General features: G+C 40.8%; 54 protein-coding genes and 1 tRNA gene (1 of these 55 cut by a window edge). 27 read left to right on the plus strand and 28 right to left on the minus strand.

Features of this window, described 5'->3' with window-relative positions; translation table 11 throughout:
• Positions 1-520: 520 nt before the first annotated feature.
• The 6 genes from leuA (at position 521) to upp (ending at position 6,675) form a co-directional block, all read left to right on the plus strand.
• A complete protein-coding gene (gene leuA, locus DRF63_RS02100; protein ID WP_005596410.1) occupies positions 521-2,062 on the plus strand; it encodes a 2-isopropylmalate synthase in 1,542 nt (513 codons plus the stop codon).
• A gap of 342 nt (positions 2,063-2,404) precedes the next feature.
• Positions 2,405-2,983 (plus strand): RNA polymerase sigma factor RpoE, encoded by a 579-nt coding sequence (gene rpoE / locus DRF63_RS02105; protein ID WP_005596412.1) that lies wholly within the window; start codon positions 2,405-2,407, stop codon positions 2,981-2,983.
• Between the two features lie 19 nt (positions 2,984-3,002).
• Complete coding sequence (locus DRF63_RS02110; RefSeq protein ID WP_005596414.1) at positions 3,003-3,626, plus strand: sigma-E factor negative regulatory protein; 624 nt, start codon at positions 3,003-3,005, stop codon at positions 3,624-3,626.
• Positions 3,627-3,850: 224 nt separating this feature from the next.
• A complete protein-coding gene (locus DRF63_RS02115; protein ID WP_005596416.1) occupies positions 3,851-4,279 on the plus strand; it encodes a SoxR reducing system RseC family protein in 429 nt (142 codons plus the stop codon).
• 11 nt (positions 4,280-4,290) lie between these two features.
• Entirely contained in the window at positions 4,291-5,982 is a 1,692-nt protein-coding gene (fadD, locus tag DRF63_RS02120) for a long-chain-fatty-acid--CoA ligase FadD (RefSeq protein WP_005596418.1), read from the plus strand.
• Between the two features lie 66 nt (positions 5,983-6,048).
• Positions 6,049-6,675, plus strand: a complete 627-nt coding sequence (gene upp, locus DRF63_RS02125; protein ID WP_005596420.1) for a uracil phosphoribosyltransferase — start codon at positions 6,049-6,051, stop codon at positions 6,673-6,675.
• 106 nt (positions 6,676-6,781) lie between these two features.
• Here the strand turns inward: upp and rsmA are convergent, their stop codons facing one another.
• From rsmA to DRF63_RS02150, 5 genes are all read right to left on the minus strand, one after another.
• On the minus strand, positions 6,782-7,651 hold the full coding sequence (rsmA, locus tag DRF63_RS02130; RefSeq protein ID WP_005596422.1) for a 16S rRNA (adenine(1518)-N(6)/adenine(1519)-N(6))-dimethyltransferase RsmA: 870 nt from the start codon (positions 7,649-7,651) through the stop codon (positions 6,782-6,784).
• 65 nt (positions 7,652-7,716) lie between these two features.
• On the minus strand, positions 7,717-8,667 hold the full coding sequence (locus DRF63_RS02135) for a peptidylprolyl isomerase (protein ID WP_005596425.1): 951 nt from the start codon (positions 8,665-8,667) through the stop codon (positions 7,717-7,719).
• An 80-nt stretch (positions 8,668-8,747) separates the two neighbouring features.
• The gene (gene pyrR, locus DRF63_RS02140) at positions 8,748-9,287 is read right to left on the minus strand and encodes a bifunctional pyr operon transcriptional regulator/uracil phosphoribosyltransferase PyrR (protein WP_005596427.1); all 540 of its coding nucleotides are present in this window, start codon (positions 9,285-9,287) and stop codon (positions 8,748-8,750) included.
• A gap of 15 nt (positions 9,288-9,302) precedes the next feature.
• Positions 9,303-10,730: a bifunctional D-glycero-beta-D-manno-heptose-7-phosphate kinase/D-glycero-beta-D-manno-heptose 1-phosphate adenylyltransferase HldE gene (gene hldE, locus DRF63_RS02145; protein ID WP_005596429.1), complete on the minus strand. Its 1,428-nt coding sequence runs from the start codon at positions 10,728-10,730 to the stop codon at positions 9,303-9,305.
• 95 nt (positions 10,731-10,825) lie between these two features.
• On the minus strand, positions 10,826-11,155 hold the full coding sequence (locus DRF63_RS02150) for a helix-turn-helix domain-containing protein (protein ID WP_005596431.1): 330 nt from the start codon (positions 11,153-11,155) through the stop codon (positions 10,826-10,828).
• Between the two features lie 79 nt (positions 11,156-11,234).
• Here DRF63_RS02150 and DRF63_RS11200 point away from each other — a divergent pair, with 79 nt between their 5' ends.
• Positions 11,235-11,477: a hypothetical protein gene (locus DRF63_RS11200; protein WP_233432341.1), complete on the plus strand. Its 243-nt coding sequence runs from the start codon at positions 11,235-11,237 to the stop codon at positions 11,475-11,477.
• Between the two features lie 213 nt (positions 11,478-11,690).
• Here the strand turns inward: DRF63_RS11200 and der are convergent, their stop codons facing one another.
• Together der and hemA are read right to left on the minus strand one after the other, a co-directional pair.
• Positions 11,691-13,211, minus strand: coding sequence for a ribosome biogenesis GTPase Der (gene der, locus DRF63_RS02160; RefSeq protein WP_005596433.1), 1,521 nt, complete (start codon positions 13,209-13,211; stop codon positions 11,691-11,693).
• Between the two features lie 157 nt (positions 13,212-13,368).
• The gene (gene hemA / locus DRF63_RS02165; protein WP_005596438.1) at positions 13,369-14,679 is read right to left on the minus strand and encodes a glutamyl-tRNA reductase; all 1,311 of its coding nucleotides are present in this window, start codon (positions 14,677-14,679) and stop codon (positions 13,369-13,371) included.
• Positions 14,680-14,956: 277 nt separating this feature from the next.
• On the opposite strand from hemA, the gene relA reads away from it, so the two are divergent.
• A complete protein-coding gene (gene relA, locus DRF63_RS02170) occupies positions 14,957-17,164 on the plus strand; it encodes a GTP diphosphokinase (protein ID WP_005596441.1) in 2,208 nt (735 codons plus the stop codon).
• Between the two features lie 73 nt (positions 17,165-17,237).
• A complete protein-coding gene (gene ispC, locus DRF63_RS02175) occupies positions 17,238-18,428 on the plus strand; it encodes a 1-deoxy-D-xylulose-5-phosphate reductoisomerase (protein ID WP_043991754.1) in 1,191 nt (396 codons plus the stop codon).
• A gap of 59 nt (positions 18,429-18,487) precedes the next feature.
• On the opposite strand, the gene lpxA is transcribed toward ispC, so the two are convergent.
• The 12 genes from lpxA to yhbY all read right to left on the minus strand — a co-directional run bounded on the left by lpxA (position 18,488) and on the right by yhbY (position 30,131).
• Positions 18,488-19,282 (minus strand): acyl-ACP--UDP-N-acetylglucosamine O-acyltransferase, encoded by a 795-nt coding sequence (lpxA, locus tag DRF63_RS02180; RefSeq protein WP_005596444.1) that lies wholly within the window; start codon positions 19,280-19,282, stop codon positions 18,488-18,490.
• 27 nt (positions 19,283-19,309) lie between these two features.
• A complete protein-coding gene (fabZ, locus tag DRF63_RS02185) occupies positions 19,310-19,774 on the minus strand; it encodes a 3-hydroxyacyl-ACP dehydratase FabZ (RefSeq protein ID WP_005596447.1) in 465 nt (154 codons plus the stop codon).
• A gap of 68 nt (positions 19,775-19,842) precedes the next feature.
• Positions 19,843-20,868, minus strand: a complete 1,026-nt coding sequence (gene lpxD / locus DRF63_RS02190) for a UDP-3-O-(3-hydroxymyristoyl)glucosamine N-acyltransferase (RefSeq protein ID WP_005596449.1) — start codon at positions 20,866-20,868, stop codon at positions 19,843-19,845.
• Positions 20,868-21,674: an OmpH/Skp family outer membrane protein gene (locus DRF63_RS02195; RefSeq protein WP_005596451.1), complete on the minus strand. Its 807-nt coding sequence runs from the start codon at positions 21,672-21,674 to the stop codon at positions 20,868-20,870. The genes lpxD and DRF63_RS02195 overlap by 1 nt, the downstream gene beginning before the upstream one ends.
• A 115-nt stretch (positions 21,675-21,789) precedes the next feature.
• Positions 21,790-24,171, minus strand: a complete 2,382-nt coding sequence (gene bamA, locus DRF63_RS02200; RefSeq protein WP_005596454.1) for an outer membrane protein assembly factor BamA — start codon at positions 24,169-24,171, stop codon at positions 21,790-21,792.
• Positions 24,172-24,232: 61 nt separating this feature from the next.
• Positions 24,233-25,546, minus strand: a complete 1,314-nt coding sequence (gene rseP / locus DRF63_RS02205; RefSeq protein ID WP_005596457.1) for an RIP metalloprotease RseP — start codon at positions 25,544-25,546, stop codon at positions 24,233-24,235.
• Between the two features lie 6 nt (positions 25,547-25,552).
• Complete coding sequence (locus tag DRF63_RS02210) at positions 25,553-26,422, minus strand: phosphatidate cytidylyltransferase (RefSeq protein WP_005596459.1); 870 nt, start codon at positions 26,420-26,422, stop codon at positions 25,553-25,555.
• 24 nt (positions 26,423-26,446) lie between these two features.
• Positions 26,447-27,160: an isoprenyl transferase gene (locus DRF63_RS02215; protein WP_005619022.1), complete on the minus strand. Its 714-nt coding sequence runs from the start codon at positions 27,158-27,160 to the stop codon at positions 26,447-26,449.
• 171 nt (positions 27,161-27,331) lie between these two features.
• On the minus strand, positions 27,332-28,039 hold the full coding sequence (gloB, locus tag DRF63_RS02220) for a hydroxyacylglutathione hydrolase (protein ID WP_005596463.1): 708 nt from the start codon (positions 28,037-28,039) through the stop codon (positions 27,332-27,334).
• Positions 28,040-28,097: 58 nt separating this feature from the next.
• Entirely contained in the window at positions 28,098-29,015 is a 918-nt protein-coding gene (gene nagK / locus DRF63_RS02225) for an N-acetylglucosamine kinase (RefSeq protein ID WP_005596465.1), read from the minus strand.
• A gap of 2 nt (positions 29,016-29,017) precedes the next feature.
• Positions 29,018-29,722: a phosphatase PAP2 family protein gene (locus DRF63_RS02230; protein WP_005596467.1), complete on the minus strand. Its 705-nt coding sequence runs from the start codon at positions 29,720-29,722 to the stop codon at positions 29,018-29,020.
• 91 nt (positions 29,723-29,813) lie between these two features.
• Entirely contained in the window at positions 29,814-30,131 is a 318-nt protein-coding gene (yhbY, locus tag DRF63_RS02235) for a ribosome assembly RNA-binding protein YhbY (RefSeq protein WP_005619024.1), read from the minus strand.
• Between the two features lie 121 nt (positions 30,132-30,252).
• Between yhbY and DRF63_RS02240 the strand changes: the two genes are divergently transcribed.
• The gene (locus DRF63_RS02240; protein WP_005596471.1) at positions 30,253-31,011 is read left to right on the plus strand and encodes a glycosyltransferase family 2 protein; all 759 of its coding nucleotides are present in this window, start codon (positions 30,253-30,255) and stop codon (positions 31,009-31,011) included.
• A 62-nt stretch (positions 31,012-31,073) separates the two neighbouring features.
• Here the strand turns inward: DRF63_RS02240 and DRF63_RS02245 are convergent, their stop codons facing one another.
• Positions 31,074-31,895: a D-alanyl-D-alanine carboxypeptidase family protein gene (locus DRF63_RS02245; RefSeq protein WP_005596473.1), complete on the minus strand. Its 822-nt coding sequence runs from the start codon at positions 31,893-31,895 to the stop codon at positions 31,074-31,076.
• Positions 31,896-31,978: 83 nt separating this feature from the next.
• The gene (locus tag DRF63_RS02250) at positions 31,979-33,016 is read right to left on the minus strand and encodes a glycosyltransferase family 9 protein (RefSeq protein WP_005596475.1); all 1,038 of its coding nucleotides are present in this window, start codon (positions 33,014-33,016) and stop codon (positions 31,979-31,981) included.
• 243 nt (positions 33,017-33,259) lie between these two features.
• Between DRF63_RS02250 and argG the strand changes: the two genes are divergently transcribed.
• The 4 genes from argG (at position 33,260) to purF (ending at position 37,365) form a co-directional block, all read left to right on the plus strand.
• The gene (gene argG, locus DRF63_RS02255; protein WP_011848374.1) at positions 33,260-34,591 is read left to right on the plus strand and encodes an argininosuccinate synthase; all 1,332 of its coding nucleotides are present in this window, start codon (positions 33,260-33,262) and stop codon (positions 34,589-34,591) included.
• A 121-nt stretch (positions 34,592-34,712) separates the two neighbouring features.
• Positions 34,713-35,174, plus strand: coding sequence for a ribonuclease HI (gene rnhA / locus DRF63_RS02260; RefSeq protein ID WP_005596479.1), 462 nt, complete (start codon positions 34,713-34,715; stop codon positions 35,172-35,174).
• A 156-nt stretch (positions 35,175-35,330) separates the two neighbouring features.
• Positions 35,331-35,834 carry a CvpA family protein gene (locus DRF63_RS02265; RefSeq protein WP_005596480.1) on the plus strand — a complete coding sequence of 168 codons (504 nt, stop codon included), beginning with the start codon at positions 35,331-35,333 and terminating at the stop codon, positions 35,832-35,834.
• A 13-nt stretch (positions 35,835-35,847) separates the two neighbouring features.
• Positions 35,848-37,365 carry an amidophosphoribosyltransferase gene (gene purF / locus DRF63_RS02270; protein WP_005596482.1) on the plus strand — a complete coding sequence of 506 codons (1,518 nt, stop codon included), beginning with the start codon at positions 35,848-35,850 and terminating at the stop codon, positions 37,363-37,365.
• Between the two features lie 68 nt (positions 37,366-37,433).
• Here the strand turns inward: purF and DRF63_RS02275 are convergent, their stop codons facing one another.
• The 4 genes from DRF63_RS02275 to yejK all read right to left on the minus strand — a co-directional run bounded on the left by DRF63_RS02275 (position 37,434) and on the right by yejK (position 41,048).
• Positions 37,434-37,892: a DUF5358 family protein gene (locus DRF63_RS02275; RefSeq protein ID WP_005596484.1), complete on the minus strand. Its 459-nt coding sequence runs from the start codon at positions 37,890-37,892 to the stop codon at positions 37,434-37,436.
• Between the two features lie 95 nt (positions 37,893-37,987).
• Entirely contained in the window at positions 37,988-39,328 is a 1,341-nt protein-coding gene (gene gdhA / locus DRF63_RS02280; protein ID WP_005596486.1) for an NADP-specific glutamate dehydrogenase, read from the minus strand.
• A 303-nt stretch (positions 39,329-39,631) separates the two neighbouring features.
• Complete coding sequence (bamE, locus tag DRF63_RS02285; RefSeq protein WP_005596488.1) at positions 39,632-39,976, minus strand: outer membrane protein assembly factor BamE; 345 nt, start codon at positions 39,974-39,976, stop codon at positions 39,632-39,634.
• Between the two features lie 70 nt (positions 39,977-40,046).
• On the minus strand, positions 40,047-41,048 hold the full coding sequence (gene yejK / locus DRF63_RS02290) for a nucleoid-associated protein YejK (protein ID WP_005596490.1): 1,002 nt from the start codon (positions 41,046-41,048) through the stop codon (positions 40,047-40,049).
• A gap of 92 nt (positions 41,049-41,140) precedes the next feature.
• Here yejK and DRF63_RS02295 point away from each other — a divergent pair, with 92 nt between their 5' ends.
• From DRF63_RS02295 to DRF63_RS02305, 3 genes are all read left to right on the plus strand, one after another.
• On the plus strand, positions 41,141-41,530 hold the full coding sequence (locus DRF63_RS02295) for a RidA family protein (protein WP_005596493.1): 390 nt from the start codon (positions 41,141-41,143) through the stop codon (positions 41,528-41,530).
• A gap of 27 nt (positions 41,531-41,557) precedes the next feature.
• Entirely contained in the window at positions 41,558-42,295 is a 738-nt protein-coding gene (gene pgeF, locus DRF63_RS02300; RefSeq protein WP_005596495.1) for a peptidoglycan editing factor PgeF, read from the plus strand.
• Positions 42,296-42,392: 97 nt separating this feature from the next.
• A tRNA-Ile gene (locus DRF63_RS02305) sits at positions 42,393-42,469 on the plus strand.
• A 45-nt stretch (positions 42,470-42,514) separates the two neighbouring features.
• Here the strand turns inward: DRF63_RS02305 and DRF63_RS02310 are convergent.
• Positions 42,515-42,745 (minus strand): YceK/YidQ family lipoprotein, encoded by a 231-nt coding sequence (locus tag DRF63_RS02310; protein WP_005613725.1) that lies wholly within the window; start codon positions 42,743-42,745, stop codon positions 42,515-42,517.
• Between the two features lie 113 nt (positions 42,746-42,858).
• On the opposite strand from DRF63_RS02310, the gene leuB reads away from it, so the two are divergent.
• On the plus strand, positions 42,859-43,941 hold the full coding sequence (gene leuB / locus DRF63_RS02315; protein ID WP_005596499.1) for a 3-isopropylmalate dehydrogenase: 1,083 nt from the start codon (positions 42,859-42,861) through the stop codon (positions 43,939-43,941).
• A gap of 123 nt (positions 43,942-44,064) precedes the next feature.
• Here the strand turns inward: leuB and msrB are convergent, their stop codons facing one another.
• Positions 44,065-44,460 (minus strand): peptide-methionine (R)-S-oxide reductase MsrB, encoded by a 396-nt coding sequence (gene msrB / locus DRF63_RS02320; RefSeq protein ID WP_005619026.1) that lies wholly within the window; start codon positions 44,458-44,460, stop codon positions 44,065-44,067.
• 222 nt (positions 44,461-44,682) lie between these two features.
• Here msrB and gap point away from each other — a divergent pair, with 222 nt between their 5' ends.
• The 7 genes from gap to DRF63_RS02355 all read left to right on the plus strand — a co-directional run bounded on the left by gap (position 44,683) and on the right by DRF63_RS02355 (position 51,784).
• A complete protein-coding gene (gene gap, locus DRF63_RS02325) occupies positions 44,683-45,687 on the plus strand; it encodes a type I glyceraldehyde-3-phosphate dehydrogenase (RefSeq protein ID WP_005619027.1) in 1,005 nt (334 codons plus the stop codon).
• Between the two features lie 194 nt (positions 45,688-45,881).
• A complete protein-coding gene (locus DRF63_RS02330; protein ID WP_005607179.1) occupies positions 45,882-46,934 on the plus strand; it encodes a rod shape-determining protein in 1,053 nt (350 codons plus the stop codon).
• Between the two features lie 116 nt (positions 46,935-47,050).
• Positions 47,051-48,100 carry a rod shape-determining protein MreC gene (gene mreC, locus DRF63_RS02335; RefSeq protein ID WP_005596505.1) on the plus strand — a complete coding sequence of 350 codons (1,050 nt, stop codon included), beginning with the start codon at positions 47,051-47,053 and terminating at the stop codon, positions 48,098-48,100.
• Positions 48,100-48,588, plus strand: a complete 489-nt coding sequence (gene mreD, locus DRF63_RS02340) for a rod shape-determining protein MreD (protein ID WP_005596506.1) — start codon at positions 48,100-48,102, stop codon at positions 48,586-48,588. The genes mreC and mreD overlap by 1 nt, the downstream gene beginning before the upstream one ends.
• Before the next feature lie 12 nt (positions 48,589-48,600).
• Positions 48,601-49,941 (plus strand): replication-associated recombination protein A, encoded by a 1,341-nt coding sequence (locus DRF63_RS02345; protein WP_043991757.1) that lies wholly within the window; start codon positions 48,601-48,603, stop codon positions 49,939-49,941.
• Between the two features lie 80 nt (positions 49,942-50,021).
• Entirely contained in the window at positions 50,022-50,807 is a 786-nt protein-coding gene (gene znuB / locus DRF63_RS02350; RefSeq protein WP_005596508.1) for a zinc ABC transporter permease subunit ZnuB, read from the plus strand.
• Between the two features lie 179 nt (positions 50,808-50,986).
• Positions 50,987-51,784 (plus strand): class II glutamine amidotransferase, encoded by a 798-nt coding sequence (locus DRF63_RS02355; RefSeq protein ID WP_005596509.1) that lies wholly within the window; start codon positions 50,987-50,989, stop codon positions 51,782-51,784.
• Positions 51,785-51,862: 78 nt separating this feature from the next.
• On the opposite strand, the gene metX is transcribed toward DRF63_RS02355, so the two are convergent.
• Positions 51,863-52,939 (minus strand): homoserine O-acetyltransferase MetX, encoded by a 1,077-nt coding sequence (gene metX / locus DRF63_RS02360; RefSeq protein WP_005596521.1) that lies wholly within the window; start codon positions 52,937-52,939, stop codon positions 51,863-51,865.
• A gap of 294 nt (positions 52,940-53,233) precedes the next feature.
• On the opposite strand from metX, the gene DRF63_RS02365 reads away from it, so the two are divergent.
• Positions 53,234-53,923 (plus strand): SanA/YdcF family protein, encoded by a 690-nt coding sequence (locus DRF63_RS02365; protein ID WP_005596523.1) that lies wholly within the window; start codon positions 53,234-53,236, stop codon positions 53,921-53,923.
• A 249-nt stretch (positions 53,924-54,172) separates the two neighbouring features.
• Positions 54,173-57,671, plus strand: the 5' portion of a protein-coding gene (locus DRF63_RS11205; RefSeq protein WP_005596525.1) for an ESPR-type extended signal peptide-containing protein. 2,906 nt of this gene lie beyond the right edge of the window; the window shows 3,499 of its 6,405 coding nt (coding positions 1-3,499); it begins with the start codon at positions 54,173-54,175; its stop codon lies off the right edge, out of view.

Genomic DNA, 57,671 nt, shown 5'->3' on the forward strand with positions numbered 1-57,671 from the left:
TAGCGAATTTCTACTACCGTAATCAAAAATTTTTAAAAAATGTTAAAAAGAATGAAAAGGTCGGAGGTCTTGCATTTTGTTAAAACAGCTAATGTTTATTCGGAAGAATTTAGATGTATTAGCGTTATTTGCTAATTATTTTAATTTATAAAGAATTAATCACTGTTTTTATGCAATGTTTTGTCGGGAAATCGTTTGCTTGTAGTGAAAAATGCTATTGACTTCACTCTATTTGAAGTTAATATGTACCCGTATTTCAAATAACTATGCAAACATAAACACACACAACATAATGGAAAAACGACTATCTCTTCGACTGCTTCTGTTATCGCATTTCGTGCGAGGATAAAGGTCGTTCGGAGTGAAAGCGTTCACTATCCACACTTTGCCCGCACATTGATGCGGGTTTTTTTTACTTATAAAAAATAGCAAAGAATCGGTGAAGATGGGCATATTTGACTAGTTTATTTCGGTATATTGAATTCGGATAAAAGTGTTGAGAACACTTAATGGAGAGCTTATGAGTAACATTATTATTTTTGATACGACATTACGTGACGGTGAACAATCGCTTAAAGCAAGTTTAACCGTAAAAGAAAAACTACAAATTGCGTTAGCATTAGAGCGTTTAGGCGTTGATGTTATGGAAGTCGGTTTTCCGGTTTCATCGGCAGGGGATTTCGAGTCGGTAAAAACCATTGCTCAACACATTAAAAACAGCCGTGTTTGCGCATTATCCCGCGCAGTGGATAAAGATATTGATGTGGCGGCGGAAGCATTGAAAGTCGCAGAAGCATTTCGTATTCATACATTTATCGCCAGTTCCGCTATTCATGTTGAGTCTAAATTAAAACGTTCGTTTGATGATGTCGTTGAAATGGCGGTGCATGCGGTTAAACGTGCCAGAAACTATACCGATGATGTGGAGTTTTCCTGTGAAGATGCGGGACGTACCGGTATTGATAACATTTGTCGTATTGTCGAAGCGGCAATCAATGCCGGTGCGACTACGGTAAATATTCCGGATACGGTCGGTTACTGTTTACCGTATCAGTACGGCGATATTATCGCCAATGTGATGAACCGTGTGCCGAATATTGATAAAGCGGTTGTTTCGGTGCATTGTCATAACGATTTAGGTATGGCGACGGCAAACTCGCTCACGGCAGTGTTAAATGGTGCGAGACAAATCGAATGTACGATTAACGGTATCGGCGAGCGTGCGGGGAATACCGCATTAGAAGAAGTGGTCATGGCAATCAAAACTCGCCAAGATATGTTCAATGGTAGAGATACATGCATTAACACGCAAGAAATTCATCGTGTCAGCCAAATGGTCAGCCAATTATGTAATATGCCGATTCAACCGAATAAAGCGATTGTCGGTTCGAATGCCTTTGCCCATTCATCCGGTATCCACCAAGACGGTATGGTAAAAAATAAAAATACCTATGAAATTATGTCGCCTGAAACCATCGGTTTGAAGAAAGAAAAATTAAATTTAACCGCCCGTTCAGGACGTGCCGCCGTGAAAAATCATATGAGCGAAATGGGTTATCAAGAAAACGACTATGATTTGGATAAACTTTATGACGCATTCCTAAAATTGGCGGATAAGAAAGGTCAAGTGTTTGATTACGATTTAGAAGCGCTTGCTTTTATTGATATGCAGGCAGGTGATGAAGACAGATTACATTTAGACGTGATTACTTCGCAAATGATTAGCCATTTACCAGCTTCGGCATTTGTTCAAGTCGAATTAGACGGTGAAAAATTAAGCCAAGTTTCCAGTGGCGGTAACGGGCCAGTCGATGCGGTCTTTAATGCGATTCTAGCCATTACGGGGATGGATATTAAAATGTTACATTATAACCTTACCGCAAAAGGCGAAGGTGCGGAAGCATTAGGTCAAGTGGATATTGTGGTTGAACACGAAGGTCGCCGCTTCCACGGTGTCGGTTTGGCAACCGATATTGTCGAGTCTTCGGCGCGTGCGTTAATCCATGCGATCAATGCGATTTATCGAGCGCATAAAGTGGCGGATTTAAAAGCTAAAAAATAAAGTATTTTAAAAAGATAAGATAAGCGGTCAGATTTGATGGAAATTTTGTAAAAATCCAGTAAAATCTGACCGCTTTCAGTCATTAAATAAGAAAATATTGATACGATTATATTTAACCGGTTTTTTTATATAACATTGATTGAATTTTTACACATAAGTAGTTTAGTAAAATTATAAATATTTGTAGCATCCTTAGTCTTGTTATTGAATTTTATTAAAGTATTTGTAAATAATTGAGTAATTTATTCTTTATATGAACTTTTCATTTTTGTTACACACTAAAGGATGTACGGAATGAGAACAATAAGGAATATGCGAAATAGATTAGGAGAACGCAAATAGATGAGTGAGCTGGTAGCCGATCAAGAATTGGTTGAACGTGCACAGAAAGGTGATAAAAAAGCATTTAATTTACTCGTCGTACGTTATCAGAATAGAGTGGCAGGTTTATTAACTCGCTATGTTTCACGTGATGATATTCCGGATATTGTGCAGGAATCTTTTATTAAAGCGTATCGTTCATTAGAGTCTTTCCGTGGAGAGAGCGCCTTTTATACGTGGCTTTATCGTATTGCGGTGAACACTGCTAAAAATCATTTAACCGCTTTGGGAAGACGTCCTCCTAAAGAAGATATTTTGGCGGAAGATGCGGAAAGCTTTGATGTTGGGGGTCAACTTCGTGAGAGTGATACACCGGAAAATGTGGTGCTATCCGAAGAATTAAAACGTGTCGTTTTTGACACGATTGAAAATTTACCTGAAGAACTCAAAACGGCAATTACTTTGCGTGAGTTGGAAGGTTTAAGTTATGAAGAAATTGCGGAAGTCATGCAATGTCCCGTCGGTACGGTTCGTTCGCGTATCTTTAGAGCAAGAGAAGCGATTGATGCAAAGGTCAATCCGCTAATGCAACAGATTTAAGATTCAATCGGAGTTTATTATGCAACAAAATGAAACCCTTTCCGCTTTTATGGACGGGAAAAAAGTTGATGATGCGTTCATCGACGGGTTATGCGAAAGTCCCGAATTAAAGCAAAAATGGGCAAGATACCATGCCGTAAGTAGTGTTTTGCACGGTGATGAGATTATTCTTGGTCGTGATTTTTCAGCAAAAATGGAAGCGTTACTGGAAAATGAAGAAATCGAATCTCAGCCGTCCGTTCAGGAAACTACGACTGCTCCTCAGGGTAAATTAATCAAATTAAAACGCTGGAGTATGCCGCTTATGCAAGCGGGTATCGCCGCATCGGTGTGCTTGGTTGCGGTGCTCGGCGTAAATATGATGAATGAGAAAAACGAACTTGCACAAGCGAGCCAACCCGTATTACAGACACAGCCGTTTAGCGATTCGGTTCAACCGGTAAGCTATAATGCACCGAGCAAAGATGTCGCGACTCTCGATAAATTAGAAAGTCAGCAACACAAAATCAATGCGTTATTACAAGCTCAACAGTTACAAAGTAAACTGGATGTCGAAGCGATGAATACGTCTAAAGAGAAAGAACAAAAAGAAAAGGCTCAAACATCATCGACCGATAAAAAATCAGAGTTAGAAAAGAATTAACGAGCTTATAAAATAGTCGAATGAATTTGTTGTTGTAATAAATTAAATCTACTAACGAAGAAAGCGGTAAGATTTAGCGAATTTTTTGAGAAAATTTGCTACAATCTTACCGCTTTTTTTATTTTTCTTCATATACGACCAGTTTAATATGGTTTGCAAAAGGAAAATACGGATTGCTTATTTTTGAGTAATCATAAAGCGTTCAATGATATGAGGAAAATATAATGATGATTGAAACGGCTACCGTTGTGGACTACCAATCCGGTATCGCAACGGTACAATGTAGTGCAAAAAGTGCTTGTGGAGGTTGCGCCGCCCGTAATAGTTGCGGTACGAAATCTTTATCGGCGCTTACCGGAGAAAAGTTTGCACCTCAATTCAAATTATCCGTAGATATGCCTTTGACAGTCGGAGATAAAGTACAAATCGGTTTGCCCGAACAAACTTTATTACTGAGTGTATTTTTAATTTATTGTGTTCCATTGTTTGTGTTAGTTCTCTCTGCGGTCATTTTTTCTCAACTGTTTGCGAATGAGTTATTCGTCGCATTGTTTATGTTGATAAGTGTAAGTATGACTTTTTGGAACATCAGAAGAATAATGTATAAAAAACGGGAAAGTGAGTTCACACCTGTATTTTTGAGACGACTTTAATAGGAGACAGTATGGAAAAAATTTGGTTACAAAATTATCCTGAAGGCTCACCGAAAACGATAAACGTTACACCTTACGACTCATTATTGGAAATGTTTGAATCCGCCGTGCGCAAGCATCCCGATATTCCCGCTTATATTAATATGGGAAAAGTGCTTACCTTCCGTAAATTGGAAGAAAGAAGCCGTGCATTCGCCGCTTATTTGCAGAACGAACTTCGTTTGGAAAAAGGTGATCGAATCGCATTGATGATGCCGAATTTATTACAATATCCGATTGCATTGTTTGGGGCGCTACGTGCCGGTTTAGTGGTGGTGAACGTCAATCCGCTTTATACGCCCAGAGAATTGGAGCATCAGTTAAATGACAGCGGTGCCAAAGCTATCGTTGTCGTTTCCAATTTTGCCGCAACACTTGAAAAGATCGTATTTGAGACGAATGTAAAACATGTTATTTTGACCCGAATGGGGGATCAACTTTCATTCGGTAAACGTACATTAGTCAATTTTGTGGTGAAGTACGTTAAAAAGCTCGTTCCTAAATATAAATTACCTCATGCGGTAAGTTTCCGTGAAGCGTTAAGTATCGGTAAGCAACGTCAGTATGTGAAACCTTCTTTATATAGAGAGGATCTGGCTTTTTTACAATATACCGGCGGTACGACCGGTGTGGCTAAAGGCGCAATGTTATCGCACGGCAATTTAGTTGCAAACTTAATGCAAGCCAAATGGGTTGCGGAGCCATTATTACGAAATAGTAGAGAATGCATAGCGGTTATTCCTTTACCGTTATATCACGTTTTTGCATTATCCGTTAATTGCCTGCTTTTTATTGAACTGGGTATAACCGGTTTGTTAATTACCAACCCTCGCGATATTCCGAGCTTTGTTAAGGAATTAAAAAAATATAAAGTCGTTGCTTTAACCGGGGTAAATACATTATTTAATGCGTTATTGAATAATGAGCAATTTAAAGAAATTGATTTTTCGCATCTTAAACTTAGCGTCGGCGGCGGCGCATCCATTCAATCCGCGGTAGCGAAGCGTTGGCATGATGCGACCGATTGCCATATTATCGAAGGTTACGGTATGACGGAATGTTCTCCATTGATTGCCGCAACACGCAGTGATTCGGTCGAGCATACCGGATCTATCGGCGTACCGGTTCCTAATACGGATATTCGTATTGTAGATGATGAGGGGAACGATGTGCCGATTGGCGAGCGAGGAGAACTTTGGGTCAAAGGCCCTCAAGTTATGCAGGGTTATTGGCAACGTCCGCAAGATACTGCAGACGTTCTGAAAGACGGTTGGATGGCAACCGGCGATATCGTTGTGATGGGAGAAGATCTTAATTTACGTATTGTCGATCGTAAAAAAGATATGATCATTGTTTCCGGTTTTAATGTGTATCCGAATGAAATTGAAGAGGTTGTTGCACATAATCCGAAAGTAAACGAAATCGTCGCAATCGGTATTCCGAGTAAATCGTCAGGCGAAGCGATTAAAATTTTCGTTACCAAGAAAGATGAAAGCCTTACAAGGGAAGAGCTGAGAACTTATTGCCGTCAATATTTGACCGGTTATAAAATTCCTCGAGAAATAGAGTTTCGTGACGAATTGCCGAAAAGTAATGTAGGTAAGATTCTTCGTAGAGTATTAAGAGATGAAGAATTGGCGAAAATTAAAGAACAACAGAATTAATCGGTTTATATTGGAATCGTATTCGTTTCTTATTTAAAACAATATAAAAATGCTTAGGAGTAATATATGAAAATTGTAGAAGTAAAACATCCTCTGGTTAAACATAAACTTGGCTTAATGCGTGCCGCCGATATTAATACCAAAGATTTTCGTGCGTTAGCGACAGAAGTCGGTAGCTTATTAACCTACGAAGCGACAACCGATTTAGAAACGGAAGCGATTGAAATTGACGGTTGGTGCGGTAAAGTGGAAGTTGAACGTATTAAAGGTAAAAAAGTAACGGTCGTACCTATTTTACGTGCGGGTTTAGGGATGATGGACGGCGTGTTGGAGCATATTCCGAGTGCGCGTATCAGTGTCGTCGGTATTTATCGTAATGAAGAAACGTTAGAACCGGTTCCATATTTCACGAAATTAGCCAATGATGTAGAAGAGCGTTTAGCGATTATCGTTGATCCGATGTTAGCAACGGGCGGTTCAATGATTGCAACAATCGATCTTTTGAAAAAAGCCGGTTGTAAGCAAATTAAAGTACTGGTACTTGTCGCTGCGCCTGAAGGTATTAAAGCATTAGAGGCTGCGCATCCGGACGTAGAGTTATACACCGCTTCAATTGACAGCCATTTAAATGAGCACGGCTATATCGTGCCGGGCTTAGGCGATGCCGGTGATAAGATTTTCGGTACGAAATAATTGCTAATAAAAACAAAAAACCTAAGAGAATCTCTTAGGTTTTTTTATATCTATGACTAAGCGGTGGAATTTGCAAAATTTTTTACAAATTTAACCGCTTGTCAGATTAGATATCTTCGTCAATGATTTCTTCTTGGTTATCCACTGCCGGCGGATTGTCATATAACCAGTTGGCTAAACGGGCATAGTCCGCAATACTTAAGTTTTCCGCACGTGCATTTAGGTCGATATTCAACGCTTCTAATTGCTCGGGGCTAAATAGCGTTGAGAGTGCGTTACGCAAGGTTTTACGACGCTGGTTGAAGGCTTGTGTAGTTACACGGTTTAACCAATATACGTCTTTTACCGGATGCGGTAATACTTTATGCGGCATTAAACGTACCACGGCGGAATCTACCTTAGGTGCCGGTTTAAATGCGGTCGGCGGCACTTCTAACACAGGCATTACTTGACAATAATATTGCGCCATAATAGTTAAACGACCGTACGCTTTACTATTCGGTGCGGCACATAGACGTTTTACCACCTCTTTTTGCAACATAAAATGCATATCTTGAATCAAATCGTGGAATTTGAATAAGTGGAACATCAACGGCGTTGAGATGTTATACGGCAAGTTACCGAATACACGAACCCCTTCACCTTCTCTTAGCTCGAGACTTTCAAAATATTCACGGAAATTAAAACGTAACGCATCTTGTTCGATAATGGTTAATTTATGATTTAAGAACGGGTGATGACGTAAACGCTCGGCGAGATCTCTGTCCAGCTCAACCACCGTGAGTTTATCCACTTGCTCGGCGACCGGTTCGGTTAATGCGCCTAAACCCGGACCGATCTCAAGTAAAAACTGACCGTTTTTGGGATTGATGGCAGATACGATATTATGAATAACATTCATATCGTGTAAAAAGTTTTGACCGAAACGCTTACGGGCGGTATGACCTAAATGTTTTTTTGAATTTTGATTACTCATTGTTATCCTTTTAAAATAAGCAAAGAACCCCGCAAATAGCGAGGTTCTCAGATAAATCGTTATGTTTATTTACCAACGTACTGAACGTTAGCGGTTTTTCTCAATGCTTTTACCCAGTCTTTTGCCGCTTCTTGCGCTTGTTTGTCCACTAATTGCTCGTAAGCACGTTGGTTATAAGCGTCTTCTGTACGGTCGCCTTGTTGTGTACCGGTTACCTTAAGAATATGCCAACCGAATTGAGATTTAAACGGTGCGGTAATTTGCTCTTGTTTTGCCGTGCTTGCGGCTTTTGCAAATGCAGGATCATAAATATCTAAGAAATTATAACCTAAATCACCACCGTCCGCAGCCGAAAGATAATCGACCGAATTCGCTTTCGCCGCTTCTTCAAAAGTGGTTTTACCCGCTTTAATATCCGCAACAATTTGAGCTAATTTCGCTTTTGCCTGAATATCATTTAACACTGGTGTCGTTTTAATTAAAATATGACTGACTCGATGTTGAACTCCGGTCACATTTTTCAATTTGCCGTTTGCTTTATCTTTTTCGAGTAATTCTTTTGCATAAGCGTGAACGTCTTTCGGATCAACTTGAATTGATTTACCGATACTGATATGACGTACTTGTTCCATTGCCATTTGTTGTGCGATTTGCTGACGGTATTGCTCTAACGTAATACCTTGATAATCCAACGCATCGAGTAACTGACCGTAAGTAATACCGTTACGTGCGGCGATATCTTCAATCACTTGATCCACTTTGGCGTAATTAACTTTTACGCCCGCTTCTTTGACCGCTTTTTGTACTAAAAGATCATCAATAATTTGTTCTAACGCGGCTTTGTGATTTGCTTCGGAATTTGCTTTTTTACCTAAAGCGCGCTGAACTTGGCTTTCCATTACCGGTACGCCATCGACAAGTGCTACGACACGTTCTTCAATGGCAATTGCCGTTTGAGAAATACCGATTGCAGTAACCAATGCGACTAATAATGATTTTGCAGAGATTAATTTCATTTATTATTTCCTACTAAAGGTTAAAGATAAGCCCCGATATAATTAGAGCTATTTTTCTAAAAAAGGTTCCTAGTATTTATTCACTCGTCTTTCGCTCGAATAAGCACCACTTGATTCATTCCGTCGTAAAATTGCGTTCGCACTTGTACTTGTTCCGTTCTTGCGGTCGGAATATTTTTTCCGACATAATCGGCTCGGATTGGTAACTCGCGATGCCCTCTATCGACCAGAATGACCAGTTCTATACGTGTTGCCCGTCCAAAATCAAGTAATGCATCAAGTGCCGCTCGAATCGTACGTCCGGTAAATAATACGTCATCGATCAGAATAACATTTTTTCCGGTAATATCAATTTGAGATTCCACTCCGGTATAAGCGGGGTCTTGATGATCTAAATGAAGATCATCCCGATAAAATGTAATATCTAAAGCCATTAACGGCAATTCGGTTTGAGCAAGTTCGGCAATCCTGCTTTGTAACATTTCGGCAATTTCAGCGCCGCGACGTTTTATCCCGACTAACACCAAATTATCTAAGGAAGAATGTTTTTCGATAATTTGGTGAGAAATCCGAGAAATCGTACGCTGAAACTGCTCGGCATCAATAATAATTTTTTCCATTAGTGGATAGAAAGCCTATTTTGACGCCTGAATTTTCTTGATTACGTTTGTCGTTGAACAACCGTTTTCAAAATTTAACACTTTAACTTCGCCGCCGTTTGCCCAAACTTCTTGGCTGCCGGCAATTTCTTCAGGCTTATAATCGCCACCTTTGACTAATAAGTTAGGTAAGATTTCACCGATAAGACGTTGCGGCGTATCTTCTGCAAAAGGCACGACCCAATCCACCGAGGCTAAACCGGCAAGTACCGCCATTCGAGCATTTAAATCGTTAATCGGGCGAGATTCGCCTTTTAAGCGTTTCACCGATTCATCGGTATTTACCGCAACGATTAGACGATCGCCTAATTTACGTGCATTTTCTAAGTAAGAAACGTGACCAGGGTGCAGAATATCAAAACAGCCGTTGGTCATCACAATTTTTTCGCCACGTTGCTTTGCTTGTTCTACCGCACGTTTTAATTCGTCTTCCGCTAAAATCCCGAAACCGGTTTCTTCACGATGATGAATCGCATTTTCTAACTCGGTTGGTGTGACGGTTGAAGTACCTAATTTGCCTACAACCACACCTGCCGCCGCATTCGCTAAGTAACACGCTTCCTCATAAGGGCGACCGTCGGCAATCGCAGTCGCAAGTACACTGATTACCGTATCACCGGCACCGGTTACGTCATAAACCTCTTTCGCTTGGGTCGGTAAGTGGAACGGTGCTTGGTTCGGACGTAATAACGTCATACCTTTTTCCGAACGAGTCACTAATAATGCGGTTAATTCAAAATCGGCAATCAGTTTTAAGCCTTTCTCGACGATTTCATCGTCATCTTTACAGTGGCCGACTACCGCTTCGAATTCCGACATATTCGGTGTTAAGAGAGTTGCACCGCGGTAACGTTCAAAATCGGTACCTTTCGGGTCAATGAGTGTCGGTACGCCGGCTTTGCGTGCCACTTGAATCATTTGCTGTACAGATTCAAGCGTACCTTTGCCGTAATCCGATAAAATTAATGCACCGTAAGCGGTAATTTCTTGTTCAAGTTTTGCAAGCAGAGAATCGCTTGCGACATGATGAAAGCCTTCTTCGAAATCTAAACGTAATAATTGTTGATGACGTGACAGAATACGTAATTTGGTGATAGTCGGGTGTGAATCCAATGCAACACAATGGTTTTGGATATTATGTGAATTAAGTAATTTATCTAAAGCACGACCGGCATCATCTTGCCCGATTAAACCGTGAAGGGCGACCGGTACACTAAGGCTGGCAATGTTCATTGCCACATTCGCTGCACCACCGGCACGTTCTTCAATACCTTGTACTTTTACCACCGGTACAGGTGCTTCCGGAGAAATACGGTTGGTGGCACCAAACCAGTAACGGTCTAACATTACATCGCCAAGTACCAATACTTTAGCATTATTAAATTTAGAAGAATATTGTATCATTGTGTTAGTTATTATCCATACAAAAAGTGTAGTAAGATCATACCTGAAATAGCTAGACTACTTCAATAAATTTTATTATCGAAAGCTAATTGCAGTCATTGTTTATTGAATTTTTCTCGAATTTCTCGCAGCACTAGCTCAGGATCTAAATCAAGACCTTCACAATAAGTTATGAATTCAAAAATATCTAAGCGACGATCACCTGTTTCGACTTTTCCTATGAATGAATAAAGCACGCCCATTTTTTCACCTAATGCACGTTGTGTTAGCCCTAGCTCTTGACGGCGTCTGAGAAATAAATTCCGTAACCATTGGTGTTCGGGCGAATGGATTGATAAACGTAGATTTTTCATTGCACCGATTTTAGGTGCAGTTGGTATTGAACCTGTTTTAGGTTCAATATATACTTCAACCGAACCTAACATAGGTTTAATGGATCCAATATTGGTTGAGTTAAATTATTCAAAATTGGAAATCAAATAGTATTAATATAGGAATTCAAAAATGAAAAAACTTATTGCAACGCTAATAGCTACAATTTTAATTGGATGTGCATCTAAACCTACATACAACCAATTAGCTATGAAATTGCATATGGGAATGTCGAAACAGGATACGATTAATTTATTAGGAGAACCTAAAAAAGTTTCGGCTAGAAATACAGATAAAGGTGCTGTGGAGGTGCTAAATTACTGGGGTCTATCTGTTATAGGGTTTACTCCCGTTGATAATCAGATGTTATCTTAGGATAGACTATCCGTTACACTATTAAATGGTAGAGTAATTGAATGGGGAGATAAATTAGATCCCTCAGAGATGATGGAAAAAACACAAGAAACCATGCGAGAAGTAATGAAAAATCCACAAACTGTCATATTAAAATAAAAAGCATCAATAAAATAATAAGGCTAAGAAAACGATGTTTAATCTTAGCCTTACCTTTATTTCCTTACAAAGTAATTATTTCTTACTTTTTTTAATAAATTTCATCAAACGTTTACGTTTACGTAATTGGTTCGGTGTCAGTTTATTTTTCTTACCGGCAAACGGGTTATTACCTTCTTGGAACTGAATACGGATCGGAGAACCGATAATTTTCAAGCTCTTACGGAAGTAATTACTTAAATAACGTTTATAAGAATCCGCTAATTTTTCGACTTGGTTACCGTGAATCACGATAATCGGCGGATTATAACCGCCCGGGTGAGCGTATTTTAATTTCACACGGCGACCGTTTACTAACGGCGGCTGATGCTCATCCGCTGCCATACGTAAAATACGCGTCAGCATCGAAGTTGATGTTTTCTGTGTCGCACACGCATAGGCTTCTTTAACAGAATCAAATAAGTTACCCACGCCCGAGCCGTGTAATGCGGAAATAAAATGTACACGCGCGAAATCAATAAAGTCTAAACGGCGATCTAATTCGGATTTCACTTGATCTTTAATATCTTGTGATAAGCCGTCCCATTTATTCACTACGATAACCAATGAGCGACCGGCATTCAGAATAAAGCCGAGTAGAGATAAATCTTGATCAGAAATCCCTTCACGCGCATCAATAGTGAGTAATACTACGTTCGCATCTTGAATCGCTTGTAGGGTTTTAATTACAGAGAATTTTTCTACTGCTAAATTGACCTTACCACGTTTACGTACACCGGCGGTATCAATAATCGTATATTGCTGACCGTCACGCTCCATCGGAATATAGATAGAATCACGTGTCGTCCCCGGCATATCGTAAACCACTACACGATCTTCACCGAGAATACGGTTGGTTAAGGTTGATTTACCTACATTCGGACGACCGACGATGGCAATCTTGATATTTTTATCTTCAATAGACTCTTCGGTTTCTTCTTCAAGTGCTTCATCAAGTAATGCGGTATCATCTTCATTTTCGAAGTCAAAGTCAGTATCCCATTCGTCTGCTTCTTCATTTGCAGAATTTTCTTCGTTTTCGACCGCTTGATCCGCATTTAATTGTTCGCCTAACGGGGCTAATACTTGATCGATAAGTTGTGTCACGCCACGACCTTGTGCCGCTGCTATCTGTTCGACTTCGCCTAAACCTAATTGATAAAATTCCGCACAATGTGAATCCGCATCGATACCGTCCGTTTTGTTGGCGACCACAACGGTGGTTTTTTCACGCTGACGTAAATATTGAGCGATACCGATATCGGCAGGTACTAAACCGGCACGTGCATCCACTAAGAAAAGCACGACATCCGCTTCTTCAATCGCCAGTAGCGATTGTTCCGCCATTTTTTCTTCTACGCCTTCTTCCGTACCGTCGATCCCGCCGGTGTCAATCACGATAAAATCATAGCCGGCAATATTCGCATGACCGTATTTACGGTCACGGGTAAGTCCCGGAAAGTCCGCTACCAACGCATCGCGCGTGCGGGTTAAGCGGTTAAATAAAGTGGATTTACCCACATTCGGTCTGCCGACAAGGGCAACAACTGGAGTCATTCTTATTCTGTCCTTCTAAAAATTCTGTCTTTGCGAGTCGCAAAATTCTCATATTATATACTAAAAGCGTTGAGAACGGAAAAAGGATCAAAAAAAGCGGTCGATTTTCTGCAAAATTTTACCGAAAATCGACCGCTTGTTTATTGAGTTTTTTGGATTATTGTTCTTCTAATTTTAAGGCTTTAGAAAAACTCTGAAGTCCTTGAGAATTTCCGCTCTTCGCCATAGCCTGTAACGCTTGGGTCGGCACGTGTAATAAGCTGTTGGTCAGTTTATAACTTAGCTCGTTAAGGACTTTTTCACTATCTTGTCCACTGGTTAAGGCAACTAATGCTTTCGCTAATAGCTCTTGACGAGTTTGCTCGGCATCTTGGCGATAACGTTTAATCAAATCGCTGGATTGCTGTTGTTTCAGCCATTCAAAGAACGCTTTACATTCTTCATCCACAATTTGTGCCGCTTGTTCTGCAGCTTGTTCTCGTTGCGCCATATTACGTTGAATGATATGTTGTAAATCATCTACGCTGTAAGAATATACCGCATCCAATTCGCCGGCATTTTCGTCAATATCGCGAGGAACGGCAATATCAATCAATAACATCGGATCAAACTGGCGTTGTTTCTGTGCGATTTCCACCATTTCTTTGCTAATCAGCATATCCGGACTGCCGGTAGAACTGATAACGATATCCGCTTGGTTTAAACCGATTTGCAATGCGCTTAATGATAAAATTTGCATCGGCGTGTTTAAACGCTCCGCTAACGTTTCCGCACGTTGCGGCGTACGGTTGGCGATCATAATGTTTTTCGCGCCGTGCTGAATTAAATAACGCGCGACTAATTCGATGGTTTCGCCGGCACCGACCAACAAGAAACGCAATTTACCGAAATTATCGAAAATCTGGCGTGCCAAACCGCAAGCGGCATAAGCGACCGATACCGCACTTGAACCGATTTCCGTTTCGGAACGCACACGTTTTGCCGTCGAAAAGGTACGTTGGAACAGACGGGATAATTTAGTAGAAATATGGCTGTTCTGCGATTGGTAAAAATTCTCGCTATATTGATAAGCTTGTTTTACCTGGCCTAGAATTTGCGGCTCGCCCAAGATAAGCGAATCTAAACCGCACGCTACTCGCATTAAATGACGAGCGGCTTCCATATTTTGTTTGAAATAAATACATTCGCGTAGTTCATTATGTTCAAGTTGATGAATTTCGGCAAACCATTCAAAACATTGTTCACGCCATGCGATGTTATCTTCATGTTCTTCTCGCGGCGTAATTTCCGCATTATGAAAATAAAGCTCTGTTCGGTTACACGTTGAAAGAATGACAACGCTTTCAGCAAGTGCGCGGTGTTGAATTTGCTCAAAAGCAAGCTGACGTTTTTGATCATCAAACGCCACCTTACTTCGCAAATTTACCGAGGCCGTTTTATGGTTAATACCAAGTGCTAAAATCGTCATTTACATCCCACGCTAAAAACAAAAAACGGCAAAATGCCGTTGAAACCGACCTATTCTAACGAATAGAATCGGCTCTCGCAAATAATTGTAGAGATTGGTTTGATTTATCACAACGGATATACCTCAAATAAGGTATCTGAAGGTATATTCCCGTTTCTCTTTAGAAAAGAAAAGTGACTAAATAAGCAAGCATTTTATAAAAATACCAGTATAATGCTATTCATCTTTTCGACTGACAAGCGGTTAAATATTCACAATATTTTGCAAAGGAGGAATTATGGTAGCAATTCGTCGCTCACACGAGCTTGATCCGAGTACTTTTGAGTTAGCGAGTTGGAGTGCCGCTTTGCAAATGTCACCGATAACCTTTGAAGAGTTACAAATCGCGTGGCGTTACGCCCATGAAAAATTGGATACCGATACTTATCACCTTATGTGGGATGGGATTGAAATGGTGGAAATTTTACACGGGCTGAATATGGATGATGACTCGCTTGTCGCCGCCTTACTTTTCCCTCTCGTAAAAAATCACATTATCGATCTCGCCCAAGTCAAGGAAGACTTTGGTAATCAAGTCAAAAACTTAGTAAAAGGTGTGATTGAAATGGACAATATTCGCCAACTGAGTGCGAATAGCGTATCCGATCTGCAAATCGATAATATTCGTCGTATGTTACTGGCGATGGTCGATGATTTCCGTTGCGTGGTCATTAAGTTGGCGGAACGTATCGTCTATTTGCGGGGAAAATATCGTCATACCGAAGAAGATCTCGTGTTGGCGGCGAAAGAATGTTCGCATATTTATGCACCGCTCGCCAATCGTTTAGGTATCGGACAGTTGAAGTGGGAATTGGAAGATTATTGCTTCCGAGCGTTACATCCGCAATGTTACCGAGTAATCGCCTTGCAACTCGGCGAACGCCGTTTGGAACGCGAGAGTTATATCGCAAAATTCGTGGCGGATTTGACCGCTTGTCTAAGCGAACAAATCGGCGATTTGGAAGTTTACGGTCGCCCGAAACATATCTACAGTATTTGGAAAAAAATGCAGAAGAAAAGTCTGCGTTTTGAACAATTGTTCGATATTCGAGCGGTGCGTGTTATCGTACCGAATTTGGAAGATTGTTATACCGCATTAGGGATTATTCATACCCAATATAAACACTTACCTGAACATTTTGACGACTATATAGCTAATCCTAAACCAAACGGTTATCAATCCATTCATACCGTTGTCTTGGGCGAGGATGAACGAACCATAGAAGTGCAAATTCGTACTCGAGCGATGCACGAAAATGCGGAATTAGGTGTCGCAGCGCATTGGAAATATAAAGAGGGCGCAACCGCAGGTCGTTCCGGTTATGAAGAAAAGATCGTATGGTTACGTAAATTATTAGCGTGGCAAAACGATATTGCCGATTCCGGTGAGATTATGGCGGCGGAAATGCGTTCGCAAGTATTTGACGATCGCGTTTATGTGTTTACGCCGAAAGGGGAAGTAATTGACTTGCCTAAAAATGCGACGCCGCTTGATTTTGCTTATGCGATTCATAGCGAGGTGGGGCATCGTTGTATCGGTGCAAAAGTCGCCGGACGTATCGTGCCGTTTACTTATTTATTGCAAATGGGTGATCAAGTCGAAATTATTACCCAGAAAAATCCGAATCCGAGTCGAGATTGGTTAAATCCGAATGCCGGCTTTGTCAATACGTCTAAAGCACGAGCAAAAATTATCGCTTGGTTTAAAAAACTGGATCGAGAAAAAAATATTCCGCTCGGTAAGGAAGCGTTGGAAGCGGAGATGGCTCGCTTCGGCTTTACTTATAAACAAATTGAGCAGTATGCACTGCCTCGTTATAACTTAAAACAATTCGATGATTTGTATGCCGGTATCGGCGGCGGCGATATTCGTTTAAATCAATTAAGCCATTATTTACAAAGTAAATTAATTAAACCGACCGCAGAACAAGAAGACGAAGCGGTATTAAAACAAGTTAATAAAAACGCAAATAATCAACAACATAAGGGCAAAAACGGACAGATCATCATTGACGGTGTCGGTAATTTGATGCATACCATCGCACGTTGCTGTCAGCCGATTCCGGGTGACGAGATTGTCGGTTATATTACCCAAGGGCGTGGGATTTCGATTCATCGAGCCGATTGCGAACAGTTGTTTGACCTACGCAGTGCGAATCCGGAGAGGGTAGTAAATGCACAATGGGGAACGCATTATGCAAACGGCTTTAGTTTGGCGATTCGAGTGACCGCCAATGACCGCAACGGTTTATTACGTGATGTGAGTGCGGTGATGGCGAATGAAAAAGTGAATGTATTAAGCGTATCGAGCCGTATTGATGCGAAACGCAGTTTGGCAATTATGGATATGAGCATTGAACTTAATAATATCGAAATGCTCGGCAAGCTCTTAGCGCGTATTGCGCAGCTGAACGATGTTATTGAAGCGAAACGTTTATCAAATTAAGTGACAAGCGGTCGAATTTGTAAAAAAAATCACAAAAAAGACCGCTTGTTTTTTTGAGTGATTAGGAATGGATATGAAAAAATTAGTCATTTTAGGTTCAACCGGTTCAATCGGTAAAAGTACCTTATCGGTGGTGGAACAGAACAAAACCGAATACGAAGTATTCGGTTTGGTCGGCGGTAAAAATGTTGAATTGATGGCGGCGCAATGCTTATTGTTTCAACCGAAATTTGCCGCATTAGATGATGAGAACGCTGCAAAAGCGTTGGAGGAACAGCTTAGACAATTGAATGTAAAAACCGAAGTATTAAGCGGTCAAAAAGCGATTTGTGAATTGAGCGCACATCCGGAAGTGGATATGGTGATGGCGGCGATTGTTGGGGCGGCAGGTTTGCTTCCAACCCTTTCAGCGGTTAAAGCGGGTAAAAAAGTCTTATTGGCAAATAAAGAATCGTTAGTTACTTGCGGACAAATTTTTATTGATGAAGCAAGAAAATCCGGTACGCAATTCTTACCGGTGGATAGTGAACATAATGCGATTTTCCAATCCCTACCGCCGGAAGCGCAACAAAAAGTCGGTTTTTGCCCGCTTGCCGAGTTAGGCGTGAGCAAAATTATTTTAACCGGTTCTGGTGGTCCTTTCCGTGTGAAACCGTTAGACGAATTTGCAGCGATTACACCGGCACAAGCGGTTGCTCACCCGAATTGGTCTATGGGTAAGAAAATCTCGGTCGATAGTGCCACGATGATGAATAAAGGCTTGGAATATATTGAAGCCCGTTGGTTATTCAATGCGTCGGCAGAGGAGATGGAAATTATCATTCATCCGCAATCGATTATTCATTCGATGGTGCGCTATATTGACGGTTCCGTTATTGCTCAGATGGGTAATCCGGATATGTGTACCCCGATTGCACATACGATGGCGTATCCGAAGCGCATTAATGCCGGCGTGGCTCCGTTAGATTTCTTCAAGTTGAAAGAATTAACCTTTATCGAACCGGACTTTGCTCGCTATCCGAATTTAAAATTGGCGATTGATGCGTTTGCGGAAGGTCAGTATGCGACAACCGCAATGAATGCGGCAAATGAAACGGCGGTTGAGGCTTTCTTAAACGAGCGTATTCGTTTTATTGATATTGTGAACGTGAATAGAACAGTGGTGGAAAATATTGCACCGGTTCAAGTGAAAGAAATCGCCGATGTGTTACATATAGATAAATTGGCACGAGAATTGGCGGAACAAGCGGTCATTAATTTATAAAAAAAGCGGTGTAATTTGTTAAAAACTTTGCAAATTACACCGCTTGTCTATTCGGCCGATTAGCGAATAATACCGCGAGTCGAGCGTTTAAAGAAATCTAGGAATAGCTGAACGGCAGGTTCGTTTACTGCAAATTGTTCGATTTCCGGAATTGCTTCTTCAATTGTCTTACCGCTACGATAAATTAATTTATACGCATTACGAATGGCGTGCATCGCTGGCTTATCAAAGCCGCGACGTTTTAAACCTTCCAAATTCACCCCGAACGGTTGAGCATGGTTTCCTTGTGCCATTACGTATGGCGGTACGTCTTGGCTAACCATTGAACCGCCGCCTAACATTACGTGTGAGCCGATAACGACGAATTGGTGGATCGCCGACATTCCGCCTACGATAACGAAATCGTCTAACGTAACATGACCGGCTAAAGTACCGTTATTGGCAATAATACAACGATTACCGATAGAGCAGTCGTGCGCAATATGAGTATTGATCATAAACAGGTTATCATTACCGATACGCGTAACACCGCCGCCTTGCACGGTTCCGCGGTGGATGGTAACGCTTTCACGAATACGGTTACGATTGCCGATAATCACTTTAGTCGGTTCGCCTTGATATTTTAAATCTTGGTTAATTTCCCCGATACTGGCGAATTGGAAAATTTGATTTTGTTCGCCGATTTCGGTATGACCGTTAATCACAACATGAGAGTGAATAACTGTTTTTGCACCGATTTTTACATTTTTGCCGATAACGGAAAACGGACCGATTTCGACGTGAGCGCCAATTTGCGCTCCTTCTTCAACGACGGCTAAAGGACTGATTTTTGCAGTTGAATCAATTAATCGCATAGTTTCTCCCGTGAGGTTGGAGTTTAATTATTTACGAGCGCACATTAAATCGGCTTCACACACTAATTTGCCGTCTACGAAAGCTTTTCCGGTAAATTTAGTGATACCACGCATTTCTTTTAAAAATTCAACTTCGAATGTAAGTTGGTCACCCGGCACGACCGGACGTTTAAAGCGAGCATTATCAATAGCCGCAAAATAATATAATTCGTCTTGCGCCATTTTTCCGTGTGTCGCGACCGCTAATACGCCGGTTGCTTGCGCCATCGCTTCTAAAATAAGTACGCCAGGGAAAATCGGACTTTCAGGGAAGTGACCGGTAAAACAAGGTTCGTTTACGGTCACGTTTTTAATTGCTTTCAGCCATTTGCCTTCTTCAAAATCAATAACACGATCTACAAGTAAGAAAGGATAGCGATGAGGTAACATTTTCATAATTTCCGTTACTTCAATAATTTTAGGTTCTCTATTTTCTTGTACTTCAATAGTCATTAATTCGGCCTCATAATAAAATGTATAAACTAAAATAAGGCTTACAGCGGTAAGCCCATAAAAAATGCTTATTCAGCTAAACGTTTTTCAATCGCTTTTAAACGTTTGTTCATCTCATCGATATTCATTGTTAGCGCAGCGGTTTTACGCCATTCTTTATTGGTTTGAGCAGGGATACCGGACGAGTAGATTCCTTTTTCGGTAATCGGTTTCATCACCATACTCATACCGGTAATGACGGCTCCGTCACAAATTTCCATATGACCGTTTAATACGCTTGCACCGCCGATTTGACAGAATCTGCCTACTTTCAGGCTACCCGCCATAATTACTCCACCGGCAACGGCCGTACCGAAACCAATATGAACATTATGCGCAATTTGACAAAGATTGTCGATAATTACATTGTCTTCGATAACGGTCGGATCCAAAGCACCGCGGTCAATACAAGTACAAGCGCCGATTTCCACACGATTACCGATAATCACGCCGCCCGTTTGCGGAATTTTAATCCATTGACCTTTATCATTGGCATAACCGAAGCCGTCACTGCCGATTACCGCAGAGGATTGGATTAAACAATCCGAACCGATTCGGACGTTATGGTAAACCGATACGTTTGCCCACAATTGAGTACGTGCGCCGATTTTAGTATTTTTACCGATAAAACATCCGGCACCGATGATAACGTCATCGCCCAATTCTACACCGCTTTCAATCACCGCATTCGCACCGACGAAAACATTATTGCCTAAAATTGCTTCCGAAGAAATAACGGCGTGAGGTGAAATACTGTTAGCGGCTTTAGGCGTCGAATCCATATACTGTGCCAATAATGCGTAAGCGACATACGGATTCTTTACGATAATAAGATTTTGTGATTCAGCACAAAACTCGATATCCGCTTCGCTGACAATAATCGCACCGGCTTGAGATTGTGCTAATTGAGGGCGATATTTTGCGTTAGAAATAAAAGTAATTTGTGACGAATTTGCTTTATCTAATGCGGCAATGCTAGAAATAGCCAAATCGGCGTTACCCCTTAGAGTACCGCCGATTTGCTCCGCAAGTTCAATTAAACGGAAATTAGCCATTATTTTTTCGCTTCTTCTGGTTTGGTTGTTTCTGCTTGAGGTGCGTCGGTTGCCGGTTTAGCTTCTTCCGCTTTTACCTCCGGATTTGCAACCGGTTGTTCGATTTTAATTTCAGGGTGTTTCGCTTTTAACGCTTCCAACACTTTTTCGGTAATGTCTTTGGTTTCATCTTCCGCATACAGTGCAACGGACGGTGGTAATACTAAAGTATAACCTTTTGATTTAGCTACTTCTTTCACTGTTGCGTTAATTTCCTCAACCACTTGTTTTTGTACCGCTTGAGGATCCATACCGCCGGCTTCTTGTTGCGCTTTATTTAATTTTTCTTGGAAAGCGTCCGCTTTTTTCTGGAAGGCTTCGGCTTTTTTACCAAAGTCGGCTTCACGTTTTTGGATTGCCGAAACTTTGTTTTGGAACGCTTTATATTCCGCTTCGATTGCGTTTTGACGCGCTTGAATTTCTTTAGAGCGTAAACGCGGCGCATCTTTTTCTAATGCGGCGGATTTTTTCTTAAGTGACGCTTCTACTTTTGTTTGTTCTTCTTGTAATTTTTTCGCATCGCTTTCAAGTTTATTTCGTTCTGCGGTTAAGGCTTTATTTTCTTCCGCTAATTTTTTATCTTCGTCGGCGAATTTACTTTGGCCTTCTTTCATAAATTTTTCAAATTTCTGTGCCGCATCAATGGCAACAGGGTGATTTTGCAGTAAATAGTTCGGATCTACGAAACCGATGGTATCGCTTGCTTGAGCCAAGCCTGCGGTTGCTAATGCTGCGGTTACTGTTGCTGCTTTAAATAATTTTTTCATTTAGATATCCTTTATTTCTTTTAATTAATTCGGTACTGAGTAGCACGAAAATAAGCGGTCGGATTTATCAAAAATTTTGCAAAAAATAGACAAAATCTAACCGCTTGTTAATCGATTAGAACGAGCTACCGATACTAAATTGGAATTGCTCGATTTCATCGCCCGCATATTTTTTAATCGGTTTAGCATAAGAGAACGCTAAAGGACCGATCGGGGATTGCCATTGGAACGCAATACCGGCGGAAGCGCGTACACGTTTGTAATCTTTATAATCCGGTAATGTCGGATATACGGATTTTTTCCATTTCGTATTCCATACGCTTGCCGCATCTACAAATAATGACGTACGTACGTTGTGCTGATATTTATCACTGACAAACGGTGTCGGGATGATTAATTCCAAACTTGCATTCGCCATCGCATTACCGCCGACGACATCATCGCTTGCATTCGTGAATTTATTACTCTGCGTAGAGTAATAAATTGCTTTAGGACCAATCGCACCGTATGCGAAACCGCGCAATGTGCCGATACCTCCCGCCGAATAAAGTTGATAGAACGGCACTTCTTTACCGCCGAAACCTTTGGTATAAGCTAAACCGGCTTTAGTTGAAATGACCCATTTGTGTTCACGATTAAGCGGATAATAATTTCTAAAATCGGCATTTAAGCGATAATATTTATTATCGGAACCCGGAATCGTCACTTTACCGCCGATATTTGCGGTAGTACCTTCGGTTGGGAAATACCCGCGGTTTAAGCTATTGTAGTTCCAGCCGAATGAGAAATCAAAATCGTCCGCTTTAATACGCTCATAACGATTACTGCCGTCAATAATTGGGAAGTTCATCGATTTCACGTATTTTTCACGAGTAAATTCTCGTTTGACATTTTTTAACTTATCGTGCGTATAACCTAAGCCTAGGTAATATGAGTTGTTTTCATTTACCGGGAAGCCTAGCGTACCGTTAATACCGTAAGTTTGACGTTTATAAGCCGCAGAGGTGTTGCTGTCCGAGTTATCGTAATCTTCGTAGAAAACGTTACCGCCTAAACTTACGCCGTCTTTAGTGAAGTACGGTTCGGTGTAACCTAAGTTTACGCTTGTGCCGTAGTCATTACGCCTACCGCTTAAGCTGACGGTCGAACCCATCCCCAAGAAGTTGTCTTGTTTGATACCCGCTTGGTAGCTGATACCGCTTTCCGTACCGTAACCGATACCGAAGTTAATCGAACCGGTATTACGCTCTTTAATTTTATAGACTAAATCCACTTGGTCATCGGTATTTTGAACGGTCGGCATCGTCATATCGACGGTTTCATAGAAGCCGGTACGTTCTAAACGAGATTTACCTAATGCCGCATTCGTAGTGGATAGCCACGCACCTTCTTGTTGGCGCATTTCGCGACGTAAGGTTGAATCCGCCGTTACATCATTGCCTTCAAAGCGGATTTTGCGTACGTAAATACGACGACCGGCATCAACGATAAAGTTAATTTGTACCGTTTTATCTTGCTCGTTGAATTTAGGATATAAATCGACTTTTGCCGAGCCGAAACCATGTTCGCCGAGTATTTGTTTAATACCTTCTTCGATCTCGACCAATTCGCTTTTACGGAATAATTGACCCGGTTCGAAGTCTTTTAATAACGTATTTAATTCGTTATCGAGTTTTGCCGTATTACCGATGATACGAATGTCGCTAATATTATATTGTACGCCTTCGTGAATTTTGTAAGTAAGATCCACTTCGGTTTTTTTATCGTTAAAGGTTACATCGGTATCTTGCAATGCAAATTGAGCGTAACCGCGATTTAAATAATAATCGCGTAACGTTTCCAAATCTTTATTATAAGCCTGTTGCTCGAATTTACTGCTTTCAAAAATATTCCACCAAGATACGTCCGGCTGAATATCTAACGGTTTAGTTAATTCTTTATCGGTAAATACTTGATTGCCTTCGAATTTTATATTTTTAACGTAAGCGACTTCGCCCTCGGTAATATTTAATTTAATGTTAATACCGCCGTTTTCGTTGCGAGTTGTTGTCGTATCGATTTTAGCTTCATAGCGACCGATAGAATGGTAATGATCAAGTAAGCCTTGTTTAAAACCTTCTAATTTTGCAGCGTCATAGAGTTCACCTTTAGTGATAAGGTTCGCCTTTAAGTTTTCCTGTAACGGCTCTTTCGGAATAGCACTGTTACCTTCGACATCAACGCTATTGATGAAAGGTCGCTCGGCAACTTTAATGACTAAGGTATTACCTTCTCGTGTCGCTCGGACGTCATCAAAGCGATTTTGTTCGAAAAGTTGTCTTACCACGTTTGCGACATCATTATCCGTAGCCGTTTGACCGACTTTCACCGGTAACGAAGAAATGATAGCCTGACCTGTTTCGGCTTGTACGCCGTCAACACGAATATCTTTAACGACAAAAGGTGCTGCGACCACACCGTTTGCAATTAAAAGAGAAGAAAGTAAGAATTTTTTCATTGAAATTATCCTATGAATGTTTGCAAAATTATCAGCGGAATCGACCGCTTATAACCTGGAATTAAAAGTGAATGAGATCATTCATAAAGGCAAAAGCCATTAAACTTAGTACGAAGAATACACCGATTTGTTGAAAACGTAATTGGAATTTTTCAGCGAGCGGTTTTCCTCTAACGGTTTCCGCTCCAAGTAAAATAAGTTGTCCTCCGTCTAGCGGTAAGATTGGGAATAAATTCATTACGCCAAGATTGACACTAATCAGCGCCATAAAACTGATATAGTAAACCCAACCTATTTCGGCGGTTGCTCCCGCACCTTTAGCCATTGAAATAGGACCGCCCATATTTTTTAATGATAATTCGCCGGTAATTAAGTTCCCGATAAATTGTAGAATGGTTTTAACCAACGCGCCTACTTTTTCAACGCTTTTCCATAAAGCGGTTAGAATATCATATTTTAATTCGGTTCGATACTTATCCGCTAGAGGCTCGTAGCTCGGGACGATACCGATAAAATAGCGATCGTCTTTTTTATCCGGTTGCAGAGAATATCGATAAGTATTACCGGACTTCTCGACGGTTAATTCGAGTATTTGACCGGTTTGAACCTGTTTAACCAAATCTGCCCAATCGAAAGGTGTTTGATTCACGCTGACTATTTTATCACCGGCTTGTAATCCGGCTTTTGCCGCTGGTGAATTTTCGATAACTTGTTTAATTTCCGGTTTAACGATACTGCTTTTTGTTCTGATTCCGAGCGTAGTTAATGGATTTTCTTTATTTCCGTCCACATTCCAATTGGATAAATCCAAATAGAAACGTTGTAAACGGTCTTCACCGACCAGACTGCCTTCAACTTCTACACGATCGGAACCGACATAACCGATTAACGCAAGCGTTGTTTCCTCCCAATCTTGTACGTTATGCGAAGCGACGCGTTTAATCTCAAATTCGGTCGGTAACTTTGCTTGTGCGGCAATCGTATCCGGTAAAATCTGTCCGGTAACCGGTTTTAGAGTCGGTATGCCGTTCGCAAATACCAACCAGTAAGCCAATATCGCAAATATAAAATTGGCTAACGGACCGGCAACAATAATAAAGGCACGTTGTAAAACGGATTTACTTGCTAAAGTTTGATCTGCGCGAGCTTGATGTTCGTTTTCTCCGTTATACATTTGTACATAGCCGCCGAGCGGAATTAATGAAAACGCAAATTCGGTGCCGTGTTTGTCGGTCTTTTTAAACAGCACTTTTCCAAAGCCGATCGAAAAACGGATCACTTTGACGCCGCATTTACGAGCAGCCCAAAAGTGACCGTATTCATGTACAAAAACCAGTACGCAAATTAAGATAAAAAATGCAATAACAGAAGTCATAACATCCTATAATACAAAGAAAAAGAAAGTGGCAAAGAACGGAATCGCTGCGGTTAAGCTGTCAATTCGATCTAAAATACCGCCGTGTCCCGGAATTAAATTGCTGCTGTCTTTAATATTCGCTTGGCGTTTAAACATACTTTCCGCCAAATCGCCTAATACGGAAATCGCAACCGTTGCGACGGAAACTAAAATAAAGGGTACGGTGGATAATTCACGTCCGAATACATCGCTCGGTGCCAGTTCTAAGAAAAGGAATGCGATCACGCACGAAGTAATCAAACCGCCGATTGCACCTTCCCAAGATTTTCCCGGCGAAACTTTCGGCGCAAGTTTATGTTTACCGAATGCTCGGCCGAAGAAATAGGCTCCGGAATCGGCTCCCCAAACCAGTAAACAAACATAAAGTAATAAATAAGTTCCTTGGAATTCATCTACCGCATAATTATTAAAACGTAACGCGAGCGCAGCAATAAAGAAGGGAATAAGCGTACAGAACCCGAAAATAAATTTAGCAATAACGGATTTTGCCCAAACATTTGCGGAACGAGGATAAGTGACGACTAAAATAAAGGCGATTAACCACCAGACGCATGAAATAAACAGGAGCGGAACGGTTTCGTCCGTTAGGAAACGAGCCGCTCTAATGTAGTTGGTATTGGCGAAAATTAATAAGATAAATAAACAAACCGTAACGAATGCCACAACCGCTCTAGGTAATGAACGTTTAAAGCCGGCAAATTGCGCCCATTCCCACATTGCAGCGGTAATAATTGCGGCTAAGGCAATGGTAAGAGGGAGCGGAGAAAGTAAGAAGATACCTGCTAAGACGGCAATAACCATCACAATCGCAGAAAGTACTCGTTCTTTAAGCATTAAAAAATCCTTATAATTATTTTATTAACAACCGCCGAAACGACGATCACGTTGTTGATAAGCAATGATGGCTTCACTAAAAGAGTCATCATTAAAATCCGGCCATAATACGGGGCTGAAAACCAACTCCGCATAAGCGATTTGCCATAATAAAAAGTTGCTGATACGTTGCTCTCCGCTGGTTCTGATTAATAAATCGACCAGAGGTTGCGTGCCTGTTACCAATGCATTTTGTAAACGTTCCGGCGTGATGTCCGAAACTGTTATTTCGCCTAATTTTACTTTTATAGCAAGTTGTTGAGCGGCTTGCGTGATATCCCAATGGCTACCGTAGTTCGCAGCAATATTGAGAATCAGACCCGTATTATTTTCCGTAAGTTTTTCCGACTCGGCGATACGTTTCTGTAAACTTTCACTAAAAGCACTCTTATTACCGATAATATTCAAACGAATATTATTTTTATGCAGCTTTTTTACTTCGGAATCCAATGCCCGCATAAACAAAGCCATCAGTGCGGAAACTTCCGCTTCGGGGCGGCTCCAATTTTCACTACTGAAAGCGTAAAGCGTTAAAACTTTAATCCCGTGTTTGGCAGCAAAACTTACCGCGGAACGTACCGCTTTCACACCGTTTTGATGACCGAAAACACGTAATTTCCCTTGTTGTTTAGCCCAACGACCGTTACCGTCCATGATAATCGCAACATGTTGAGGCATCTTTTGAGGATCAAAATTCACAGGAGTTCTCGCTTTAGTTAGATAGTAAATTAATCATTAATACAAATGAAGATAACTATATCATAGGATAAGATTCTAAGATAGATACAGGAGGAATTGACAGTATAAAAAATAAAAAGTTTGGCAGGAGGAGAAATAAACGGGAAAGCTTTATTTCCCGTTTATTATGGATTAGAAATTATCTTTTTGGTGGCGTAATGCAATAAATTGATCTAAATCGACCGCTTGTAAGAACGGGTTGATTTGCAGCTCTCTTTCCAACGTTGTCGGAAGTGTCGGCTGATTGCGGGATCTTAAGATTTCCGCACGTTCTTGAATTTCAAACAGAGCGCAACTCGGCGCTAAAACCGCTTCGGCGAATTTTAGATTGCTTAACGTATATTCATGCGCAGGGAAGATTTCGATAAATTCCGGTAACGCTTTAAAACGTTGCAACGCATCAAATTGCGCTTGATAATTACCGGTAAAGACACGACCGCAGCCGCCGGAGAATAACGCATCACCACAGAATAGGTATTCGTTACCGAATAAATAGCTGACGTGCTGAGCGGTATGACCGGCACTTTCAATCACTCGGACATCATAATCAAATAAAGTGAGATGATCTTCAGGTTGCACAATCCGATTAGCAAATTGTGCGACTTCTTGCGGGCCGTAAACCGATAATTGCGGATAACGTGAGAGTAATTCCGGCATACCGTCGGTGTGATCGTGATGATTATGCGTTAATAAAATAGCGGTCAAATTTAGCTGATTTTTTGCAATAAACGCCAATACGGGAACGGCATCTGACGGATCGACAATAATCACGTCATTATCTTTTTGAATCGCCCAAATGTAATTATCGGAGAGTGCCGGAATCGGAGTAATGTTTAGCATAATACTTTCCTATATAAAAAGAATACACGGGAAGTCCCATGTATTCGGTAAAAACAAATTATTTTAAGAAGAGTGCCGCCGCACCACGAGTACCGCCCGAGTCGCCGTGAATCGCTTTTTTAAAGACCGGCACTTTGGCACTACGCATTAAATGCGGAGGAAGTGCTTTTGGCAATGCCTCATAAATATGATCAAAATTAGATAAACCACCGCCGAATACGATCATATCCGGATCAAGAATCGTGATCAGATTACCGATACTGATTGCCATTAATTCGATGTATTTATCCACAAATTCGATAGTTTTCGACTCTTTTTGATAGAAACGTTCGATAATTTCTTTCGCCGAAATCGTTTCACCGACCAAATCTCTAAATAGCATCTCGAAACCGCGACCGGAAATATAAGTATCTAAACAAGCTCGGTTCCCACAACCGCAATCATAAATTGGCGCCTTATCCCAACCTAATAGTTTTAAAGCGTGATAATTGAGTTGCATATGACCGACTTCGCCCGCCATACCGATTCTGCCGGAATGAATTTTTCCGTCAAACACAAAGCCGCCGCCGAAACCGGTGCCAATAATTAAACCGAGCACGGTTGAGAATTGTTGGTTATTCGGATCCCACGCTTCCGAAAGGGCAAAGCAGTTTGCATCGTTTTCCGCGCGTACTTCACGTCCTAAACGCTCGCTTAAATCTTTTAAAATCGCTTTACCGTCGGCAACACGAATATTGGTGATTTCCGCAATACCGGTTTCACGGTTTACGAAACCGGGTAAGCCTAAACCGACGGAACCTTGCTCACCGAATTTTTGATCGGCGTTAAGCACTAAGGTTTCCACCGTATTCAACCAATCTTCATAATTGGTTTGCGGTGTCGGCACTCGCTCGCTATACAGTTTTTCCAGTTGAGCATTAAATGCCGCCAACTCAATTTTCGTACCGCCTACATCTAAACCGTAATAAACAGCCATAATTAACCTCGTTTTTGAAAGATTTTAAAGGTTTCTAGGAAAGGAATTACCCAAACAAATACGATAATGTGGAATAACCAAGCAATTAACGTACTGACAAACAAATCAATAGGATAGTGCATACCTAAACGCAATCGGCTGATCAACATCAAACTTGCCCATAAAATGGTAAAAATTTGCGCAAAAACGACCGCTTTGCCGCTTAAACCGAAGAGTAATCCGCCGAAAACCAATAACCAAGAAACGGCAAAAATGGTATGACCGGAAGGGAAGGAATAACCTAATTCGCCGGCTTGATGTGATACGATAAAATCCGCATCATTCGGATGCGTTTTTTCCGCAAGGGTTAATACCGCTTGAGCTTGTTCCGCTTCCGGTAGGGCATAAAATTGTTCCGTTTGTGCTTGGAACATTTCCGTTACAAACGGGCGAGGCTCTTTAAACACCGCTTTCGCTCCTTCTTTGATGATTTGCGTACCGACTACGGATCCGGCACAAATAAAGCCGACTAAAAACCACGAATAATGTTTACGAGTCAGCCACATTAACCAAAGCATAAAGAGGACGCAGGTAATTAATGCGTAAGGGGTGGAGCCAGTTTCGGTTAAGAAAAATAACCAGAAATCAAGATCATAAAGGTGGTAATCCATACCGCCGAAGGTCCACTTCCAACCGGTCGCCCAAGTGAATAACGGGATAAGCAACATCAAAGACGTGAAAATCGAGAGTTTTTTAACCACGGAAAATTTCCTCATAAAAAAGACCGCTTACAAGCGGCCAGATTTGAATAAAAATAAATTATGAAACGGCTTTGGTTGCTTTAGGTAAACTGATTTTTTTCTCTTCGCTTTGGCGGTAAAGCACCAGAATGTGACCGATGGTTTGAACCGGAACGGCTTTTGTTTCACGCACAATCGCATCGATGATTAATTGTTTGGTTTCACGCTCCGCACCTGAAATTTTTACTTTAATTAATTCGTGATGAGCTAATGCGTTTTCGATTTCAGCCAACACGCCTTCGGTTAAGCCGTTGCCGCCAAGCATGACAACCGGACTTAAGTGGTGTGCTAAACCTTTTAAAAATTGTTTTTGTTTCGTTGTTAATGTAATAGACATTGTTTTTAAACCTGTGGTTTGTTTGTGAATAAAATTTGGCGTAGAAAATAGCACAAAAGGGGCGAATTTTAAAGTAAAATGCAATGAACGACAAACAAAATAAACCGAAAAAGGAAAGATTATGCCGACGTTAAGTGTTGCGATGATTGTAAAAAACGAGGCTCAAGATTTAGCGAAATGTCTTGAAACCGTGCAAGGTTGGGTAAATGAAATTATTGTGCTGGATAGCGGTAGTAGTGACGAAACCGTACAAATCGCCGAAAGTTTCGGTGCAAAGGTCTATGTAAATACTGACTGGCAAGGCTTTGGCAAACAGCGCCGGTTAGCCCAGCAGTATGTGACAAGCGATTATGTTCTGTGGTTGGATGCGGATGAACGGGTAACGCCCGAATTAAAACGGAGCATTTTACAAGCGGTCGAAAAAAATGAAGAAAATACCGTCTATCAAGTAAGTCGTTTAAGCGAAGTATTCGGCAAACAAATTCGCCATTCGGGATGGTATCCTGATTATGTGGTGCGTTTGTATCGTACCGATTTTGCGAAATACGGTGAGGAATTGGTGCATGAAAAAGTGCATTATCCGAAAAATGCTACGGTGAAAAAATTAACTGGCGATTTACTGCATTTTACTTATAAAGATATTCATCACTATTTAGTGAAATCGGCAAGTTATGCAAAAGCATGGGCAATTCAACGTGCGAATGCAGGGAAAAAGGCGAGTTTATTAGACGGCGTAACACACGCTTTAGGCTGCTTTGTGAAAATGTACTTGCTAAAAGCCGGCTTTTTAGACGGTAAACAAGGCTTTCTGTTAGCGGTGCTTTCCGCTCATTCGACTTTCGTTAAATATGCGGATCTTTGGAACAGAACGCGTAACTAATTGCAAAAAATTGCCAAAAAAAGACCGCTTGTAATGCTGATCATGCACAAGCGGTCTTTTTCTTAAATATCTTCTTCTTCGTGATAATTGAAATCTTCCTTAGCTAAGGAAACGCAACCGTACTGTTCCAATTTGTTTTTGGTAAAGGTTGAACGGGTAGCAGAGCTGCGATTATTCAAGCTGATGACACCGATGGTCGCATGATTGCATTGATGTTTATTGACAAACACTAAGTTATAGCCGGACTCACGAATATAACCGGTTTTATTAATCGCCGCATCGAACAGTTCTTCACGTACTAAAGCACTGGTGTTTTGCATAAAAACGTTACGTTTGCCTACTCGTACGTAAGCCGCTTTCGTATTGGAAAGTTCTTGAATTTTGGCATTGTTAAGCGAATATTTTGCCAGTTTGACCAAATCCAGCGCACTGGAAATATTCGCACTGGATAAACCGGAACTGTCACTAAAACGTGTCGAACGCATACCTAGTTGCTGTGCTTTTTGGTTCATCTTTTGGATAAATTGCGCACGGCTCATACCGGCGGAGCGAGAAAGCGCATGGGCGGCATAATTATCCGAATGGACTAGCATCGCTTTTAACAATTCGTCACAAGCAATCGGCGTATGTTTCGGTAACTTTGTACCGGTTCCTTTAATATGATCAAAATCTTGATCGGAAATAGAGGCACTGCAATTTTTGTTTTTATTATTTTCTAAGAAAATATTCGCCGTCATCAATTTAGTAACGGAAGCTATAGGTTGTACATTATTTGCGGCACGGCTTTCCAAAATTCTATCATGGGTAAAATCATACACGACGTAAGATTGTGCCATCGCTAAACTTGGGGAAAGCAATAAAAGGGAGAGGAATTTTTTTAGCATATTGTTATTAAGTTCACTTCAATTAAAAAAAGACTTGCCATTTTAACAGGCTTTTGACTTTCTAGCTATTTATTAAACAATTCTTATGAATGCCAAATGTTCTTTACAAAAGGCACAATAGTTTTGAGAGCCTCGGGTATGGAGATTAAGCCCAAATTCATTTGTTGCGCTTTTTCTTTCGCTTCCGGCGGCATAAAGGCTAAATGTTTGCCTTCTTCATTAATCGGACGCCAACGGCGAGGCAATGCCGATAATCGGCTCGGGTAAAAACCGATAGTTGCGACATTCAATGCACCGGCGATATGCAGCGGTCCGGTCGAACCGGCGATAAACAGATCGGCACAAGCAATCGAACGGGTAAAATCTTGTAATCCGTCATTTTTATCATACACAACCGCTTTGGTTGCCGTAATTTTGGCGGCTAACTGATGGGCTTTTTCACTTTCGCCTTTGCCGGCGGTCAGCACGATTTCACAATTCGTCTCAGCGGCAATGCAATTAAGCATTTGCGCATATTGCTCAATCGATAAGCTGGTTGCCGAACCGCCGGTGGACGCATGCACAAACAGCCATTTACAAGCGGTCGAAATTTGCAGATTTTTTGCTAATTTGGCTTTTTGTTGCACAAGCTGGGCTTCGCTGAATTGTAAGTAAGGCGGATTAGGCTCAACCACCGCAATACGGTGTTTTTGTAGAAAAGCACGCGCCAAATCGAGATTATATTCGCTTTCCGATTTTGCCGATTGAGAACGGCGTTGCGTTAAACGCTGGTTATATAAAAATTGAAAGACTTTAGTTGCCGGCGCAAGGCGATGTTTAATGCCGCTTTTCCAAGTCAGTTTGGCATTGTACCAATCGGAAACAAAACAGATGACTGCATCAAATTGCGCATTTTTGACCGCTTGTAAAACGCGATTAAATTCGGTTTTATCTTTTTTGTTAGGAGTATCGATAATAACGTTATCAATCGAAGGGCAGAGTTCGGCGAGCGACGCAGTGTAACTCGGTACTAATGCGGTAATTTCTGCATTCGGCATAGATTGTTTCAACATAGCGAATGCCGGGAAGCAAACCATAAAATCGCCGATTTTATCGTTGCGAATCACGAGAATTTTTTTCATCTATATCAACCTTTAAAATAAATTACGTATCAGTTTAACATTTTTTAATGCAAATTTTCGGTAAAAAATTAGGGAAATTTGACCGCTTGCTCGGTATTTACGATGTTATTCCGTCTTGTTAGCGTATTTCCGCCTAAATTTTAGATGTAATTTTTACGAAATTGAACTAGAATAGACGGAATGGCACAAATGCAACCGTTTGCGTCAGTTTTCTTTTATGTTTTAAAATTTATAGGAATTCGTATGTCAGCAACAATTTTAGAATCTCTCCCGTTAGGTCAAAAAGTAGGTATCGCATTTTCAGGCGGTTTAGATACTTCAGCAGCATTACTTTGGATGCGTAAAAAAGGTGCGGTGCCTTACGCTTACACTGCAAACTTAGGTCAGCCGGATGAAGACGATTACAACGCAATTCCGAAAAAAGCGATGGAATACGGTGCGGAAAACGCACGTTTAATCGACTGCCGTGCGCAATTGGCACACGAAGGTATTGCAGCGATTCAATGCGGTGCGTTCCATATTTCAACCGGCGGTATTCCGTATTTCAATACAACACCACTTGGCCGTGCGGTAACCGGTACAATGCTTGTTGCGGCGATGAAAGAAGATGACGTAAACATTTGGGGTGACGGTTCAACTTTTAAAGGTAACGATATCGAGCGTTTCTATCGTTACGGCTTATTAACCAACCCGAAATTAAAAATCTACAAACCTTGGTTAGACCAACTTTTCATTGATGAGCTTGGCGGCCGTTTCGAAATGTCTCAATTCTTAATCGAGAACGGTTTCGACTATAAAATGTCGGTAGAAAAAGCATACTCGACAGACTCAAATATGTTAGGTGCGACTCACGAAGCGAAAGACTTAGAAGAATTAAGCACCGGTATGAAAATCGTGAAACCGATTATGGGCGTAGCATTCTGGGACGAATCTGTAGAAATTAAACCTGAAACCGTTTCGGTAACCTTCGAAGAAGGTGTGCCGGTAGCATTAAACGGTAAACGTATCGAAGACGCGGTTGAATTAATTTTAGAAGCAAACCGTATCGGCGGTCGCCACGGTTTAGGTATGTCGGATCAAATCGAAAACCGTATTATCGAAGCGAAATCTCGCGGTATCTATGAAGCACCGGGGATGGCGTTATTACACATCGCTTACGAGCGTTTAGTAACCGGTATCCATAACGAAGATACAATTGAACAATACCGCATTAACGGTTTACGTTTAGGCCGTTTACTTTACCAAGGTCGTTGGTTCGATCCGCAAGCGTTAATGTTACGCGAAACGGCTCAACGTTGGGTGGCAAAAGCGATTACCGGTACCGTTACTTTAGAATTACGTCGTGGTAATGATTTCACGATTTTAAATACCGAGTCACCAAACTTAACTTACGAAGCAGAACGTTTAAGTATGGAAAAAGTAGAAGATGCACCGTTCACACCGGCGGATCGTATCGGTCAATTAACTATGCGTAACCTAGATATCGTGGATACGCGCGGTAAATTAGGTATCTATACCGAAACGGGTTTATTATCAGTTCAAAATAACGTATTACCGCAACTTGGTAAAAAGTAATCTTGATCTAATGCTTTAGAAAACTTAGAATTAATCAAAAGCCCCATAGTTTATGCTTTGGGGCTTTAATTTTTTCATCAGTTTTTAAATTAAGCGGTCAAAAATTAAGAATGTTTTGCAAATGAAATTAGTTGAAATATTTACGGACGGATCTTGCTTGGGCAATCCCGGCAAAGGCGGAATCGGCATTGTATTACGTTATAACGGACACGAGAAGCAAGTCAGCAAGGGTTACTTGCAGACGACCAATAATCGTATGGAATTGCGTGCGGTGATTGAAGCGTTGGCAATGTTAAAAGAGCCTTGCCAAGTACAGTTGAATTCGGACAGCCAATATATGAAAGACGGCATTACCAAATGGATTTTTAACTGGAAGAAAAACAACTGGAAAACCGCCAACGGTAAGCCGGTTAAAAATAAAGAGCTGTGGATCGCATTGGATCAAGAGATTCAACGTCATAAAATCGAATGGACTTGGGTAAAAGGCCATTCGGGTCATCGTGAAAATGAAATTTGCGATGAGTTGGCTAAGGCGGGAGCAAATAACCCGACCTTAGAAGATATAGGATATAATGCGGATTAGCCTAAAAGAGGCAAGCGGTCGAATATGATAAAATTTTTGCAAATTTGAACCGCTTGTAAATTTTTTGGCATATATTATGCGTTTTTTACGATGTTTGCTCTACGCAAACGTTTTCTTTTTTTGTAGAATATAGGTTCTTAACCTTTAGAGGTTTTTATGGTTGATATTATTGTAATCGGATTAATTGCATTTTCCATCTTAGTCAGTCTTTGGCGAGGATTTACTAGCGAAGTGCTTTCACTTGCCGGTTGGGTAGTAGCGTTTTTTGTGGCAAGCGGTTTTTATCCTTACCTTAGTAGCTATCTCACACAAGTAAATTCGGTATATCTTCAAAATTCGGAATATCTACGTAACGGTGTTGCCGCCGCAGTACTTTTCATACTTACATTGATTGTATGCGGCATTATTACCGCACTGTTAAGCAAGTTAATTGATACGACGGGGTTATCTGCGACCGATCGTGTATTAGGCGGTGCTTTCGGCGCATTGCGCGGTATTCTGATTGTTGCGGCAATCTTATTCTTCTTAGATACCTTCTCATCAGCGAGTCAAACGGAATTATGGAAAGAGTCTCAACTGATTCCGCATTTTGACTTTATTGTGAAATGGTTTTTTGAACAATTACAAGCTAATTCCAGCTTTTTAAATTCGACTAAATAGAGAGGTTTTTTATATGTGCGGCATTGTCGGCATTATTGGGGGATCGCCGGTTAATCAGGCGATTTATGATGGCTTAACATTACTTCAACATCGCGGGCAAGATGCCGCAGGTATCGTCACAATTGACGATGAAAACCGCTTCCGCCTACGTAAAGCTAACGGCTTAGTAAGCGATGTATTTCGCCAAGAACATATGCTCAGATTACAAGGTAATGCGGGTATCGGTCATGTTCGTTATCCGACCGCCGGCTCATCAAGTGTTTCGGAAGCACAACCTTTCTATGTAAACTCGCCTTTCGGTTTAACCTTAGTCCATAACGGCAACTTAACTAATAACGCCGAATTAAAAGAACGTTTATTCAAAGAAGCTCGTCGTCACGTGAATACCAATTCGGATTCGGAATCGTTACTGAATATTTTTGCGCATTATTTGGATCAGTATCCGACATCACATTTAACGCCGGAAAATATTTTTGAAACGGTACGTAAAACCAACGAAGAGATTCGCGGTGCTTATGCGTGTATCGCTATGATTATTGGTCATGGTATGGTGGCATTCCGTGATCCGTTCGGTATTCGTCCGCTAGTATTAGGTAAACGTGTTGTAGAAGGCAAAACGGAGTATATGTTTGCTTCCGAAAGCGTTGCTTTAGATATTGTCGGTTTTGAATTTGTCCGTGACGTAAATCCGGGCGAAGCGGTTTATATTACCTTCGACGGCGAATTACATTCCGCAATTTGTGCGGATAATCCGAAATTAAACCCATGTATTTTTGAGTACGTTTATTTCGCTCGTCCGGATTCCGTGATTGACGGCGTATCCGTTTATGGTGCGCGTGTACATATGGGGGAATTATTAGGCGAAAAAATTAAACGCGAATGGGGCAGAATGGTCGATGAAATTGATGTAGTGATTCCGATTCCTGAAACCTCAAACGATATTGCGGTACGCATCGCAAACGTTTTATACAAACCTTATCGCCAAGGTTTTGTGAAAAACCGCTATGTCGCTCGTACCTTTATTATGCCAGGGCAAGCGCAGCGTAAAAGCTCGGTACGCCGTAAATTAAATGCGATTGCCAGCGAGTTTAAAGGCAAAAACGTGTTATTAGTCGATGACTCTATCGTTCGCGGAACAACATCCGAACAGATCGTTGAAATGGCGCGTGCCGCCGGTGCGAAGAAAGTTTACTTCGCTTCAGCCGCACCGGAAATTCGTTACCCGAACGTATATGGTATTGATATGCCGACTTGTGAAGAGTTAGTGGCTTATGATCGCTCAGTAGAAGAAGTGGCGGAAATGATTGGTGTAGATAAACTGATTTTCCAAGATCTCGAAGCATTATACAAAGCGGTTCAGGCAGAAAACCCAACAATTCAACATTTTGACGCATCAGTATTTACCGGCGAATATATTACCGGCGATGTAGATAAAGCTTACCTTGACGCAATTGCACACGCTCGTAATGACAAAGCAAAAGCCAAAGCCGCAAAACAAGCAACCAATTTAGAAATTCATAACGAAAACTAAATTCAAGCATAAAAACAAGCCCTTGAGTCCGCGAGGATTCAAGGGCTTTTCTGTATGATATTTTTATCTTACTTATACACCTGCGGTATAGAGTATTCAATTCGCTGTTTGATTTGCGCATATATCGGTTTGAAATCTTCACAGCGGGATTTATCTACACTGGCTTTTTGGTGGTTGTATTTCTCGTGCATTTGTTCAAAATATTGGCGTGAGAGTTTATCTTTTTCAATAAATTGCGCATTTTGTTCGCCGATCAGCTCTGTTAAGAGATTTTGCTGAAAATAGAACATCGTCATATTTTCGGCAACCGACCAATTATCATAGATCTTTTGATAGTCGGGCTTAGCAAGATCCGGAAATATACATTGTTCGATATTATTCAGCTGACGTATAAGTATTTTTATATCCGTTTCGGATATTTTATATTTAACTTGCTCCGTATAAGCGGTCGAATTTTCCGCAGAATTTGCAAAACCGGTATGAGCTAATGTTGCACAAACTAATGTAAATAGAATTTTTCTCATCATATTTATTCCTATATCTGTTTGTCACAGCATAGCATAAACTTTTTATTTTGCGCAAAAAGAAACCCTCCGAAGAGGGTTTATATTATATAAAATTGTTATACGATACCTTGTTCTAACATTGCGGTAGCCACTTTTTTGAAGCCTGCGATGTTCGCACCGTTCACATAGTTCACATAACCGTCCGTTTCCGTACCGTTTTCCACGCAGTTTTGGTGAATGGCGGTCATAATGTTGAATAAACGTTGATCCACTTCTTCACGAGTCCAAGCTAAGCGCATTGCGTTTTGGCTCATTTCTAAACCTGAAGTCGCTACACCGCCGGCATTTGCCGCTTTACCCGGAGCATAAAGAATTTTCGCTGCGATAAACACTTCAACACCTTCAAGTGTGGTCGGCATATTCGCACCTTCCGCCACGCAGAAACAGCCGTTTTTAACCAATTCTTTCGCCGCTTCGCCGTCTAATTCATTTTGTGTCGCACACGGCAGCGCAATATCACATTTAACGCCCCATGGTTTTTGACCTTCAAAGTATTGGACGCCTTGTTCTTTCGCATATACGGATAAGCGTTCACGGCGTTCGTTTTTCAGTACTAATAAATCCGCTAATTGTTTTTCGGTCATACCCGAATCTGGGAATAATACATAACCGTTTGAATCGGATACGGTTAAGACTTTCGCACCTTTTTGAATCGCTTTTTCCGCCGCATATTGCGCTACGTTACCGGAACCTGAAATCACGACGCGTTTGCCGTCAAAGCCTTGACCGTGAGTTGCTAACATTGCGTCGGCAAAGTAAACCGCACCGTAACCGGTTGCTTCCGGACGAATTAAGCTACCGCCCCAAGTTAAACTTTTACCGGTTAAGACCGAGGTAAATTCATTACGTAATTTTTTGTATTGACCGTACATATAACCGATTTCACGACCGCCGACACCGATGTCGCCCGCCGGTACGTCGGTATCCGCACCGATATGGCGAGATAATTCCGTCATAAATGCTTGGCAGAAACGCATGACTTCCGCATCAGATTTACCTTTAGGATCGAAATCCGAACCGCCTTTACCACCGCCCATCGGTAATGTAGTTAATGCATTTTTGAAAACTTGTTCAAACGCTAAGAATTTTAAAACCCCTAAATCAACGGAAGGATGGAAACGAATACCGCCTTTATAAGGACCGATCGCAGAGTTCATTTGAATACGATAACCGCGGTTTACTTGCACTTGACCTTTATCATCAACCCAAGTGACACGGAAAGTAATTACACGTTCCGGCTCAACGATACGTTCTAAAATACCTTGTTGCGTATATTTAGGATTTTTGGTAAGAAATGGTGCTAATGAACCGAAAACTTCTTCCACCGCTTGGTGGAAAGGCGCTTGGTCAGGGTCACGTTGTTTGATTTTTTGGAACAGTGCGTTTAAGTCGCTCATAAAGTACTCCTGCGTATTTATATTTAAAATGAAAAATATTTATCAAATAGTAGTGTGTTTAGCATGGCAAGGAGTCTATCAAGCTATTTTGGATTTGAAAAGCAATAATTAAAAAAATTTATCAAATATATGATAAAAATTTATTATTTGGTTGTTTAATAGTCAAATTGGCATAAATTTAGTTAATTTTCATCTAGATAAGCTGAAATCATACATACTTTTTGTATGATAAAAAAAACTAATTAAAGGTAATGGGTAAAAGAAAGCCCACTATATAAAGTGGGCGTTTGAAGTTGTCAATGATTATTGCGCTTCATTCGTAATAGGTTTGTCTAAGGTGATATTACTTACAAGACCTTTACTATCGAAATTAACAAAAAGCGTATGTTGGATAGGATCATTATAGCCTTCGCGTTTGATATAAACATAACTCCAACGATCTTGATTAAAGGTATCTTTTAGCATCGGCGTACCAAGCAAATATTGTACTTGCGTTTTATCCATACCGACTTTAACTTGGTCAATCTTTTCTTGTTCTAAGTAATTGCCTTGCGGAACATCAATACGATACACGACTTTTTTTACGGTAGAACAAGAGGTTACCCCCACCGCAAGTAGTGCGATAGCTAACAGAGATTTCATTTTCATAATATTTATCGACCTTTGAATTGTTCAAAATGATTGGATAGATAATACCCAAACTAATAAAAATTTTCCATTACTTATTGCGTGCTAACTGATCACGCAAATTTGCCGGCAATCCTTTGATGGTTAATGTATCGTTTAGTTCATCCCAAATTAAACGTTCGCCGAGTAAGTCCGCATTAAAACTAATGGTTACGCCTTTGCCCGAGCCGGAATATTTGGTTAAGGTTTTTAACGCATTACGTACCGGCGGAATATTTTCTTCAAGTCCGTATTCTTGTTCTTGAGTAAATTGTGCAAAATCAACTTCGTTGAGTGTCGGTAGCGCTTCAGATAATTCACTTAGTGCGATTTCCTCACCGCTGTTAATTTGTCCTTTACAGTATTCAAATACTTGTTTTTTCACTTCACGTGTTTGCGGTGCAGATAATTCGCCTTGATCGCAATAATCGCTCACCGCTTGTAAAAGCGTCTGATTTTGTAATTGAGGATTTAAACCTTCTTCCGCACTCAGAAAATCCATAAAGAAGTCTGCAATTTTTCGTCCGACTCGTCCTTTAATAAAGGTGAGATAGCGGTTTGATTGCGCATTGATTTTTAATTCGGTCAAATTGATACGGCAAGCAATATCATACTGGGTAATATCTAAATATTCGGTACGTTTTATCTCTAATTGGTCGTCCACCAGCATAGAAGTACGGCTATCAATCAATGCGATAAATAAATAATCCGTTGCTAAAAAGTTATAGCGACAAAGAATAAAAGTCCCGCCTGATGCAAAAGGATATTTGGCTAATTCGCTAGAAAGCATTTTCGCACAACTGTGACTGAACGGTAAAAAATCAGTTTCCTGTTCTAATAAGCGATTAAGTTGCTGAGCAAAAATAGATTCATTTTTAAATATACCGTAAGCCTTCGCTTTACTTTGGTAAGCTTGGTGAAGTTGTAACATCATTTGCTCCACTTCAGGACTGATGGCAAGTAGATTGTCGCGAAGTACCGTATTTAACTCAGGTGTTTCGCCTTCGGTTTGATGAATCTGGTGCAGGACGATTTCAGTAACGTTAATGCTCATACTATTTCTCTTGAGATTAGGGGTAGAAATAAAAGGTGGGAGATATTATCATTAAACGCACTATTTTTCATTACTAAAAGAAGGAATTCACTATGACTAAAGTTATTCATACGGAAAAAGCACCGGCGGCAATCGGTCCATACGTACAAGCGGTTGATTTAGGTAATTTGGTTCTAACATCAGGACAAATTCCGGTTAATCCGCAAACGGGCGAGATTCCAACTGATATTACGCAACAAGCGCGCCAATCATTAGAAAATGTCAAAGCGATTGTTGAACAAGCCGGTTTAAGTGTGGCGGATATTGTTAAAACAACCGTTTTTGTCAAAGACCTAAATGATTTCGCAACCGTTAATGCTGAATATGAAGCGTTTTTCCGTGAAAATAATCATCCGACATTTCCGGCGCGTTCTTGCGTTGAAGTCGCTCGTTTACCGAAAGATGTCGGTTTAGAGATTGAAGCGATTGCCGTACGCAAATAAGCGGTCATTTTTAGAGAAAATTTTGCAATGAAAAACATTACGCCCAATTGGCATGCGCTGGAACATATTCGTGCTTTTACTACCGTTAGAACAGGTGGTGTTAGCCAACCCCCTTTTGATAGCTTTAATTTAGGTGATCATGTCGCTGATAATCCTAAGGATGTGAAACAAAATCGCCGGTTATTGGTAGAGCAGTTCGGCTTGCCGCATTTTCCGCTATTTTTAACGCAAACACACAGTACTCGTGTGATTCGCCTACCGTATGACGGTGATAATTTGGAAGCGGATGCGGTTTATACCGATCAACCGAATCAGGTTTGCTTAGTGATGACGGCAGATTGTTTGCCGGTGCTTTTCTATAGTAAAGACGGAAAAGAAGTCGCGGCGGCTCATGCCGGATGGCGAGGCTTGTGCGATGGTGTATTAGAAAATACGGTAGCGGAATTTGCTTGTTCGCCGACGGATATTTGTGCATGGTTAGGGCCGGCAATCGGTCCAACTAAATTCCAAGTCGGCAAAGAAGTGATTGAACAGTTTTGTGCCTTTGATCCGCAAGCGGAGCAGGCATTTGTTGTTGACCCGACAGCAAGCGGTAAATTTTTAGGAAATCTTTACCAAATTGCTCGGCAGCGATTACGTAAACTTGGCATTACCGAAATTTCCGGCGGAGAGCATTGTACCGTGACTGAACGGGAAGATTTTTTCTCTTATCGACGAGATAAACGGACAGGACGTATGGCAAGCCTTATTTGGCGTACGGAATAAAGTGTAATTTATTCGCTAGTATGTTTTTTATGCGGGTGTTTGCCTAACGCTAGACGAACACCCAAAATTTCCCTATAATCCAACCTCATTTCTTTATCCCCCCTTAGCTCAGTCGGTTAGAGCAGGCGACTCATAATCGCTTGGTCACTGGTTCAAGTCCGGTAGGGGGGACCAACTTAACTTTTCTATTTTATTCTTCTCTAAGCTATTCCTTATTTTTTATTGGCTTAAGGTTACCGGCAATATTAAGGTATCCAATACAAAACTGAGTGGTAAATCGACAACTGCCGGAATACTTAAGATTCCGCCGTTTTGGATTGTTTCAAAGTCTTTAGTCACTCCGGCATAAACGGAATAATCGCCCTCAGTTAGGCTGACAATCGTGCCGCAAGCGGTCAAATTTTGGCTCAAAATTGCCAATGACAGTATTTTTAACAATGATGTTTGCATATTACCTCTCTCATCACACGGCATTCTAAATCAAATTTCATCATTTCCCACCCAATAACCGAAATTTTAAGGTAGAATATTTAAATCTTTACATAACAATAAGAGGATATTATATGCAAACTTACAACATTGCGGTTTTAGCTGGGGACGGTATCGGCCCTGAAATTATGGCTCAGGCGATCAAAGTGCTTGAAGCGACACAGCAAAAATTCGGTTTTAAATTAAATTTTAATCATTTTAATATCGGCGGTGCGGCAATTGACGCACAAGGGAAAGCATTGCCGGAAAATACCTTAAAAGGTTGTGAAGAAGCCGATGCGATTCTGTTTGGTTCTGTGGGCGGACCTAAATGGGTAAATTTACCGCCGGACGAACAACCGGAGCGTGGTTCATTACTTCCGTTACGTAAACATTTCAAATTATTCTGTAACTTACGTCCCGCTACTTTATATAAAGGTTTAGAGAAATTCTGTCCTTTACGAGCGGATATTGCGGCGAAAGGCTTCGATATGGTTGTAGTACGTGAATTAACCGGCGGCATTTATTTCGGTCAGCCGAAAGGACGTGAAGGCGAAGGTTCGCAAACCAAAGCGTTTGATACCGAAGTGTATTACAAATACGAGATTGAACGTATTGCACGCGTTGCTTTTGAATCTGCAATGAAACGTAATAAAAAAGTAACGTCCATTGATAAAGCAAACGTATTACAAAGCTCGATTTTATGGCGTGAAACGGTCAGCGAAATTGCGAAAGAATATCCGGAAGTCACGCTTGAGCATATGTATATTGACAATGCGACAATGCAATTAATCAAAGCGCCGGAAACCTTTGATATCTTATTATGTTCGAATATTTTCGGCGATATTATTTCGGATGAGGCGGCAATGATTACCGGTTCGATGGGGATGTTGCCGTCTGCGAGTTTAAATGAAGACGGTTTCGGTTTATATGAACCGGCTGGCGGTTCGGCACCGGATATTGCAGGTAAGAATATTGCGAACCCAATCGCACAAATCTTATCGGCGGCAATGATGTTACGTTATAGCTTCAATTTAAATGAGGCGGCGGATGCGATTGAAGCGGCGATTCAAAAAGCATTAGCGGACGGTTATCGCACCGGTGATTTAGCGGATGAAAACACGCCGATTTCTACCAGTGAAATGGGCGATATTATTGCGAGTAATATTTTATCGTAACTAGTGAATTATTTCGTATAAACAAGCGGTCGAAATTTGAAAATAATTTGCAAAAATTCTTCAAATTTCGACCGCTTGTCTTTATGCCTAATGTAGAAAATGATATTTAATTTATAAAATTAATTAACCGTCAATTTCTTCACCGGTTTCATCCCATTTAAAGTTGAGTGCGATGGAATTCAGGCAGAAGCGTAAACCGGTCGGCGGAGGGCCGTCATTAAATACGTGCCCCATATGCGAATCGCAGTTACCGCAGCGAATTTCGGTACGGTGGCGACCTAAACTATAGTCGTCCAAATAGCGTAATGCGTCGTCTGAAACTGCTTCGTAGAAGCTAGGCCAGCCGCAGCCGGCATCAAATTTTGTATCCGAACGGAATAGGGCGTTATGGCAACGGGCGCAGCGGTAGGTTCCTATGCGATTTTCATTAAGAAACTTGCCGGAATATGGCATTTCCGTACCATGATTAATCAGAATTTCAACCTGTTCTTCCGTTAGTTCGTCAATATCTTTAATCATTTTCACTCCTAAGATAGAAATTATTCTCCAATTCTACCGTTTTTTTACCTCTTTAGCGTTACAAATTTTGAAATTTTGACATAGATCACAAAAAATTTATCTGTTATATTGGATTGCGTTCTTTTAGTTGAAAGGCATATTAGAGTATGTGCTATAATCCTTGCACTTTCAGAGTATGGAAGAACGAATTTTGTTTAACTTTAAATATAGGTGAAAAAATCTATGGCTATTAAAATTGGTATTAACGGCTTCGGTCGTATCGGTCGTATCGTGTTCCGTGCAGCGCAACTTCGTGATGATATCGAAGTTGTAGGTATCAACGACTTAATCGACGTTGATTACATGGCTTACATGTTAAAATACGATTCAACTCACGGTCGTTTCAATGGTACAGTGGAAGTTAAAGACGGTCAATTAGTAGTTAATGGTAAAGCGATTCGCGTAACTTCCGAGCGTGATCCTGCTAACTTAAAATGGAATGAAATCGGTGTTGATATCGCAGTTGAAGCAACCGGTTTATTCTTAGACGACGCAACAGCACGTAAACACATTACTGCAGGTGCGAAAAAAGTTGTTTTAACCGGTCCGTCTAAAGATGCAACACCTATGTTCGTTAATGGTGTAAACTTCGATGCATACGCAGGCCAAGATATCGTTTCTAACGCTTCTTGTACAACTAACTGCTTAGCACCGTTAGCTAAAGTCATCCACAATAAATTCGGTATTAAAGAAGGTTTAATGACTACAGTTCACGCAACAACTGCGACACAAAAAACTGTAGATGGTCCATCAGCGAAAGACTGGCGCGGTGGTCGTGGTGCTTCACAAAACATCATTCCTTCATCAACAGGTGCGGCGAAAGCGGTAGGTAAAGTATTACCTGCATTAAACGGTAAATTAACCGGTATGGCTTTCCGTGTTCCGACAGCAAACGTTTCTGTAGTTGATTTAACAGTGAACTTAGAAAAACCTGCTACATACGAAGAAATCTGTGCGGAAGTTAAACGCGCTTCACAAGAAGAAATGAAAGGTGTGTTAGGTTATACGGAAGATGCAGTCGTTTCTACAGACTTCAACGGTGCGGTTGAAACTTCTGTATTTGATGCGAAAGCAGGTATCGCATTAACGGATACTTTCGTTAAATTAGTATCTTGGTACGATAACGAAACCGGTTACTCAAACAAAGTATTAGATTTAGTCGCTCACGTTTATAACTACAAAGGCTAATTAAGTTAGTCGCTTATTGCATACGCCACTCCAAAAGAGTGGCGTTTTTTGTTTAAATGCAAGTAATTTTCTTTTGTCTAAATTATTCATTGAAGTGTAGTCAGTTTTTTTGTTATATTTACGCATAATTTTTTGCTCCATTGCGAGCAATCTTTTTTATTATCGCAATTCCCAAATTCAATGGATTCCTCTATATGTTTAAAAAATTTCTAGGATTGTTTTCGAACGATCTTTCTATCGATCTTGGTACGGCAAACACATTAGTTTATGTAAAAGGTCAGGGTATCGTTTTAGATGAACCCTCAGTAGTTGCAGTACGCCAAGATCGTATCGGTTCTTTAAAAAGTATTGCGGCGGTAGGTTCGGATGCTAAATTAATGCTTGGTCGTACGCCAAAAAGTATTACTGCGATTCGTCCGATGAAAGACGGTGTAATTGCTGATTTCTTTGTTACGGAAAAAATGTTACAACACTTTATTAAACAAGTGCATAGTAATAACTTTATGCGTCCTAGCCCACGCGTATTGGTGTGTGTGCCGGCAGGTGCAACGCAAGTGGAACGTCGTGCGATTAAAGAATCGGCAATCGGAGCCGGTGCTCGTGAAGTGTATTTAATTGAAGAACCGATGGCGGCTGCGATCGGTGCGGGTTTACCGGTACATGAAGCGACCGGTTCCATGGTCATCGATATCGGCGGCGGTACGACGGAAGTGGCGGTACTTTCATTAAACGGTATCGTTTATTCGACATCCGTTCGTATCGGCGGCGATAAATTAGACGAAGCGATTGTCGCTTATGTACGTCGCCATTTCGGTTCTGCAATCGGTGAAGCGACGGCAGAGCGTATTAAAAAAGAAATTGCGATGGCGATTATTCGTGATGAAGACGAAGTGCGTAAAATGGAAGTACACGGTCATAACCTTGCCGAAGGTGCGCCGCGAACATTCGAATTAAATTCAACCCACGTATTGGAAGCAATCGAGCAACCGTTAAACGGTATTGTAGAAGCGGTAAAATCCGTATTAGAACAATGCCCGCCGGAGCTTGCTGCGGATATTTTCGAGCGCGGAATGGTATTAACCGGCGGCGGTGCGTTATTGAAGAATATCGATGTTCTGCTTTCCGAAGCAACGGGTGTAACGGTCATTATTGCCGATGAGCCTTTAACTTGCGTTGCTCGCGGGGGCGGTAAAGCATTGGATATGATCGATATGCACGGCGGTGATGTCTTTAGTAGCGATGAATAAGCCGACTATTTATTGATATGAATATTTACGATGGATAATGGCATTCGAATGTCCATTATCCATTGTTTATTATCAATCTCCATCTCTCACTCATTTACTTCTCAAAATAGTGAACAATGAAACCGATTTTTGCTAAAGCCCCGTCATTAGGCGTACGTCTATTTCTTGCTATCGTCATTTCTATCGTGCTTATTGCTTTTGACGGTAGAAGCAGCGCGATCATTCAATTCCGTAATATGCTGGAAACTGCAATAAGCGGTCTATATTATTTTGCAAATACGCCGCGTTCCGTATTAGATGGAGTGAGTAACAACTTTATTGATAACAATAAGTTGCAGATGGAAAATCATGTTTTAAAAGAACAGTTGCGAGAAAAAAACGCGGATCTTTTGTTATTGGATCAACTTAAAGTAGAAAACCAGCGATTACGTTTACTACTGAGTTCGCCGTTACGCCAAGACGAATATAAAAAGATCGGCGAAGTCTTAACCGCCGAGATGGACGCTTATCGCCAACAAGTGATTATTAACCGAGGAAAAAGTGACGGTGCCTTTGTCGGTCAGCCGATTATTGATGAAAAAGGTGTGGTAGGTCAGGTTATTTCCGTTGGTGAGAAAAGTAGTCGAGTATTATTAATTACGGATGTGACTCACGCCGTACCGGTGCAAGTATTGCGTAATGATGTTCGCGGTATTGCGAACGGTACGGGACATAACGACGAGCTTTTTATTGATAATTTACCTCGTTCGGTTGATGTAATCAAAGGTGATGTGTTAGTTACCTCAGGTTTAGGCGGCAGATTCCCCGAAGGCTATCCGGTTGCGATTGTGGAAGCGGTAACTAATGATACGCAAAGCCAATTTGCTCGTATTGTCGCTCGTCCTCTCGCATCTTTTGATCGCTTAAGATATTTACTCTTATTATGGCCTACCGGCGAAGAATTACGTAAAGCGCAAAGTTTATCGCCGCAACAAGTACGTGATGTGGTGGAAGAAAGACGTAACAGCTTAAATCCGTTAGAACGCTTAAAAGAGAAGAAAAAAGAAGAAGTGAAAGAGGAAAGCAAGGAAGAATTATTAGACGGTTCGGATGAGAGTATCAATCCGGAAAGCCAGTTTGAATTGGATAACGAAGAAAATAATCATACAGAGCAAGGAGCCGAGTAATGCGTACGAATCCATTGTTTCAGATTTTAGTATTACTTTTAATTTTTATTATTGCTTTTGTATTGGAAATTATGCCATGGCCGGTCGGGTTGCAAGGTTTACGCCCAAGTTGGCTCGTACTGGTACTTATCTATTGGGCGTTGGCCTTACCTAATAAAATTAGTGTCGGAACGGCATTTGTTGCCGGTATCGTTTGGGATCTGATTTTAGGTTCTATTTTAGGCATTCATGCATTAGTATTATCTATTGCGATTTATTTTGTGGCGAAACATCATCTTATTTTACGTAACTTATCGCTTTGGTTACAGGCGATTTTGGTGATGCTTTATGTGATACTTATCCGTTTTATGATCTTCTTTGTTGAATTGGTATTACATAGCGCCGAATTTAATACTCAAGAAATTTTAGGTGCGATAATCAGTGGGATTTTATGGCCATGGATCTTCTTACTGATGCGCCAAATTCGCCGTCAGCTCAGATTACGTTAGTGAGGTATGGCTATGAGTAGTTTGTCCTTTGATTTTTCAGAAGATTTTAGACCGCTGCCCGCCAGAATGCGTCCACGCACACTGGCGGAGTATATCGGGCAAGCTCATCTTATCGGAGAAGGTAAACCGCTACGCCGCGCGATAGAAGCGGGACATTCCCATTCCATGATCTTCTGGGGGCCTCCCGGTACCGGTAAAACGACATTAGCGGAAATTATCGCGCATCATTTTGATGCGGAAGTGGAACGCCTTTCTGCGGTTACCAGCGGTGTGAAAGAAATCAGAGAAGCGATAGAGCGGGCTAAGCTCAATCGACAAACCGGCAGACGAACATTACTTTTTGTCGATGAAGTACACCGTTTTAATAAAAGCCAACAAGATGCTTTTCTGCCGCATATTGAAGACGGCACCATTATTTTTATTGGTGCAACGACAGAAAATCCATCCTTTGAATTAAATAACGCCTTACTTTCTCGTGCAAAAATTTATATTTTGAAGCCATTGCAAGCGGTCGAAATTGTGCAAGTTTTAACAAATGCCCTCTACGATAAAGAACGAGGATTAGGCAATGAAAGCTATTGCATTGAAGATAATGTGATTGAATTACTCGCCGATTACGTAAATGGGGATGCGAGATTCGCTTTAAATTGCTTAGAACTGATGTCGGATATGGCAGAGATTTCCCCTCAAGGAAAACGCCTGAATAAAGCATTGTTAGCCGAAGTATTGGGAGAGCGACAAGCTCGATTTGATAAAGGCGGTGATCGTTATTATGATTTGATTTCAGCATTGCATAAGTCGGTACGGGGCTCATCACCGGACGGCGCGTTGTATTGGTATGCGAGAATTTTAACCGCAGGCGGTGATCCTTTGTATGTTGCGCGCCGATTACTGGCAATCGCTTCGGAAGATATTGGCAATGCTGACCCTAGAGCGATGCAAGTTGCGATTAACGCTTGGGATTGCTATACCCGAGTCGGGGCTTACGAAGGTGAAAGAGCGATTGCGCAAGCGGTGATTTATTTAGCGGTTGCGCCAAAAAGTAATGCGGTTTATAACGCTTTCAATGAAGCGAAACGTTTTGCGAAAGAGGGCAAAGATTACGATGTGCCGGAACATTTGCGTAATGCACCGACTAAGTTGATGAAATCGTTAGGTTACGGTGAAGAATATCGTTATGCGCACCACGAACCGAACGCTTATGCCGCCGGCGAAAACTATTTCCCGCCGGAATTAAAAGATACCGTATTTTACCACCCGACGGAACGGGGAATGGAAAAGCAAATTAAGGAAAAATTGCAGTGGCTTAAAGCACAGGATCAAGCCAGCTTACAACAACGTTACAAGCGGTAATATTTTAAACTTTTTTTGCAAAATTTTAGAGAAATCCGACCGCTTGTACTGCATTGAAAAATAAAAAGATAGAGAGAGAAATGTTTGAGATTCTATTCCCCGCTTGGTTAGCCGGTTTGTTACTGGCATTTATAACGGCACCGCTCGGTGCTTTTGTCGTATGGCGAAAAATGGCATATTTCGGCGATACGCTTTCTCATTCCGCCTTACTTGGCGTTGCGCTCGGTATTTTTTTACAGATTGATCCTTATATAGCGGTAATTGTGATGACGCTGATTTTGGCAATGCTACTTGTATGGCTGGAACATAAAACCGCTTATTCCTTGGATACGGTATTAGGGATTATTGCACATTGCAGTTTATCGTTAGGGGTAATTACCATTAGCTTGCTGGATAATGTCCGTGTTGATCTGATGTCGTATCTATTCGGCGATTTGCTGGCAATTGACTTTAACGACGTAGTATTTATCGGGGCCGGTACTTTATTTATCGCCGGTGTATTAGGCTATTTTTGGAAAAAACTACTTTCCATTACGATTAGCCCCGAATTAGCGCAAATCGAAGGATTGAATGTGGTGCGCTTACGTCTGTTGTTGATGTTGCTTACCGCATTAACCATCGCATTAAGTATGAAATTTGTCGGTGCATTGATTATCACTTCCTTATTAATTATTCCTTCGGCAATTGCTCGTCGTTTTGCCAAAACGCCGGAAGCGATGGTCGGATATGCGATTATATTCAGTATTTTTTCCATTACGGGAGGATTACTGTTCTCCGCTTGGAAAGATACGCCGGCCGGGCCTTCCGTGGTCGTTTGTGCCGGCGCAATCTTCTTACTTTCTCTCTTTAGAAAAGAGAAAGTATAGCGGTTAGTGAAGAAAATTAATTCATATAGCAAAATAAATATAAATAATGACTACAAGCTATAAAATTTTTGATCTGCTTCTATTGAATTATTTTTAGGATTTGCAACAATATATCCGTTAGGCCAGCTAGACCTGCTGGCCTTTCTGTTTTTATAACCTACCTAACGAAGAATAAATATATGTGTCAATTACTCGGAATGAATTGCAACACCCCAACGGACATTACCTTCTCCTTTGAGGGATTTCGCCGCCGCGCCGGCGTAACGGATCAACATACGGACGGTTTCGGTATCGCATTTTTTGAAGGTAAAGGCGTACGTATTTTTCGAGATAATCGACCGGGCGCATCTTCGCCGATGGCGGATTTAGTCGGACAATACCATATCAAATCATTTAATGTGATTGCACATATTCGTAAAGCTACCCGAGGCGATATTAATTTAGAAAATACGCATCCGTTTATTCGAGAGTTATGGGGCGAAAACTGGGTGTTTGCACATAACGGAACGGTTGAGGGCGTAGGGGTTTGTGAGGAATGTCATTATCAGCCTATTGGAACGACGGACTCCGAAGCCGCATTTTGTTGCTTAGTGTCTCAGCTGAGAGAACGTTTCTTAAAAAAACCGAGCGAGAAAGAAATTTTTGATGCGGTTGTAGAAATTACTTCCGAAATTGCCAAACACGGCGTATTTAATTTTATTTTATCGAACGGACATTGGATGATTGCTCGTTGTTCGACCAATCTACATTATGTAACACGTAAAGCACCGTTTAGCACGGCATTACGTGATGATGACGTAGAAATTGATTTTAGCAAATACACCACCGCAAATGATAAAGTCACGATTATCACGACACAACCGCTTACCAAAAACGAAAAATGGGTCAAAATGAAAAACGGCGGTTATGCGTTTTTTAAAAACGGCGATTTAATCGAAGAAATTGAAGGAACATTACCTGAACAAACACACGTGTAGTGTAAAAATTCCATAAAAAAAGACCGCTTGTTATTTATTGCAAGCGGTCTTTTTTTATCTGTTTTTAGCAAACGGAAATTAGGTTTCCGTTTGTAATCCTTTTCTAATCATCGGCTCAAAGAAATCATAATCAACTAAGAAAGCATCATGCCCGAAGTTGGAATGAAATTCGTGATAATCCACCTGCACGCCGGCAGCTTCTAAACGCTGTTTACTTTTTAGTACATCAATTTGCTTAAATAGCTGATCACTAGTAATCGCAACCAAAGTGTAATTTGCTTTAATTCGTTTTAACGCATCAATTTCATGTTCATAGCCTAATGCCGGATCATATAAATCCAAAGCGCGTAACAAACGTAAATAGCTGTTGGCATCAAAGCGATCTAAAAATTTTACTCCCTGATAGCTCAAATACGATTCCACTTGAAAATAATCGCCCCAAATTTCGGTTTGTTGCTTCATTTCACGCCCGAAAGCACGAGCTAATTGTACATCGGTACGATAAGTTAGCATGCCGAGCATACGAGCGATTTTTAAACCGTTATCCGGCGGTAAGCCGTCGTAATAGTCACCGTGATTAAAATGCGGATCGTTGATAATCGCTTGGCGCATTACATGGTTAAAACCGATAGCTTCCGCACTTAACGTAAGTGATGAACATAAGTTAATAATATTACTCACGAAATCCGGATAGCTAATCCCCCATTGTGTCGCTTGCATTCCACCGAAAGAACCGCCGACTACCGCATGTAAATGGCTAATACCTAACGTATCGAGTAAGGCTTTTTGTACCTCGACAATATCCTGCACCGTAATAATTGGGAACTGGCTCCCGTAAGGTTTACCGGTTTTAGCATTAATTGAGGACGGACCTGTCGTACCTTTACACCCGCCAAGCACGTTAGAACAAATAAAAAAATAGCGATCCGTATCGAAAGCTAATCCCGAACCGATAAAATCCTGCCACCAACCTTGTTCCGGTGCATTTTTATAAGGTTCGGCATCGCCGGTGAGCGCATGGCAGAGTAAGACGACATTACTTTTATCCGCATTCAGCGTACCGTATGTTTGGTAAGCGACATCAATCGGCGAAAGCGTTCCGCCGAGTATCAGGGAAAGAGGTTTTTCTGAAAAAAGGGTAATGCTATGCGCCATGGCTTTTCCTAAGGTTACAAAATTTTGCGAAAATCAGACCGCTTATTATTATTATCAGTATAGACGTCTAAACGCCTAAAAGTACGTATAAATTAATCGTCAAACGTATCTTTGTCAAGAAATTTTAGCCGTCTAAACGTCTAGAATTCTGATTAAAGTTAAACTTGCAATTTCATATAGCTAAGCTATGCTAAAATTTTGAACCTTTTAGAACTTATGTAGTCTATCGGTGGTCAAATAAGTAGATACTTAAAAATTAGACCGCTTGTTCTTCATGAAACAAATGGAAATCGAATGGAATTAACTCAAGCAACAGAAAGTTTGCCAAAGACGCCTTTATGGAAAAGGTGTCTTTCAACCTGCCCTCGTATTGCGTTAGTAAGTTTTGCAATAGCACTTTTTTTGAGTATAACTATTTTTATTATTGATTATGCGACAGGTATTTATGTTAAAGATAATATTTATACCGATATTAATAAATTACCAAAACACCAAAATGCCGTTGTGTTAGGGACTTCTAAATTTTATGCGAAAGGTACACCGAATTTATATTATAAATATCGTTTAGAAGCTGCGGTGCAATTAATTAATAAAGGTAAAGTGAAAACATTATTAGTTAGCGGCGATAATAAGACACCTTATTATAACGAACCGAAAGTAATGTTAAACGATTTATATAAGATGGGCATTCCGAAAAATATTATTGAACAGGATTTTGCAGGATATCGTACTTTAGATTCAATAGTCAGAGCCAGTAAGGTATATAAATTAGAACCCTTTATTATCGTATCTCAGCAATTTCATTGCGAGCGAGCGTTATTTATTGCTAAATATCATAATATTAATGCAGTTTGTTTTGCGGCTAAATATCCGGAAGGACATATTAAAGTCAGACTACGCGAGTTTTTAGCTCGAATCGGTATGATATGGGATTTTCTGGTTTGGACTAAGCCGGAAACATTAGATAAAGTAAAATCCAAATAAACATCAACAAGTTTCTCATCATCAATGATGTAAAAGGATATAGGTAATATCGTTGTTATTTTTTAAGCTAATTCACTTGAATCGGCTTTTTTTATAAAGCGTATGATACAAGGGGGAGATAAACTGTAATCTATGTAAATTTTGTTGAGTTGTTGTTTGGTTAGCTTAAAATTAGACAATCTATATCTTATATTGATTTATAACATATAAAGTATAGATAAATCATTTTTTTGAAGTAAGGATTTTGTAATGAATAAAATTTTTAAAGTAATTTGGAGTCACGCAACACAAACTTTTGTCGTGGTATCCGAATTAACACGCAGTAAAAGTAAAGCGAAAGCTTCAGTATCTGATGTGAAGAAGAGTGGAGTATCTTCTTTAATTACATCAGGTTTTAAATTAAGTGCGATATCTTCATTGCTAATATCAGCAATGCCTAGTGTATATGCAGCAGTAGCAATTAGTAGTACTGGTTGGAATGCCGTAGATACCTCAAATGTACAAACAACAGGGAATGGTATTGCTATTGGTTCTAGAGCTGGTTACCAACAGACGGATGGTTATACATCTAATACTTCTGCAGAAGCAAAACGTAATGCTTATCATTTACAAAGCGCAGGCGGTGGTGCATCAAATAATACGGTTTCTTTGGGAACAAATGCATATGCGGGTGGAGAAGATTCTGTAGCAATAGGTACACGTGCTCAAGCAGTACATAATGTCCAGACTACAAATATGGCATATAACTCACGGGGCTCTTATAACGCAGGTGCGGTAGCGATCGGTTTCCAATCCATCGCTCGTGGTGACCAAACAGTCGCGTTAGGTTCTCGTGCTGCGGCTTATAATCGTCAAGCAACAGCAATCGGTAATGACTCTTATGCTATGGGCGTCGGTTCAGTTGTAATTGGTGGTGATGATTCTGGCTATGCTTATGAAAGCATTAATGGCACAGATAAGCAACCTAAGCAAACATGGGCTAATAATTCCGGTAATTTAGGTTATACAAATCTTGCTACTGGTTTTAATCCAAGCAATGAACCGAATAAAGCGGATTATCGCCCTTCTGCTGCAAGTGGTAATGGTGCAACTGTAGTTGGTGTACATAGCCAGGCTTTAAGTAAAGGTTCAACAGCATTAGGTGTGGCTGCAACTGCAGGTGATGGTGGAAAAACATCTTCAACAATCAAGGATGGTCAAATAGACGGTATTGATAGAACACAAAATATTGAAGCAACGGCAATCGGTGCATTAGCACACGCACGAGATAGAAATACTACAGCGGTAGGTCATGCAGCAAAAGCATATAGTGAATATTCAACTTCTATTGGTGATGATGCTGTTGCGGAAGGTAAAAACTCATCTGCAATAGGTAAAAGTTCTTATGCGCAAGGCGATTATTCTGTCGCTATCGGTAATGCGGAAAATACAACAAATACAGCTAGTGTAAATGCTACAAAAGTGATTGCTAACGGTCTTCGTGCGATAGCTATTGGTACAACGGCTCGTACAGATGCAGCTGATACTATTGCCTTTGGTACACGTACTGAATCAACAGTAGGTGGTGCAATCAGTATAGGTTTTGAAGCTAAATCTAAAGCATTAGATGCTATTGCGATTGGTTCTCGTACACAAATTACTAATGCTCAAGCAAAAGGCGGTATTGCAATTGGTAATCAGGCTGGTGAACAAGGTCTTAAAAACTATGGTGTAGATAAAGTTAATGTAGCGAGTACTGGATATAATAAACAGACTTTTACTAAAAATATAGATACTTATCAGCAAGACAAAATTGAAATGGGGACTAATGCCTATGCTTATGGGCATGACTCTATTGCGATTGGTACTCGCTCACAAGCAGTATTTAATGATGATGCTGATGGCACATCTAGAAATTCTTTAAATAGTGGAGCTATTGCTATTGGTTACCAGACTATTTCTAACGGAGATCAAGCAATATCTTTAGGTTCGCGCGCTGAGGCTCTTAACCGCCAAGCAATGGCATTAGGTAATGATGCTTTTGCATCCGGTGTTGGTGCAATTGTAATCGGTGGTGATGATTCATTACCTCACGGTAGTGCAGCAGATGCTGGATATCAATTAGATACCGGTTTTGTTGCGGCAGATAAAAAATACAGACAATCAGCAGCGACTGGTAATGGTGCCGTAGTTGTAGGTGTACATAGCCAAGCGTTAAGCCAAGGCTCAACTGCGATTGGTGTTGCCGCTACTGCAGGTGATAATGGTGAAACAAGAACAGTAACTAACATAACAACAATAACTGCAGCTAAAGAAGCTACCGCAATTGGTGCAAAATCTCGAGCAAAAAGTGAACACACAACGGCTGTAGGTTATGAAGCGGAAGCTCTCGGCCTAAATTCAACGACGGTTGGTGCGGAATCAACAGCTGAATCTACAAATTCATTTGCAGGCGGATATAACGCCACTGCAAATGGTATTAATTCAACTGCAATCGGTTCATCAGCACAAACTAAAGGCGATGATGCCATTGCAATCGGTACAGGCGCTAAAGCATTAAATAAAAATACTATTTCTATTGGTACCGGTAACACGGTAAATGGTGCAAACTCCGGCGCAATCGGTGACCCGACGGTTGTTAATGGCACTAATTCATATAGTGTAGGTAATGATAATACTATTGATTCAAATAATACATTCGTATTAGGTAATAGCGTTACATTAAATAAAAATGCGAAAAATAGTACAGTAATTGGTAACCAAAATACTATTAATTTAACAGATGTTGCAACTAATAATGTGAATACCGGTTATGTAAATATCCAAGGTGATCATAATACGATTAATGCTGCTAGAGGTATTGGCATCCTTGGTAACAATAACATTGTGCAGGATGTGACGCATGACGTATTTATTTTAGGTAATAATGTCAAAAAAACAGCAAATGACTCCGTTTTCTTAGGGAGCGGTTCCGGATATGTTGCAGCTGGTGCAACAACTAAAGGCTTAGAAAAGACATATAAATCTGATACGGTGAATGGTAAGGCAATCCAATTTGCCGGTGGAGAGGTTACTGCGGGTGTTGTAAGTGTTGGTGGTGTAAATGATAGCAACCAACAAATAACTCGCCGTATCCAAAATGTAGCACCGGGCTTAATCTCAGATCAATCGACAGATGCAATTAACGGTAGCCAACTTTATGCAGTAGCAGAAGCATTAAAAACGAATATTCCTGAAAGTAAATGGAACCTTAAAGAAGGTGATACTCAAAAAGATGTAGTAAATAGCGGTGATAATGTTAGTTTTGCTGATGGTGTAGGTACAACTGCAAATGTTACCGTTAGTACGGATGGATCTACATCAACAGTAAAATATTCTGTTAATAAATCGGATTTAACTGTTGCTCCAAATGGTTCGGTAACAGCCGTAACAAACGGCGATAACTTTGCAACGGCAGAGCAAGTCGCCCAAGCTATTAATGAGTCTGAAAAAACAACAGTTATTAATAACAGTACGACAATTACTGCAAAACCAACAACTGTTGGTACAGTGACAACTTATGATTTAGATCTTTCTAAAACAACGAAAGATGATATTCAAAAAGGTGTTGATGCTCATACTACGGTTACGACAAAAGGTCTTACTTTTACTGCGGATGCAGGTACTCCTACTGAACGTAAATTAGGAGAAACTTTAGCAATTAATGGCGATAAGACTTTAATTAATACAACCGTCGAAGCAGGTAAAGTTTCTGTTGCTGCAACTAAAA

This window comes from Actinobacillus pleuropneumoniae, from assembly GCF_003290385.1.
Taxonomy (GTDB): Bacteria; Pseudomonadota; Gammaproteobacteria; order Enterobacterales; family Pasteurellaceae; genus Actinobacillus; species Actinobacillus lignieresii.

Bases quoted from the DNA above. Each gene is read 5' to 3' on its own strand.
- leuA (WP_005596410.1), top strand. From the start codon at position 521: ATGAGTAACATTATTATTTTTGATACGACATTACGTGACGGTGAACAA.
- rpoE (WP_005596412.1), top strand. From the start codon at position 2,405: ATGAGTGAGCTGGTAGCCGATCAAGAATTGGTTGAACGTGCACAGAAA.
- DRF63_RS02110 (WP_005596414.1), top strand. From the start codon at position 3,003: ATGCAACAAAATGAAACCCTTTCCGCTTTTATGGACGGGAAAAAAGTT.
- DRF63_RS02115 (WP_005596416.1), top strand. From the start codon at position 3,851: ATGATGATTGAAACGGCTACCGTTGTGGACTACCAATCCGGTATCGCA.
- fadD (WP_005596418.1), top strand. From the start codon at position 4,291: ATGGAAAAAATTTGGTTACAAAATTATCCTGAAGGCTCACCGAAAACG.
- upp (WP_005596420.1), top strand. From the start codon at position 6,049: ATGAAAATTGTAGAAGTAAAACATCCTCTGGTTAAACATAAACTTGGC.
- rsmA (WP_005596422.1), bottom strand. From the start codon at position 7,651: ATGAGTAATCAAAATTCAAAAAAACATTTAGGTCATACCGCCCGTAAG.
- DRF63_RS02135 (WP_005596425.1), bottom strand. From the start codon at position 8,667: ATGAAATTAATCTCTGCAAAATCATTATTAGTCGCATTGGTTACTGCA.
- pyrR (WP_005596427.1), bottom strand. From the start codon at position 9,287: ATGGAAAAAATTATTATTGATGCCGAGCAGTTTCAGCGTACGATTTCT.
- hldE (WP_005596429.1), bottom strand. From the start codon at position 10,730: ATGATACAATATTCTTCTAAATTTAATAATGCTAAAGTATTGGTACTT.
- DRF63_RS02150 (WP_005596431.1), bottom strand. From the start codon at position 11,155: ATGTTAGGTTCGGTTGAAGTATATATTGAACCTAAAACAGGTTCAATA.
- DRF63_RS11200 (WP_233432341.1), top strand. From the start codon at position 11,235: ATGAAAAAACTTATTGCAACGCTAATAGCTACAATTTTAATTGGATGT.
- der (WP_005596433.1), bottom strand. From the start codon at position 13,211: ATGACTCCAGTTGTTGCCCTTGTCGGCAGACCGAATGTGGGTAAATCC.
- hemA (WP_005596438.1), bottom strand. From the start codon at position 14,679: ATGACGATTTTAGCACTTGGTATTAACCATAAAACGGCCTCGGTAAAT.
- relA (WP_005596441.1), top strand. From the start codon at position 14,957: ATGGTAGCAATTCGTCGCTCACACGAGCTTGATCCGAGTACTTTTGAG.
- ispC (WP_043991754.1), top strand. From the start codon at position 17,238: ATGAAAAAATTAGTCATTTTAGGTTCAACCGGTTCAATCGGTAAAAGT.
- lpxA (WP_005596444.1), bottom strand. From the start codon at position 19,282: ATGCGATTAATTGATTCAACTGCAAAAATCAGTCCTTTAGCCGTCGTT.
- fabZ (WP_005596447.1), bottom strand. From the start codon at position 19,774: ATGACTATTGAAGTACAAGAAAATAGAGAACCTAAAATTATTGAAGTA.
- lpxD (WP_005596449.1), bottom strand. From the start codon at position 20,868: ATGGCTAATTTCCGTTTAATTGAACTTGCGGAGCAAATCGGCGGTACT.
- DRF63_RS02195 (WP_005596451.1), bottom strand. From the start codon at position 21,674: ATGAAAAAATTATTTAAAGCAGCAACAGTAACCGCAGCATTAGCAACC.
- bamA (WP_005596454.1), bottom strand. From the start codon at position 24,171: ATGAAAAAATTCTTACTTTCTTCTCTTTTAATTGCAAACGGTGTGGTC.
- rseP (WP_005596457.1), bottom strand. From the start codon at position 25,546: ATGACTTCTGTTATTGCATTTTTTATCTTAATTTGCGTACTGGTTTTT.
- DRF63_RS02210 (WP_005596459.1), bottom strand. From the start codon at position 26,422: ATGCTTAAAGAACGAGTACTTTCTGCGATTGTGATGGTTATTGCCGTC.
- gloB (WP_005596463.1), bottom strand. From the start codon at position 28,039: ATGCTAAACATTACTCCGATTCCGGCACTCTCCGATAATTACATTTGG.
- nagK (WP_005596465.1), bottom strand. From the start codon at position 29,015: ATGGCTGTTTATTACGGTTTAGATGTAGGCGGTACGAAAATTGAGTTG.
- DRF63_RS02230 (WP_005596467.1), bottom strand. From the start codon at position 29,722: ATGTTGCTTATCCCGTTATTCACTTGGGCGACCGGTTGGAAGTGGACC.
- yhbY (WP_005619024.1), bottom strand. From the start codon at position 30,131: ATGTCTATTACATTAACAACGAAACAAAAACAATTTTTAAAAGGTTTA.
- DRF63_RS02240 (WP_005596471.1), top strand. From the start codon at position 30,253: ATGCCGACGTTAAGTGTTGCGATGATTGTAAAAAACGAGGCTCAAGAT.
- DRF63_RS02245 (WP_005596473.1), bottom strand. From the start codon at position 31,895: ATGCTAAAAAAATTCCTCTCCCTTTTATTGCTTTCCCCAAGTTTAGCG.
- DRF63_RS02250 (WP_005596475.1), bottom strand. From the start codon at position 33,016: ATGAAAAAAATTCTCGTGATTCGCAACGATAAAATCGGCGATTTTATG.
- argG (WP_011848374.1), top strand. From the start codon at position 33,260: ATGTCAGCAACAATTTTAGAATCTCTCCCGTTAGGTCAAAAAGTAGGT.
- rnhA (WP_005596479.1), top strand. From the start codon at position 34,713: ATGAAATTAGTTGAAATATTTACGGACGGATCTTGCTTGGGCAATCCC.
- DRF63_RS02265 (WP_005596480.1), top strand. From the start codon at position 35,331: ATGGTTGATATTATTGTAATCGGATTAATTGCATTTTCCATCTTAGTC.
- purF (WP_005596482.1), top strand. From the start codon at position 35,848: ATGTGCGGCATTGTCGGCATTATTGGGGGATCGCCGGTTAATCAGGCG.
- DRF63_RS02275 (WP_005596484.1), bottom strand. From the start codon at position 37,892: ATGATGAGAAAAATTCTATTTACATTAGTTTGTGCAACATTAGCTCAT.
- gdhA (WP_005596486.1), bottom strand. From the start codon at position 39,328: ATGAGCGACTTAAACGCACTGTTCCAAAAAATCAAACAACGTGACCCT.
- bamE (WP_005596488.1), bottom strand. From the start codon at position 39,976: ATGAAAATGAAATCTCTGTTAGCTATCGCACTACTTGCGGTGGGGGTA.
- yejK (WP_005596490.1), bottom strand. From the start codon at position 41,048: ATGAGCATTAACGTTACTGAAATCGTCCTGCACCAGATTCATCAAACC.
- DRF63_RS02295 (WP_005596493.1), top strand. From the start codon at position 41,141: ATGACTAAAGTTATTCATACGGAAAAAGCACCGGCGGCAATCGGTCCA.
- pgeF (WP_005596495.1), top strand. From the start codon at position 41,558: ATGAAAAACATTACGCCCAATTGGCATGCGCTGGAACATATTCGTGCT.
- DRF63_RS02310 (WP_005613725.1), bottom strand. From the start codon at position 42,745: ATGCAAACATCATTGTTAAAAATACTGTCATTGGCAATTTTGAGCCAA.
- leuB (WP_005596499.1), top strand. From the start codon at position 42,859: ATGCAAACTTACAACATTGCGGTTTTAGCTGGGGACGGTATCGGCCCT.
- msrB (WP_005619026.1), bottom strand. From the start codon at position 44,460: ATGATTAAAGATATTGACGAACTAACGGAAGAACAGGTTGAAATTCTG.
- gap (WP_005619027.1), top strand. From the start codon at position 44,683: ATGGCTATTAAAATTGGTATTAACGGCTTCGGTCGTATCGGTCGTATC.
- DRF63_RS02330 (WP_005607179.1), top strand. From the start codon at position 45,882: ATGTTTAAAAAATTTCTAGGATTGTTTTCGAACGATCTTTCTATCGAT.
- mreC (WP_005596505.1), top strand. From the start codon at position 47,051: ATGAAACCGATTTTTGCTAAAGCCCCGTCATTAGGCGTACGTCTATTT.
- mreD (WP_005596506.1), top strand. From the start codon at position 48,100: ATGCGTACGAATCCATTGTTTCAGATTTTAGTATTACTTTTAATTTTT.
- DRF63_RS02345 (WP_043991757.1), top strand. From the start codon at position 48,601: ATGAGTAGTTTGTCCTTTGATTTTTCAGAAGATTTTAGACCGCTGCCC.
- znuB (WP_005596508.1), top strand. From the start codon at position 50,022: ATGTTTGAGATTCTATTCCCCGCTTGGTTAGCCGGTTTGTTACTGGCA.
- DRF63_RS02355 (WP_005596509.1), top strand. From the start codon at position 50,987: ATGTGTCAATTACTCGGAATGAATTGCAACACCCCAACGGACATTACC.
- metX (WP_005596521.1), bottom strand. From the start codon at position 52,939: ATGGCGCATAGCATTACCCTTTTTTCAGAAAAACCTCTTTCCCTGATA.
- DRF63_RS02365 (WP_005596523.1), top strand. From the start codon at position 53,234: ATGGAATTAACTCAAGCAACAGAAAGTTTGCCAAAGACGCCTTTATGG.